This is a genomic window from Vibrio sp. HS-50-1, from assembly GCF_024747315.1.
GTDB lineage: Bacteria > Pseudomonadota > Gammaproteobacteria > Enterobacterales > Vibrionaceae > Vibrio > Vibrio diabolicus.
In genome coordinates this window covers 576,715-634,385 of the sequence record NZ_JAMPZF010000048.1, presented here as the reverse complement: position 1 = coordinate 634,385, position 57,671 = coordinate 576,715, and the positions used below count along the sequence as shown (strand labels likewise).

40 protein-coding genes and 1 tRNA gene (2 of these 41 only partly in view) are annotated in these 57,671 nt (G+C 43.9%); 16 read left to right on the top strand and 25 right to left on the bottom strand.

The genetic code is table 11. The annotated features are described in order from the left end of the window. The 3 genes from yccS to NDJ01_RS22015 all read left to right on the top strand — a co-directional run. A protein-coding gene (yccS, locus tag NDJ01_RS22025) for a YccS family putative transporter (protein ID WP_005396670.1) crosses the window boundary here: on the top strand, positions 1-352 show its 3' portion. The gene continues 1,802 nt to the left of window position 1, outside the view; only the last 352 of its 2,154 coding nucleotides appear in the window; its start codon lies off the left edge, out of view; its stop codon occupies positions 350-352. Between the two features lie 184 nt (positions 353-536). Next, entirely contained in the window at positions 537-767 is a 231-nt protein-coding gene (locus tag NDJ01_RS22020; protein WP_041853076.1) for a hypothetical protein, read from the top strand. 80 nt (positions 768-847) lie between these two features. After that, positions 848-1,150, top strand: coding sequence for a hypothetical protein (locus tag NDJ01_RS22015; protein ID WP_104972471.1), 303 nt, complete (start codon positions 848-850; stop codon positions 1,148-1,150). A 159-nt stretch (positions 1,151-1,309) separates the two neighbouring features. Here NDJ01_RS22015 and NDJ01_RS22010 read toward each other — a convergent pair whose 3' ends face one another. Then, positions 1,310-16,681: a retention module-containing protein gene (locus NDJ01_RS22010; RefSeq protein ID WP_258587350.1), complete on the bottom strand. Its 15,372-nt coding sequence runs from the start codon at positions 16,679-16,681 to the stop codon at positions 1,310-1,312. Between the two features lie 860 nt (positions 16,682-17,541). On the opposite strand from NDJ01_RS22010, the gene NDJ01_RS22005 reads away from it, so the two are divergent. Next, on the top strand, positions 17,542-17,787 hold the full coding sequence (locus tag NDJ01_RS22005; RefSeq protein WP_005397186.1) for a YgjV family protein: 246 nt from the start codon (positions 17,542-17,544) through the stop codon (positions 17,785-17,787). Positions 17,788-17,885: 98 nt separating this feature from the next. Here the strand turns inward: NDJ01_RS22005 and NDJ01_RS22000 are convergent, their stop codons facing one another. After that, positions 17,886-18,167 (bottom strand): DUF2218 domain-containing protein, encoded by a 282-nt coding sequence (locus tag NDJ01_RS22000; protein WP_046875989.1) that lies wholly within the window; start codon positions 18,165-18,167, stop codon positions 17,886-17,888. Between the two features lie 42 nt (positions 18,168-18,209). Next, positions 18,210-20,216: a TonB-dependent siderophore receptor gene (locus NDJ01_RS21995; RefSeq protein WP_258587349.1), complete on the bottom strand. Its 2,007-nt coding sequence runs from the start codon at positions 20,214-20,216 to the stop codon at positions 18,210-18,212. A gap of 116 nt (positions 20,217-20,332) precedes the next feature. Between NDJ01_RS21995 and NDJ01_RS21990 the strand changes: the two genes are divergently transcribed. Together NDJ01_RS21990 and cueR are read left to right on the top strand one after the other, a co-directional pair. Beyond that, positions 20,333-21,301 (top strand): helix-turn-helix domain-containing protein, encoded by a 969-nt coding sequence (locus NDJ01_RS21990; protein WP_257081286.1) that lies wholly within the window; start codon positions 20,333-20,335, stop codon positions 21,299-21,301. Positions 21,302-21,388: 87 nt separating this feature from the next. Beyond that, entirely contained in the window at positions 21,389-21,775 is a 387-nt protein-coding gene (gene cueR / locus NDJ01_RS21985) for a Cu(I)-responsive transcriptional regulator (protein ID WP_012842332.1), read from the top strand. Between the two features lie 54 nt (positions 21,776-21,829). On the opposite strand, the gene vctC is transcribed toward cueR, so the two are convergent. The 13 genes from vctC to rbsD all read right to left on the bottom strand — a co-directional run bounded on the left by vctC (position 21,830) and on the right by rbsD (position 34,430). Further along, positions 21,830-22,585 (bottom strand): iron chelate ABC transporter ATP-binding protein VctC, encoded by a 756-nt coding sequence (vctC, locus tag NDJ01_RS21980; RefSeq protein ID WP_257081282.1) that lies wholly within the window; start codon positions 22,583-22,585, stop codon positions 21,830-21,832. A 2-nt stretch (positions 22,586-22,587) separates the two neighbouring features. Continuing rightward, entirely contained in the window at positions 22,588-23,538 is a 951-nt protein-coding gene (vctG, locus tag NDJ01_RS21975; protein ID WP_161442085.1) for an iron chelate uptake ABC transporter permease subunit VctG, read from the bottom strand. After that, positions 23,531-24,466 (bottom strand): iron chelate uptake ABC transporter permease subunit VctD, encoded by a 936-nt coding sequence (gene vctD, locus NDJ01_RS21970; RefSeq protein WP_258587348.1) that lies wholly within the window; start codon positions 24,464-24,466, stop codon positions 23,531-23,533. The genes vctG and vctD overlap by 8 nt, the downstream gene beginning before the upstream one ends. A gap of 22 nt (positions 24,467-24,488) precedes the next feature. Further along, positions 24,489-25,397, bottom strand: coding sequence for a siderophore ABC transporter substrate-binding protein (locus NDJ01_RS21965; RefSeq protein WP_048624947.1), 909 nt, complete (start codon positions 25,395-25,397; stop codon positions 24,489-24,491). Positions 25,398-25,560: 163 nt separating this feature from the next. Further along, a complete protein-coding gene (locus NDJ01_RS21960; protein ID WP_006741007.1) occupies positions 25,561-26,241 on the bottom strand; it encodes a Crp/Fnr family transcriptional regulator in 681 nt (226 codons plus the stop codon). 132 nt (positions 26,242-26,373) lie between these two features. Then, a complete protein-coding gene (locus tag NDJ01_RS21955; RefSeq protein ID WP_258587347.1) occupies positions 26,374-27,105 on the bottom strand; it encodes a nucleoside phosphorylase in 732 nt (243 codons plus the stop codon). Between the two features lie 10 nt (positions 27,106-27,115). Then, the gene (gene pnuC / locus NDJ01_RS21950) at positions 27,116-27,847 is read right to left on the bottom strand and encodes a nicotinamide riboside transporter PnuC (protein ID WP_005397168.1); all 732 of its coding nucleotides are present in this window, start codon (positions 27,845-27,847) and stop codon (positions 27,116-27,118) included. 500 nt (positions 27,848-28,347) lie between these two features. Next, positions 28,348-29,370, bottom strand: coding sequence for a substrate-binding domain-containing protein (locus NDJ01_RS21945; protein WP_005397164.1), 1,023 nt, complete (start codon positions 29,368-29,370; stop codon positions 28,348-28,350). 33 nt (positions 29,371-29,403) lie between these two features. Beyond that, positions 29,404-30,321, bottom strand: coding sequence for a ribokinase (gene rbsK, locus NDJ01_RS21940; protein ID WP_182032853.1), 918 nt, complete (start codon positions 30,319-30,321; stop codon positions 29,404-29,406). Between the two features lie 224 nt (positions 30,322-30,545). Further along, positions 30,546-31,424 carry a ribose ABC transporter substrate-binding protein RbsB gene (rbsB, locus tag NDJ01_RS21935; protein ID WP_005397160.1) on the bottom strand — a complete coding sequence of 293 codons (879 nt, stop codon included), beginning with the start codon at positions 31,422-31,424 and terminating at the stop codon, positions 30,546-30,548. Between the two features lie 77 nt (positions 31,425-31,501). After that, positions 31,502-32,485, bottom strand: coding sequence for a ribose ABC transporter permease (gene rbsC, locus NDJ01_RS21930; protein ID WP_139061058.1), 984 nt, complete (start codon positions 32,483-32,485; stop codon positions 31,502-31,504). Further along, positions 32,482-33,987: a ribose ABC transporter ATP-binding protein RbsA gene (gene rbsA / locus NDJ01_RS21925; protein WP_139061059.1), complete on the bottom strand. Its 1,506-nt coding sequence runs from the start codon at positions 33,985-33,987 to the stop codon at positions 32,482-32,484. Before rbsA ends, rbsC begins: the two co-directional genes overlap by 4 nt. Before the next feature lie 23 nt (positions 33,988-34,010). Further along, positions 34,011-34,430 carry a D-ribose pyranase gene (gene rbsD, locus NDJ01_RS21920; RefSeq protein ID WP_005397153.1) on the bottom strand — a complete coding sequence of 140 codons (420 nt, stop codon included), beginning with the start codon at positions 34,428-34,430 and terminating at the stop codon, positions 34,011-34,013. Positions 34,431-34,902: 472 nt separating this feature from the next. Here rbsD and NDJ01_RS21915 point away from each other — a divergent pair, with 472 nt between their 5' ends. From NDJ01_RS21915 to NDJ01_RS21900, 4 genes are all read left to right on the top strand, one after another. Continuing rightward, a complete protein-coding gene (locus tag NDJ01_RS21915; RefSeq protein WP_257081274.1) occupies positions 34,903-37,269 on the top strand; it encodes an EAL domain-containing protein in 2,367 nt (788 codons plus the stop codon). Positions 37,270-38,112: 843 nt separating this feature from the next. Continuing rightward, on the top strand, positions 38,113-38,754 hold the full coding sequence (locus NDJ01_RS21910) for a murein L,D-transpeptidase catalytic domain family protein (RefSeq protein ID WP_258587346.1): 642 nt from the start codon (positions 38,113-38,115) through the stop codon (positions 38,752-38,754). Positions 38,755-39,084: 330 nt separating this feature from the next. Then, positions 39,085-39,543: a hypothetical protein gene (locus tag NDJ01_RS21905; RefSeq protein ID WP_152814253.1), complete on the top strand. Its 459-nt coding sequence runs from the start codon at positions 39,085-39,087 to the stop codon at positions 39,541-39,543. An 86-nt stretch (positions 39,544-39,629) separates the two neighbouring features. After that, a complete protein-coding gene (locus NDJ01_RS21900; RefSeq protein ID WP_085344717.1) occupies positions 39,630-39,953 on the top strand; it encodes a hypothetical protein in 324 nt (107 codons plus the stop codon). A gap of 125 nt (positions 39,954-40,078) precedes the next feature. On the opposite strand, the gene NDJ01_RS21895 is transcribed toward NDJ01_RS21900, so the two are convergent. Together NDJ01_RS21895 and NDJ01_RS21890 are read right to left on the bottom strand one after the other, a co-directional pair. Then, complete coding sequence (locus NDJ01_RS21895) at positions 40,079-40,759, bottom strand: DedA family protein (protein ID WP_258587345.1); 681 nt, start codon at positions 40,757-40,759, stop codon at positions 40,079-40,081. Positions 40,760-41,334: 575 nt separating this feature from the next. Then, positions 41,335-41,853, bottom strand: coding sequence for a DUF4136 domain-containing protein (locus NDJ01_RS21890; protein ID WP_005397138.1), 519 nt, complete (start codon positions 41,851-41,853; stop codon positions 41,335-41,337). 371 nt (positions 41,854-42,224) lie between these two features. Here NDJ01_RS21890 and NDJ01_RS21885 point away from each other — a divergent pair. Beyond that, a tRNA-Gly gene (locus NDJ01_RS21885) sits at positions 42,225-42,299 on the top strand. A 17-nt stretch (positions 42,300-42,316) separates the two neighbouring features. Here NDJ01_RS21885 and NDJ01_RS21880 read toward each other — a convergent pair. Together NDJ01_RS21880 and NDJ01_RS21875 are read right to left on the bottom strand one after the other, a co-directional pair. Then, positions 42,317-43,174, bottom strand: a complete 858-nt coding sequence (locus tag NDJ01_RS21880) for a sterol desaturase family protein (protein WP_258587344.1) — start codon at positions 43,172-43,174, stop codon at positions 42,317-42,319. A 7-nt stretch (positions 43,175-43,181) separates the two neighbouring features. Continuing rightward, entirely contained in the window at positions 43,182-44,192 is a 1,011-nt protein-coding gene (locus tag NDJ01_RS21875; RefSeq protein WP_114323931.1) for a DUF2804 domain-containing protein, read from the bottom strand. Between the two features lie 302 nt (positions 44,193-44,494). Between NDJ01_RS21875 and gdhA the strand changes: the two genes are divergently transcribed. Beyond that, positions 44,495-45,847, top strand: coding sequence for an NADP-specific glutamate dehydrogenase (gene gdhA, locus NDJ01_RS21870; RefSeq protein WP_258587343.1), 1,353 nt, complete (start codon positions 44,495-44,497; stop codon positions 45,845-45,847). Between the two features lie 75 nt (positions 45,848-45,922). On the opposite strand, the gene NDJ01_RS21865 is transcribed toward gdhA, so the two are convergent. The 3 genes from NDJ01_RS21865 to NDJ01_RS21855 all read right to left on the bottom strand — a co-directional run bounded on the left by NDJ01_RS21865 (position 45,923) and on the right by NDJ01_RS21855 (position 49,807). Next, complete coding sequence (locus tag NDJ01_RS21865; protein WP_145472843.1) at positions 45,923-46,390, bottom strand: OsmC family protein; 468 nt, start codon at positions 46,388-46,390, stop codon at positions 45,923-45,925. Between the two features lie 98 nt (positions 46,391-46,488). Continuing rightward, positions 46,489-48,846, bottom strand: coding sequence for an ATP-binding protein (locus NDJ01_RS21860; protein WP_258587342.1), 2,358 nt, complete (start codon positions 48,844-48,846; stop codon positions 46,489-46,491). After that, positions 48,839-49,807: a cytochrome-c peroxidase gene (locus NDJ01_RS21855; protein WP_167394253.1), complete on the bottom strand. Its 969-nt coding sequence runs from the start codon at positions 49,805-49,807 to the stop codon at positions 48,839-48,841. The genes NDJ01_RS21860 and NDJ01_RS21855 overlap by 8 nt, the downstream gene beginning before the upstream one ends. 720 nt (positions 49,808-50,527) lie before the next feature. Between NDJ01_RS21855 and NDJ01_RS21850 the strand changes: the two genes are divergently transcribed. The 3 genes from NDJ01_RS21850 (at position 50,528) to NDJ01_RS21840 (ending at position 55,601) form a co-directional block, all read left to right on the top strand. Beyond that, on the top strand, positions 50,528-53,176 hold the full coding sequence (locus NDJ01_RS21850; RefSeq protein WP_082244888.1) for an EAL domain-containing protein: 2,649 nt from the start codon (positions 50,528-50,530) through the stop codon (positions 53,174-53,176). Between the two features lie 255 nt (positions 53,177-53,431). Then, positions 53,432-54,808, top strand: coding sequence for a nodulation protein NfeD (locus tag NDJ01_RS21845; RefSeq protein ID WP_258587341.1), 1,377 nt, complete (start codon positions 53,432-53,434; stop codon positions 54,806-54,808). A gap of 10 nt (positions 54,809-54,818) precedes the next feature. Continuing rightward, positions 54,819-55,601: a slipin family protein gene (locus NDJ01_RS21840; protein WP_005373196.1), complete on the top strand. Its 783-nt coding sequence runs from the start codon at positions 54,819-54,821 to the stop codon at positions 55,599-55,601. An 83-nt stretch (positions 55,602-55,684) separates the two neighbouring features. On the opposite strand, the gene NDJ01_RS21835 is transcribed toward NDJ01_RS21840, so the two are convergent. Further along, entirely contained in the window at positions 55,685-56,089 is a 405-nt protein-coding gene (locus tag NDJ01_RS21835) for a globin (RefSeq protein WP_005392547.1), read from the bottom strand. A 238-nt stretch (positions 56,090-56,327) separates the two neighbouring features. Between NDJ01_RS21835 and NDJ01_RS21830 the strand changes: the two genes are divergently transcribed. Beyond that, the gene (locus NDJ01_RS21830) at positions 56,328-56,984 is read left to right on the top strand and encodes an NAD(P)H-dependent oxidoreductase (protein ID WP_258587340.1); all 657 of its coding nucleotides are present in this window, start codon (positions 56,328-56,330) and stop codon (positions 56,982-56,984) included. Between the two features lie 103 nt (positions 56,985-57,087). Here NDJ01_RS21830 and choV read toward each other — a convergent pair whose 3' ends face one another. Then, positions 57,088-57,671: the 3' portion of a choline ABC transporter ATP-binding protein gene (gene choV, locus NDJ01_RS21825; protein WP_237310926.1), read on the bottom strand. The gene runs 595 nt beyond the window's last position; 584 of the gene's 1,179 nt are visible here — the last part of the coding sequence; the start codon falls outside the window, past its right edge — the gene reads right to left on this strand; it ends in the stop codon at positions 57,088-57,090.

The following is a 57,671-nucleotide window of genomic DNA, read 5'->3' as shown; positions in this document are numbered from 1 at the left end:
CGTTGATGAGAGCTTCCGCTTCTTAACGTTAAATCACGCAATGCTGAACTATATTTCTGCTCTTGGTGCGCACCGAACTCGCATTGAAGATGAGTCAATTCATAAGCTCGTTTTAGATGCACACCGCTGTATTCATCAGCATTTAGACGTCCTCCATAAACAGCTTCACCAGCATTGCGAAGAGTGCGATTTATCTAATATTGACGACGCAGGACTTGAGCAACGCTTGAATGAGTGGCGAGATGAAGATGATAGTTCCGCTCGCATGGTACTGCAGCAACTTCACCTTATCTATCGCATGCTCCCAGAGCTACATTCACTTGCCAGTAAGTTTGCAGTGAGGGTGAACTAGTAACACACGCATATAAAAGGGAAGCGAATTGTCGCTTCCTTTTTTCTTTCTACTTTTCTATCCACCCCAAAGTGGGTAATTATGTACCTTCATAGGAAAAATCTGACGTATCACTTAACACACCTTGACAATGTTCGGACAAAAAGCAATCGATCAAATTCTAATCTATCTAGATTGAATAAATATGTTGTATCCAAAGGACGAAGAATTTCGGGAAATGAAGGATAAACCGAATTACAACGAGGGTATTGAGATGAACGCACAACAATTTAATGAACTTAAACAAAAGCTCAGTGATTTAACGGCGAGTCAGTTGAAATCATTACAGGGTGAGATAAGCGTAAAGTTAAACAAAACACAAAACCCAGTACTTTCTGTTGAAGAAAGAGAAATGCTTTCTAAACTGTTTGCTTAATCAAATCATTGATATAAAACACTTGAACGTTTTATAAACTCCACCTATGCTCTCATTAGCATAGTATTGGGAGTGGTGATATGCCTGTATCAGGAATTCAATCTGGGCACCAAATTCTTCAGATGTCACAGCAGATGGCTGAAAAAGCCGCGCATGGTATTAATGATAATTTAGGTAAAGTGAAAGAAGAGATCGCTTCTCACAACATCGATTTGGCTAAAGTGGCAGATGTCGCAATAACCGCTTCAACTCCTAGCCTCCCTTCTCAAAAAGTTGAATCACTCATCAACCTTACGCAAGCTGCAGGTTACAACCGAGTGGGTGCGTCCGTCATTGAGAAAAACAATGAAGTCATTGGCAGCTTACTCGATATTCACGTCTAAAACTTCTTAGTTCCGACCTGTCACTACAAATCCGTAACAAGCCCTCTTTTGCTACCTAATGTTGTGCTATTTCGATTCAATAAGTCTCGATAAAAACCAATAACTCCCAATAAAAACGGACGCCTTGTTAAAGCCGCCCGTTTTATGTTGAATCCAAATTTATCCGTTATCAATAACACCGTGATTCAGCAATGACTCTACAATCTCATTGGAGCTAAGACCGTTGAAGTCTATCGATGTACCTAAGTTTTCCACAACAATGGTTTGCTGGACATTTGCATCCGTCGTAATGTTCAGAGAAACATTTTCTGTTGATGCGTCGTAATCGGCTTGAATGTGCGCAAGTAAATCATCAATACCTGCCGTTGGATCATTCAAATCAGCGATCACGTCTTTGAGGTCAATGGTGTCCTCATTAACGCTAAAGTCAGTGATGGTGTCAATCGCACCATTATCCACCGTGTCTTCTGTCCATTTAAAGATATCGCTACCCGCACCACCAGTCAGAATATCAGAGCCTAGTCCGCCGATAAGCACGTCATCTCCATCTCCTCCTAGGATATAATCATCTCCCGTACCTGCTGCTAAAGTAATGCCTGCATCACTACCAATAAGATAGCTGTCTTCACTTTCAGCTGACTGATCAATATCTTGACTATTTAGTGTAACGTTTAGATTAATGTCTAATGGCGTTGAATACGCTTGGTCACCATTTGATGCAGTAGAAACCGCAGTCAATGTAATATCGTAATCTCCCGGGATCGCATTATTGATGTGTAGCGTATCAATTTCATCTTCTGGAACAGTCCATGTTGTACCATCAAAGCTGATATTCGATGTTGTGGCCTCACTCGTGATAGTGGCTCCTCTTGGCACGCCTGTGAGCTCTAAGGCCAGTACTTCATCGACATCGGTCAACGCAGCCATAATACCCACCAGCGCGATGCCTTGACGGCTTGCACTTTGACTCGCACTAATTCTTTGAATGTAACTAAAGCTCTGATCAATGGCCAGGTTTGGTACGTCAGCGACAGGCGTTACGTTAATATCAAACGTTTCTGACGTTTGTAGTGAGGTACCCGTTAAGTTGTCATAGAAGATACCGTTGTCATCAGCGGTAACGGTAAGCGCAATAGAATTGCTGTTCACGTCACTGGCATCAATAAATACACCGACATCCGGATCCGTCGAAGCGAAAAGACTATTAAGCTGAGACAAAGTCCCCATCAGTACAGTTTCACCTGCTAAACCAACGCCTTGAGTAATGCCACTCCCCGCCGGGACAACGACACTTATATCACCCTCATCGATGCTGAGTGACACCGTCATGATTTCATTCTCATGAACACCTGCAAAATCAACATCGGTAATTTCGATACCTGAGATTTTTTGATCCGATGACTCCACAATCGTATTTGTGACCATTGAGCCATCAATCTCCGGAGCATCGTTAATCGCCTGCACTGTCATCACGGCTGAGCCACTGACGGTCTTCGGATCCGAGACGCCATTGGTCATGCCATCATCCGTAATATCGTAATTAAAGCTTACATCCCCGTAAAAATCAGGAGCAGGTTCAAAGCTCCACTCCGTTGAGCTCAGTTGAGTAAGCGTCCCTGCTGCAGGGTCGACAAGCGTAACATTGCTAACGGTTAAATTGTCCGACTCAATATCAACCGCATTAACCAGCAAGTCCGCTGCGGTCATAATAACAGCGCCGCTGTCTTCATCAATACTTGTCAGCGTCACTTCCGATGTTGTTGGCGCATCATTCACCTCTGTGACTTCAATTACAAATTGGCTGCTATTTGAATTGAGTGTTTCATCGACACCGCTAATCACAATCCCTTCGTTGCCTTGGTCATCGACAGAGATGTCGACATTGACGTTACCAAAGAAGTTAAGCGCTGGGTTAAACTCCACTAAACCATCAGCGATAGCGGCGTTAAGGTCAGATACGGTTCCTTTCAGTTCAATTGAACCCGTACCGTCTCCAGAAACCGTCAATCCGTAATTGGCAATAATCGATGGATTGAGCACCAAGTAACCGCTATCGACAGCAATATTCAAGACATACTCTGCGGTAGGATCATCAAGTACCGCATCCACATCCGAAATACCAAATGTATCCAGCAGGATAGCGTTGTCTTCTGGTGTTTCAACGTCAATGACATTCGCGAACTCCGGTCGATCATTCACCGCTTCAACATCAACAGCTACGTCAAACTCCTCGGCTGAACCTAAACTTTGGCGACCATCGAGCCCGGTATCAACCGCTTGCACTTTGAAATGCAGTGACCCTCCCCATGAGTTATCGTTTCGATCACCAGAATTAAAGACCACTTGATCCAAATCTTGAGCATCGATTTCTAATACGAAGACGCCATTTCCTTGGTCAGTAAACACCGTTCCATCAGGTAATGAAACACTCGCCCCATCAGGGACATTTGAAATCTCAACTCTCAGCGTCTCTGGATCATTTTCCTGGTAGGTTGCGCCATCTCCGATGGACTCTTTGTTATCAACCACCAACGCATTGACGTTGATAACAATATCTTCTCCCTCATTCCCCGCAGCTGAAGTATCAGGATTCACATCAACATCATCGCCAATAGGATTCACAACCAGCGTAAAGTTATTAGTTCGCTCAGTTGGTACTTGTAACAATTCTTCTTGGATGAACACGGTAATTCCAATCTCTGCCTCACCACTGAAGTTTTTCGGCGGTTTGATTTGGATGTCACTCAAATCAACGGATGTCTGAGTAAGGTCTTTTAGCTGAATACTCCATTCTCCTCCGCCGTTGTTCTTAACAACATAATCAGAGGAATTGGATTGCACGACAAAGTCATCAGGGATCCCTGTTAACTTGAGTGAAACGAAACTTTCAGAGCCATCATTATCGTTTAAGCTGATCGAAACCCCTGAGCCCGATTGATTCAACGAAATTAAAGTATCTTCGTCACCAATCACCGTGATTGGCTGCGTCGGATCGGCACCTGTAATGGTAATGTCATCAACGACTGGCGTAACTTCAAATGTGACATCGTCAGTGAAGGTTCTCACATCTATATTATCGCCAGAGTTATTCAAGATAGACTGATCAAACACAGCTTCATCAGTAATTTCTCCCTCGATATTAATCTTGACGGTATTTTGGCCACCACCTACGGGGTAATTTTCTTTTGGCTTAAACAGAACATTGTCAAGCGCACCAGCTAAAATCTCAGCTTCATTAAACTCAATACTGGTTCCTAAGCTGTTACCATTGGCATCAACAAACTCACCTAATGTTGTGTCATCAAGCTCTAACTTGATGTTCGTTAGTGTTTCTCGACCACCTTGAGTGTTGTTAAATTGATCGGCAAAATCAACACTCAAGTTAAGTTGGATTAAGCCATCTTCGTAACCGACACCATCCGCCGTGGGAACGTCGTTATTTAGATCAGTTACAGGTTGTTTGTTTGCATCCAAGCCGAAAGTACCAACGATATCTACTTTTACATTCGGTGTGACATCGCTATCCAACGGCTGATCCCCGGCTGAACTCGGAACGTCTGCAACCGGTAAAACCTGAACTGGAAACTGGACATTATTTTCTTTTTCATCACCGGACTCAGTGTCTTTAGTGACGAACCGAATTGGTAATTCGAAATCACCTGCGTAATCTTCTGCCAAGTGCATCGTCAAACCATCAAGGCCAGTAATATTTCCACTCGCATCGATATGGGCTTGGAACACGTATTTGCCATTGACAAAGTCGATATCCGTCCCCGTAATCACCAAACCAGGAGGAATGCCAGGAGCTGAAGGATCGACGATAATAGTCAAGACATCCTCCACGCCATCTGCATTAATCGCATCAACTTTCGACGTTAACTGAGCACCAAGGTTGATAGAATTATCTTCCAACGCTTGAATTTGGACATCATCAGCCACCTGAATCTCTGCCGCTACACTCATTTGTGGTGTGAGAACGGTAGGAAATTCAAGTGTCACATCCGTTTGGCGCATGACAGTCGCATCTTTTTCGTTGCCCAAATCTTCGCCCAAATCATTCACTTCTGCGTAAATGGTTAAGCCAATTTGAGAGAGACCGCCGTTATCGCCATCGTCGCTGTCATCATTTGGTGTTAAATCAAGACCAGACGGCGCTTTAATTGAGAAGTTATCTTCATTGGTTACTGTCCAACGACCTCCACCTTCATTTAGTGCACCGACGATAACCAATTGGTTGAGGATCTCAGGGTCCACATTGTGAAATTGAACAACAAGTTGAGTCACCACTTCATCAGAAGACGCATCAAACTCTTGATATTTAATGATATGAGCACCAGATTCACCCCCCATAGAAGTGTTGATCGTAAAGTCAATGTTACCTTGATCGTCTGACTTCACGATATCGGTAGCACCACCACCATTTTCAGTGACAAGCAGACGGGTTTGGTCATCTATTGCCCCCGTTTTATCCTCTGGCTCAACGATTGGATTAACTTGGACATTCACCGTACCATTGATGGTTTTCTCAGCGATACCTTCACCGGGATTCGAAGCGTCAACATATTCATGGTCAATCTCTTTCACAGTGACGGTCGTGGTCAAGTCAAAGTCAGTACTTGAATCCTGCTCCAACTGGACTTGAACATAGCCACTTTGAGAGATTTTAGCGGAAAAATCTTGCTCTGATTCACCGGCTTGCGGTGAAAGCGTTAGTGTTCCAGAAACAAGCGTTTGTGCCACACCATCTACATAGACCGTGCTGCCTGGAGGAAATCCAGAGATGGTTACATCACTAAAGAATTCATCGGTATCAGGGCTTTGTACGAGCGTCGGTTTCCAATCGATGTCAAAGCGCGTATCTTCATCTCCCTCAGATCGAACAACGTAGTTATCTTGAGCGTCAATAACGGGTTCGACCTTGATCCTTACCTCTCTTTCAATCACACGACTATGACCATCATTTTCGGTAACAATGATCGTCCCTGTAATCGCAATGTTTTCGGTTGAAGAGGCTTCTGGAATAATTTGAATACCGGAATTAAAATTCAGCCCAGTGATGTTTGCTTCGTAAATCGGTTGACCGTTACCATCATAGCCAACAAAGGTGAGGTCAACGCTTGAACCGTCTGAATCTACGACACGAACACCATCGGGGATGTTGGACAGGATAACAGTAATGGCTTCTGAATCATCCAGAGGTCTATCGGCAACTTCACCTGATACAACCGAGAAGTTGAGGTTTACAACACCATTCTCTTCAATAGTCGTCTCTATCCCGGCCACATCTCCGTCTACGAATCGGTTCCAAACGTTCCCCGCGTCAATTAATACCGTGTCTGGTATGTCAGCAACACCTTTTACACCAACGATGACAGTCTTACTGCCCAGTGACAACACATCTTCTGTCGTACCGGTAGACAATGATGCTGTGTCTTTCACAATGCCTTCGACATTGAAAGTAAAGTCATCATTGCTGTGCAACGGAGGAAGAACTTCGACGTTCGCTAATTCAGACTCTGGCACTTCGTAATAAAGTATATTGCCGCCTGAATCGGTCACTTCTACTATCTGACTTGGGTTTGCTGAGTCCAGCCACACCAGAGTAACCCCATCAATTGAGAAGTTAGAAATGCGCACAAATAACGCTTCAGAACCATCTAAGTCCGCTGATGGTTTCATGGTGATCACTTCACTTAATTGGAGTGGGTCGTGATCAGTGACAGGGTCTACCGTATTTTGAGTTCGAGCATTATCCTCAAACACATTAATTCGGTTTACAGTAAAACTACCTTTATCCGCAACTGGGTTTACATCAATAATGATGGTTTCGGTTTCTGAGCGAGCGGTATCTTTCCCAAGCAGTGGATTGTTGTTTTCCGTCGTAATAGCGGTGACATCAATTCTGATTTCGCCCGAGAAGTTATCTATCGGATCAACTTGAACTTCATCAATTCGGCTTGCATCCACCAGATAAACACCACCGGATTTTGGTATCGCACTACCATCTGAATAGACTAACTCTGCGTTACCTTCTCCTTGTGTAAAGACAAGCTCGAACACAATGCCTTCAGGGTTACTAGTGTCTTGGGTTTCAGCCGTGATGTTAAGTGCGACATTGTTTCCATCTTCATCAACCGAGTAGTGAAATTCACTGTTTGCCGTCCACGTTGCAATATCTGCAACGGCAGCAACTTCAATGTCTAAACGACCATTAATCGTATGATCTGGCGTACCATTGTTAAGAATTTCCACGCGGATACGAGGATCGATACCAGAAGCATCGGTTGATGTATGACGATCTGGTACGAAGTACAAGTTATCTAGCGAGACAAGCTCACCATTGAATGACTGCTCAACATTTGATGCGTCGAGAACAACCGTATTGCCCACAGATGTTAATTCAATGTAGTTGCCACTGCCGTCTCTGTAGTAGAACGTACCGTTGTGAGTATCAGCATCTCGAATAGTGATGTCACCTAAGCTCTCGTTACGGTCGATATCATGTAAATTGATAACCAAGTCGACTTTCGCAGGGCTAACATCCAGCGTCGACAAGTTGTCCTGAGTATTTGCAGAGTCAACGCCCACAACGACACCATCACGCCCTTGGTCTTCGAACGCAGTAACGGTAGACGTGTCAATTTGCGCATTGCGGTCTCTTATCGAGATATCCACATCGGCATCTGCGATATCGCCATCGCCATCGGTTGCAACAACGTTTATGGTGAAATCAATCGAGTCGGTTTCGGTATGGTCAAGATCGTCATTCGGACGGAATGACACACTGCCATCGGTTCGAACAACCAAACGACCGATTTCAGTATCCACTCCGTCAAGAACCTTGTGAACGAACACAACTTGGTTGCTGCCGTTTAAATCAACAGAATCGGAATCAACACCGTTTTGCTTGAAGTAAATGCCTGAATCATCAGCCGAGAATGAAGTCACTTGTGCGCCGTCAGCACCAAGGTCATCATCCCCCTCTACAGGGTCTCGGAATAAACGAACCGTGCGGCTGCCTTGTCCCTCAACACGCGAAATAGATGCATCGTGCAAGGTTGGAACATCATCGGTAATCGTCACTGGTAAGTTAATACCGGCCGTATCGCCATCGACATCGGTCGCAAAGACTGGGAGATCAAGTATGAGTGTATCTTCGCCTTGAGTTGAGTGATCTAGCGCACCCTCAAGCGTAAACTTGTAAGAGCCGTCAGCGTTCAAAACTAGCGTGAACACTGAGTTACCATCAGGTGTTTGACCTTGATAAGTAAAGTTGTTGTTGCTTACCGCGGTTTGAACTAACGTCACCGCAAGACCACCTGAAGTGACTCCTGGTATCGGGTTAGAAGTAAGATCCAGCTGATAAGAGACAACGGTATCTGCCCCTTCCACCGTATCGAAATTGCCCGTTGCTTCTAGGCTGTCTTTGTTGGCTGCCTGGGAGCCGTTGGCAAGGTCATCCTCATCTACAGCCAAAGCATCTGCTGATTTAATTTCGGGAATGTCATCAACTACGGTAATTGGAAGATTCAGTGATGATGACGTGTCACCATCAAAGTCTGTTACTGTAATTGGAATATCAATGACAAGGTTGTTTTCACCTTGAACAGCGTCATGGTCGATTGGTCCCAACAGCTCAAATTGGTAGCTGTCATTATTCGCATCAAGAGACAGCGTGAAGATCTTAGTTGATGTGCCAGTAATAACCGCTTCGTAACTGGTTACTCCACCATTGGTGCCTACTAGATTCAACTCGATGCTGCTGCCGTTCGACGTTAAGCCTGACACGACGGCATCGAGGTCTGAAACTTGGTAGCTGACAATCTTGTCTGCACCAGCAACGACCTCAAATCCGCCGTTCAATACCGTAGAATCATTACTTGTCGTGTCAGAGCCACCGGAAAGATCATCTTCATCAACGGTTTGTTGGCTAGAGTCTGTCACTTTCACAATCGCTGGAACATCGTCCACCACGGTGATCGGCAAGGTGATGTTATTGGACACATCGCCGTCAAAATCGGTCGCGTTGACTGGGAAGTTGATGACTAACGAGTTTTCATCGTTACCCGCAGGATGATCAAGTGCACCCAACAGTTCAAATTCATAACTGTCTGCTGAACCATTTAGCGTCAGTTTAAAGACGGTGTCCGTCGTACCTTGTACATAAGCTCGGTACTCAATCACACCATTTGAATTTGAAAACTCAACCAACTCAAGCGGTTGACCACCTGAGGTAAGTCCAGAAACAGGCGACGTTAAGCTATCCAACTGGAAGCTAACGATAGAGTCGGCACCATCAGTAACGTCAAAGTTGCCACCAATGATATTGGATTCTGGCGTGTCGTCCGAACCTTGGCTCGGAATATCATCCTCATCCACAGACAAGGTACTACCAGAGCTAATAGCATCAATGGTTGGCTTGTCATCTACGATGGTCACTGGCAAGGTCGCAGTGATGATATCGTTGTCGCCATCCGTGATCTTCACAGGTAGATTCAACAAAATCTCATCAGAGTTAACCGCGTGATCTAACTGACCAGATAACTCAAAGTCGTATTTACCATCTTGATGAAGTGTCAACGTGAAGACCGTCACTCCACCCGGAGTTTGTCCCACGTAAACACGCGCGTCAGCAGTTGAAGCACCAACGTCTTGAGAAAGTGTTACCTCTTCTCCACCCGATTTCAGATTCGGGATAGGATTTGAGCTCAGATCCAATTCGAAAGCATCAATACCATCTGCGCTAGTGACTTCGAACTCACCTGATACCGTTAATGGCTCTTTCGTTCCATCAGAACCAAGAGGTAAGTCATCTTCGTCGACACGTAGACTTTCAATATTGGTAACAACTGGAACATCATCCACAACGGTAATTGGCAATGTGAAGGCTGGTGAAGTATCACCATCATTATCTGTCGCCGTCACAGGGAGGTTAATAACAATCTCGTTTTGCTGATTACCATCGGGATGATCAAGCGGCTTCTGTAAATCGAACTCATAGGAGTTGTTCGTTGCATCCAGCGTCAGTTCGAAAACCACTTCAGCAGGATTGCCAGCAACACCTTGGTATACGTTCACGCCATTTGCGCTAGAAGACAGAACTAAGGTGATAGCTTCACCATCTGAAGTCAGTGACGCAACAGGCGTGGTCAGGTCACTCAGCTGAATAGAAGCAACTTGGTCAGCACCTTCGGTGATATCAAAAGTACCTGAAATAACAGTATCTTCTGCACTTGCAGCATCCGTACCTGCTGGTAGGTCATCTTCATCAACGGTTTGTTCGCTGCCTGCTAGCAAACCATCAATGGTCGGAACATCATCCACAACCGTAATTGGTAAGGTGATGTTGTTCGACACGTCTCCATCAAAGTCAGTCGCGTTTATCGGTAAATTGATGACCAGTTCATTTTGGCCATCAGCATTTGGATGATCGAGAGGAGCAAGCAAATCGAACGTGTAGCTGTCATCAGAGGCATCAAGGGTCACACGGAATACTGGTGTCGTCGTGCCATCAATACGAGCTTCGTAAACTGAAACGCCACCTGCGTTTGATACTTCAACCATAACCAGAGATTGACCACCAGAGGTCAGGCCTTGTACTGGCGTCGTCAGGTCAGAAACGCTGTACTCCAAAATGCCATCAGAACCATCAGTCGCGATGAAGTTACCTGCAATGCTGTTCGACTGCGTACCATCAGATCCGACTGTTGGGATATCGTCCTCGTCAACCGTTTGCACACTTGTTGCTTCGATGCCACCAAGTGTCGGTTTGTCATCAACGATCTTGACAGGAATTGTCTCAGCAGACGTGTCGCCATCAAAGTCGGTTGCGATGATTGGGAAGTTCAGTGTCAGCTCGTCACTATCTACCGCGTGGTCGATTGGACCTTCTAGCGTGAAGTTATAAGAGCCATCGGTATTCACTGTCAGCGTAAAGACCGCTTCAGTCCCCGCTGTCGCTTCGTAAGTAAAGCTGCCATCAGCGTTTGCGGTTTCAGTCAGCGTGACTGCCACCCCTTGTGATGTGAGTCCAGCTACTGGTGTTGCAGAAGCATCGAGCTGATAGCTCACTACTCGGTCCGAGCCTTGTGTGGTGGTGAAGTTGCCATCGATTGAAATCGGGCCAGTCTGATCTGAGCCAATCGTACCTAAGTCATCTTCATCAACGGTAATCGCATCAACATCGGCAATGGTCGGTTTATCATCCACGATGGTGACTGGGATCGTTTCTGTGGTGGTATCACCATCAAAATCCGTTGCGATGATTGGGAAGTTCAGTGTCAGCTCATCACTGTCTGTCGCATGGTCAATTGGCCCCTGAAGCGTGAAGTTGTATGAACCATCCGTATTCACGGTCAGCGTAAATACGGCTTCAGTTCCTGCTGTCGCTTCATAAGTGTAGCTACCGTCGCCGTTTGCAGTTTCCGTCAGCGTCACTGCCACACCTTGCGATGTTAGGCCATCAACTGGCGTTGCAGCCGCATCCAATTGGTAGCTCACTACCCCATCAGAGCCTTGCGTTGTAGTAAAGTTGCCGTCGATTGAAATTGGATCTGAGCCGTCAGAGCCAATTGTCGCTAAGTCATCTTCATCCACGCGGATCGCGTCTACGTCGGTGATGGTTGGTTTATCGTCAACGATGGTGACAGGCAGTGTTTCTGCTGAGGTATCTCCATCAAAATCTGTTGCGATAATCGGGAAGTCGATTTGCAGGCTGTCGCTATTCACCGAATGGTCTAGTGGACCTTGCAGAGTAAAGGTGTAGCTGCCATCTGGCTTCACCACCAATTCAAATACGGCATTGCCATCTGCTGTGGCAGTGTAAGTAAAACTACCGTCGCCGTTAGCAGTTTCAGCAAGCACGACAGGCTCGCCATGAGAGGTCAACCCTGCTACTGGATTTGCGGTTGCATCAAGCTGGTATTTAACAACACTGTCTGAGCCTTCAGTTGTGGTGAAAGAGCCCGACATAAACGCATCATCGTTTTGGTCTGAGCCTATTGAGGCAAGGTCATCTTCGTCTACTGTTAGTGGGACAACGTTATCGATGGTTGGAACGTCATCAGTAATCGTGACTGGAATAGTCGCGGTTGTCGTATCGCCATCAAAGTCGGTTGCAATGATTGGGAAGTTCAGAACTAATTCATCGCTGTTTAGCGCGTGATCAACCGGGCCTTCCAGACGGAAGTTGTATGTACCGTCAGCATTCACATTCATGGTGAAGACAGGATCGCCATCCGCGGTAGCCACGTAAGTGAAGCTACCATCAGCATTCGCAGTCTCTACCAAGGTAACAGGCTCACCTTGAGAAGTTAAGCCTGCAACAGGATCAGAAGTTGAATCAAGTTGGTAGCTCACCACACGGTCTGAGCCTTGGGTAGTAGTAAACGCGCCTTCAACAAACACAGCGTCAGTTTGGTCTGAGCCAATTAAATCATCTTCGTCGACAGCCAGAGGCACGACATTATCGATGATTGGTGCATCATCCGTGATCGTAACTGGAATGGTAGCTGAAGTTGTATCACCATCAAAATCGGTGGCAACAATTGGGAAATCAATCGTCAGGCTGTCGCTATTTACTGCATGGTCAATCGGGCCTTGCAGCGTAAAGTCGTAAGTACCATCTGTTGCGACGTTTAACGTGAATACTGGATTGCCATCTGCGGTCGCAACATAGGTAAAGCTGCCATCACCATTCGCGGTTTCCACCAGGGTAATCGCCTCACCTTGAGAGGTCAGCCCCGCAACAGGATCAGCGGTTGAATCCAGTTGATAGCTCACAACTCGGTCAGAGCCTTGAGTGGTCGTAAACGCACCTTCAACAAACAGATCGCCGCCTGGGTCTGAGCCCACACCGCTAAGGTCATCTTCATCGACACTCAACGCATCAACCGCTGTAATAGTCGGTACATCATCAACAATCGTGACTGGAATGATTTCAGTTACTGTGTCGCCATCAAAGTCGGTGGCTATAATTGGGAAGTTCAGTGTCAACTCATCACTATCAACCGCATGATCAATTGGCCTTTCAAGCGTGAAGTTGTAAGTACCATCAGTATTCACAGTCAGCGTAAAGATCGCTTCAGAACCCGCTGTCGCTTCATAAGTGAAACTACCATCACCATTTGCGGTTTCTGTTAGCGTTACCGCCACACCTTGAGATGTTAAACCGTCCACCGGTGTTGATGAAGCATCGAGTTGGTAGCTCACCACACGGTCTGAGCCTTGCGTGGTTATGAAGCTGCCATCAATAGAAATTGGATTACTTTGGTCTGAACCGATTGATGCTAGATCATCTTCATCAACCGTAATGGCATCCACATCAGTAATAACTGGCTTATCGTCCACGATGGTGACAGGGATAGTGGCATTTGTGGTGTCGCCATCAAAGTCGGTTGCGATGATTGGGAAGTTGAGCGTCAACTCGTCGCTATCGACAGCATGATCAATTGGCCCTTCTAGCGTGAAGTTATAAGAGCCATCAGTGTTCACTGTCAGTGTAAAGACCGACTCAGTACCTGCTGTTGCTTGGTAGGTAAAACTGCCATCACCGTTTGCGGTTTCAGTTAGCGTGACTGCAACGCCTTGTGATGTAAGGCCGTCAACTGGTGTTGCAGAAGCATCGAGCTGATAGCTCACTACTCGGTCCGAGCCTTGCGTGGTAGTAAAGTTGCCATCGATTGGAATCGGATCAGTCTGGTCTGAGCCAATTGTTGCTAAGTCATCTTCATCAACGGTAATCGCATCAACATCGGTAATAGTCGGTTTATCATCCACGATAGTAACTGGCAGTAAGATTTGGCTTGTATCACCATCGAAATCTGTCGCAATAACGCTAAAATCAAGGGTTAAGCTGTCGCTATCTGCCGCATGGTCGATTGGACCTTCCAGCTCAAAACTGTACGAGCCGTCGGTATTCAAAATTAATGTGAAGACTGCGCTGCCATTTGCCGTTGCGCTGTAGGTATAGCTGCCGTCTGCATTTTGCGTTTCGGCGATGGAGACGGTTTGCCCTTGAGATTGTAGGCCATTTAAAGGATCAGCGTTTACATCCAACTGATACTGTACGACGCCATCAGAGCCCTGAGTTGTCGTGAACTGGCCTTCAACTAATGTTGGCTGTGATTGGTCAGAGCCTACCGAACTTAAATCATCTTCATCGACGGTAAGAGCAACAACGTCGTTAATGGTTGGCACATCATCAGCAATGGTAACTGGTAGAACAAGTGAACTGGTGTCACCGTCAAAGTCCGTTGCAACAATCGTGAAATCCAAGGTTAGGCTATCGCTACCCACAGCATGATCGATCGGGCCTTCAAGACTAAATGAATAAGAACCATCAGGGTTCACTTGTAAGGTGAAGATAGCGTCCCCTTCTGCCGTTGCAGAATAGGTAAAGCTGCCATCTGAGTTGGCTGTTTCCGTCAGAGAGATAGATCGACCCTGTGATTCCAACCCATTGAGTGGATCAGTTCCGCTCTCTAATTGATAACTTACAACTCGGTCTGAGCCCTGAGTTGTCGTGAACTGGCCTTCAACTAATGTTGGCTGTGATTGGTCAGAGCCTACCGAACTTAAATCATCTTCATCGACGGCCAGCGCATCAACGCCATCAATCGAAGGAACGTCATCTTGAACTTGAATGACAATTTGCGCCGCTTCTGGTGTGTTCGAACCTTCAGTAATCGAGGAGCGGTCGCCATCCGCATCTACCGCGTAAACTGGCAGTGAGAAAGTGAGCGAGTCATCGTTAGCACCCGTATGGTCGAGTTGTTCATACAAGTTGAATTGGTATTCGCCCAATACAGGGACATCAATCGCCACATCAAATACTGTGATACGCACGCCATCCAGCTCGATGAAACCCTCGTAAGTACGCACGCCGTTACTCTCGGACGCTAATTCTAGTTGAACAACCTGCCTTTGAGATTGGAGTTCTCCACCAACATTAAACTCTGTAGGTTCCAACTCATAATGGTCAATGATGTCACTACCGACCGCTGTCGTGATCGACCCAGTGCCACTTGTTACTACCGCGCCTTCCTGTGAACCTTGGTCAACACCCGCTTCGTCTAAAGACAATCCCGTCACGTTTTCAATCACTGGATTATCGCCATCAAGGATGGTTAACGTAAAGGTGTTGCTTGCCGTATCTTGGTCGAAATCGACGATTGTGGTTGGCAAAGAGAGCTTAATCGTATCTTCACCATTTGTTTGTTCTAACGGCTTAAATTGCTCAAATTGGTAGGTACCATCAGTGTTAAGATTGATAGTTAAAACGGTTTCATTAGAGCCAGCAATGGACAAGGTGATAGTGCTGCCGTCTTCAGAGAGTACCGCCTCTGTTGCCTGATTATCACTCAATAGGCCATCAAATTGACTAAGTCCTTCTTGATTAAATGTGCCCGTTGCCAATTGATCACTACCAATATCAACAAAGGTGCCAGTAATCGGAGTAGAAGAAGATTCAACGTTTTCGAAAGTAACGTTTTGCGGCGCCGGATCATCGCCATCAATAACGGTTGTCGTGAAATCGATAGGTGCTTGAATACTGTTACCACCAATATCTGCGCCTGTAATGTCAAAAGCGATATTGATTTGATCACCGGAGATGGAAACTTGACCATCAGCAACAGAAGCGACATGGTCAATGCCCTGGCTAATCGTGGTAACGACCTCTAACTCTAAATCACGGCCTAAAGATGTCGCTTCGATCTCTATACGAAGCACTTCGTTACCTTCTTGAGTGCCGATAATGGCATTTTGCGCTTCGTCATAAACGAACGCCACTGGCTGACCAGCAGAGGTAATATCACTATTTAGCTCGGTTAACAGAGACTCTAATGAGGACGTTTCAGGTACAAATGAAGCGGTATCAAGTGCGAGATCCCCTGCTTCAACCAGCACACTAGAAGAAATGGTTTGCGGATAGCTTGATAGAGAAATTGAGCCTTCTGTTACGCTAGATTGCAATGATTGTCCGCCATCGGCAAAGATAGTGACATCTAAATCATCAGCTTCATCGCGTTCTTCTACACCGCTACGAGTCGCTGACGTCTCAAAAAAGGTGGAGGCAAGTACTTCCGGATTATTATATTCAACGGTCACATAGCCAGCATTGGCTGAGCCTTCAGCGCCAGCACCAGCAGCCGTTGCTTCCAAAATAGCAGTCGGGTCAGCACCATCTAAAATGGCCTGTTGGATGGCCGCGACATCATTAGCGTCAAAGTTAGCACCTTCGATAGCTGTTGGATCGAAAGTAACCTGGCCATTAACTGGAGATTGCAGCAAGGTTTCTGGTTGTTCAAAAGAAGGTTCTGGAAGGCACGCGACACAATTAGCATCAACCAGATACAGCTCATTATGTATCTGTACATCAAGAGAAGCGTTATTTTCAGTAATGATCACTTCGCCAGATATTAACTCATCCCCCGCTTTTATAGACCTGACTTTTCCATCCAGACCTAAAACCAAGACTTCACCTTTGACAGCATTTACAATCGCGTTCTGCGGCACGGTTTGCGTACTCATCTGACCTCCGCTAATGGCCTACGTTTCCCATTAACCTTTTTAGATAGTTTTTAAATGATTTAGTGCGGCATACTGCACACCTTTAGACGATTAGACTAAGTATCAACTCATTAAACAATCGATAAATGGCGCACTAATGAGCAAAGTAAGTAAAACTTACTAGTAGTCACAGAAATGTGACACATGTCCTAACACCGCAATATCGATTAATTATATGAAATTGATATCTTATTCCGTATAAGTGTAGTCGTTTTAAAAAAGAAGATAGATGAAAACGCTCAGCTAAACGCCAAACTACCGGTTGCAATCAATAATGGAAGAAAAGCAATAAGAATGTTGTATACACCTGAACGTGATGACAACTTAATCAATATCGGTGACGAGAAAAACGTGACGATTAAATATTGAATGACATAAATCGTTGGACAAAATATAACCATAAAAATGTGGCTCACAATATGAATTCCCGAGCACCACGAATTCGGCTTTGTCCTGATATACAGTAAAAAAAATACGAGCAAGCTAATAAGAAAATACATAAACATCACACTTGAAAATAATTATCATTTTCAATAATATGTAAATATTCCCCCACTTTCAATGATGTGAGAGCTATTAATACCATCGTTATTATCAATCAACACAATAAGTAAAATTATCAGTAATTCCCGTCCTAAACGTTTGCGTAATCGCTAACCTTCTCTTAACCTTGATTTGAGGCTTTTATCACGGTTTTTCCATTGATATAGTGCGTCCATACAACAAAAAAAGACCATTCGAGGCATGGAGCTTCCTCATTAATCTCAAGATGAGAAGAATTGGTACCGACAAAATTCGGCAGATTTTAAGAGGGTCAAAAAATGGACATGAATATGGTTGAGATTTTAGGTTATGCAGCTTCAATCATGGTCGCAATTTCGCTAACTATGAAAGATATTGTTAAGCTTCGTATCCTTAACTTTATTGGTTGTGCGCTATTTACTGCTTACGGACTAATGATTGATTCTTGGCCTGTAGTATTAACTAACGGTTTTATTGCTTGCGTTAATATCTACTTCCTAGCAAAAATGCAACAGGAAAAAAAAAGCCTAGAATCTAGAGCCTAAAAAGCAATAGCATTCGAACAATAAAAGCCCGCGAATGATAAGATCGCGGGCTTTTTGCTTTTAATGCGCTCTCATTTTCTGCACATTCATCAATAGCTCTAGCGAACCCAGTTAAGTGCTAATGTTTCTCGACGAGAGAACATGTCTACATGCGATGAGATTATCGCCTTCACTGTGCTCAGTTTCTCTTCGGAATCCGCCTCACAAATAATGGTCAAGCTAGACTCGCAAAGAGCAAACTCCGCTTTTCCCGTCGGGAATGTCACCAAACCGCTGTTTTCATTCCAAGTAGCAGGAACCTTTCGTCCAAAATGCCGACAAAGCGTCACTAAGTATTTGTCAGCGTGTTCGCTATCTATTCGGGTACTTTCTTTAATCATGAATTTACTCGTGTTTTGAAGCGCCCCCTCTCGGGAGCTCTATTAGAATTGATAAGCAGCAGAAAGTTTGAAGTTGCGACCCGGCTCGTAGTCATCAAGCGTGAAGCCACGTGCCGTACCCGAACGAGACGCATGAGAGCTGTACAACTCGTCAAATACGTTATCAATACCAAAGGTCACCGACAGTCCATCAATATTAGACGGCACCCATTGAGCATATAGATTATGTACATCATAGCTTGCTTTCTTTGGCTGACCATCAAAGACGTTGTCTTCCTCTAGAACAAACATTGAGTTCCACCCGAAGATCGTTTCTAAAGCGTCTGACTGGTAATCCAAAGTTAGAGCAATACTATCACCCATATCAATGCTACGCCCATTACCCCCAGCAACAGGGCCACCAGTATTCTTGTTTTTGGTGTCCGACTTAGAGTAAGAAAGTTTGCTGTTAAACTTGTCGTAACCATAAGAAGCACTTGCCTCAAAGCCTTTAATCTCAACATCACCTAAGTTGTAAATCAGGTAAGTTTGAGTCGCGTTTTGGTACTGGTCTGCAATGTAATCATCAATTTCCGTTTGGAATGCCGTAATATTCGCTCCAAAGAAATGCTTATCAAAGGTTTTATCAAAACGGACACCACCCTGTGTGTTCAACCCCGTTTCTGGCTTTAGTCCATCCTCTAAAAATGCAACGTCTTGGTAAGCAATAAAGGTTTCCATCAGCTCAGGGCCTTTGAATAGAGAGCGTGCGCTCGCAAACAACGCCCAATCCTGAGTGACTGCCCATTCTGCTGCTAGGGCCCAGGTCACATCATCATAGTTACTCGTCCCCGTTTCAGCTTCACGTTTGTAATCATCAAAACGCATACCTGCGGTAACAAAGAAAGCATCAGAGAAGAAGAACTGGTCTTCTACAAACAATGCGGTTGAAATGGCCGATTCATCCATGAACTTACGACTACCGTAGTAACTTGAAGATGTCTTATCCATGTAGTCGAAACCATAGGTGATTCGATTATCAAACTCACCTAACATAACATCCGACTGGAACTTACCATTCAAACCAAAGTTTTGGTTTTTAGCGGTGTTCTTCGATAAACGGTTCGAAGGCCAGCGAGGAGCCATAACGCTCTCATCCCGTTTAATTTCTGTCTCGGTATTATAAAGTGTGACGTTACCTTTATGCTGTTCGCCTCGCAGCTCGTAACTCAAGGTAACGGTATCTCGGTCATAATCCGTAGGAATAAGTAACGTGCTCGATAAGCCATTGTTCGCACTACCCGACATATCAGGACGCGGACTGTAATCACCACTGTCTCGGTACATGTCATAAGAGAGCTCAAAACGATGGATGTCGTTTAGTTCATACCCCAACTTAGCCAGAATGTTGTAAACATCACCCGCAGCGCCATAGGTTTTGTTGCCGTCACCATCTTCAAAGTCATCGCGCGTAACGTAATGGCCATAAACCATCGCATCAATGTTTTCGGACAAAAGCCCGTACAGTGTCAACGAGCCTTGTTGGTTGTCGTTGGATGCATAACCGCCATAAACACGAGCACCAAACTTTTCATCGTAACGAAGTAAATCGCGAGCGTCTTTCGTTTCAAAATAAACTGAGCCGCCTAAGCCATTTTGAGTCACAGAGTTATTACCTACCTGGATATCGGCAGATTTGAGAATGTCAGGGTTTAGCGTCAAGTTACCAATGTGATGGAACATGCTCGCATGCTGAGAAGCACCATCAAGACGAATGTCCAAATCGGTTTCGCTCAAACCACGAATGGTAATACGTTGATTCACAGAGTGTGTTCCACCAACATCCACACCGGGAATATCGCGCAGTAAATCAGACATATGATCCGCTTGCTTCAGTGACATATCGTCTGCAAACATCGACTCGGTATTGCTAGAAACTTTTGTTCCCCATACAACGACTTCTTCAAAATGTGACTCGGTATCTTGAGCTAAAACAGGGTTTGATAGCGCCATTCCCACTGCAAGGCAAAGGCTTGAAAGCTTGATAGATGAACAAGCAGGGCTTTCCATAACTTCATTCCTAAATATTAATGATAATAATTCTCAGGTATAATAAGCATGAGTTTTATAAATACAAAGGCGATTTGATTATGCGAAATCGCACAAGTGTTATGAGGAAGTGTCAAATGCAGGAAGTCACACCAAAACGAACTAGAATTGCCAAGATAGCTTTAACCCAAAGGCTAGAGGCGACAGAGAAACAATGGATTGTCACGCAAGGCCAACCTTGTCAAACTCAACTGGCAGAAGGAAAATTCCTATCATATCAGTACAATGATCAAATCTTTGTTCATGGTGGACGTTGCCTAGAGCTCGTTGATTCACATATTGTTTCTACTGCACACGCCTCACTGTTGGTCACTATTCTTTTAGAAGGTAAGCTCTCGTTTGGCTATGACGATTTGCAATTTGATTTAGACGCAAGCGACGGCCCTAAAGGTGTCGTGGTGAACCTACTCAAACCTGCAAACTTTCGTCGTTCACTGCTCAAAGATAACCTCATTAATAAGATCAACATATTGGTTAAGCCCCAGTGGCTAGAGGCTCGCCTTGACCAAACCTGTCGTCATCGGTCCTTTTTTAACTCTCATCAGGCGTTTCATCCTCTAGAGCTTAACCAGGCGTTATGCGAACTAGCTGAAACGCTGACAAGCCGAGAATCACCACAAGAATTCCAAGATAAGTTGGAAGTTGAAAGCTTGATCTATCAAATTTTGCATCAAGCGACTGAGCAAATCCCCAAGAACTTCAGTGCTAATAAAAATAACCTTGAACGGCACACAGATGGTCGAATAGAGGATATTGTTAGCTATATAGAAACTCACCTTGAGCAAGAACTAGGCTTAGAAAAGTTGGCAAGCGTGTTTTCAATGAGTGTTTCAAACCTGCAGCGCCGATTTAAACAATCACTCAATATGACCGTAAATGGTTATATTCGCTTTCGGCGCCTTGAGATTGCGAGGCAACATTTGGAACGTGGCCTAGTGACGATCACGGAAGCTGCTTATGAAGCCGGATACCACCACCCTTCCAACTTCACCTGCGCTTTCAAAAAGGTATTTGGTGTACCACCGCATGAAGTGATAAAAGAGTAAAGAGGCCCTAGGTAACTAACTGTTATTTAGGAGTGTCTTATCTACAACATCGGTATATACTCGCCTTAAACGTTATGGAGGTTAAACATGAATATTGGTGCTGTCGCAAAGCTTACTGGGCTTTCATCTAAGTCGATTCGATTGTATGAAGACAAAGGGATCATATCTCCACCAGCGCGCAGCGACTCTGGCTATCGCGAATATTCAGATAATCATATTCAAGAGCTTAACTTAGTATCACGCGCAAAAAACGCAGGCTTTTCATTGCAAGAATGCAAAGAGTTTGTGCAACTTGCCCATAATCCCAACCGAAAAAGCAGCGAAGTAAAAGCAAGAACCATGGATAAGCTGAGAGAGGTTGAAGAAAAAATCGCGCACCTCATGGAGATTAAAACGCAACTTGAAGGTTGGGTTTCTTCTTGTCCGGGAGACGCTGAAAGCCGATGCCCAATCATAGACGAGCTCACCAAGTAAACTCGCCTATCTATCCTCATTGAAGAATCGCTTTCATTAAGCCCTGAGGTTGGATTAGTGGTAAGTACACATGCGCTTGCCGTTTAATTCGATAATATTAAACGGCGTTTCGTAGATATCCTCTAGCGTAGACGCCTGAATCACCTCTTCCACCGCACCACTTGCCACAACTTTGCCTTGCTTAAGCGCCAATATGACATCCGAGTAGCACGCTGCGAAATTAATATCATGAATTACCACCACCATGGCTTTGTTCATGTCATGAGCTAACTGCTGCACGACTTTCATGATCTGAAGAGAGTGTTTGATATCTAGATTGTTAAGTGGTTCATCAAGAAAAACGTAGTCTGTATCTTGTGCAATCACCATGGCAATAAACGCAAGCTGTCGCTGACCACCACTTAATTCATCCAAATATTTGTCTTGTATACCTTGTAAATCTAGATAGTCGATCGCTTGTTCAATCACCGCATGATCTTCTTTGGTCAGATTTCCTTTGGAGTATGGGAAACGGCCAAAAGAGACCAACTCTTTCACGGTAAACCGCATGGTAATCGAGTTGGCTTGACGAAGTACCGCCAGCTTTTTCGCTAACTCTTTAGTGTCCCATTCCGCAATTTCCTTACAATCAATGACAACACTACCACCATCCCGCTCCGTTAAGCGCGAAGCCATAGATAACAGCGTGCTCTTTCCCGCGCCATTCGGGCCAATAATGGACGTCACTTTGCCCTTTTCAAACTGAGTATTGGCCTCATCAACCACTTTATTTGAACCGAAGGCCTTCGTTAATTTGTCTATCACTATCATATTTATACAACTTTGTTTTTCAGTAGTAGGTATAAGAAATACGCACCACCAATAAAGTTAATAACGACACTCAACGTCGTCTCAAAACTGAACACGTTCTCGATAATCCATTGCCCAGCCAGTAACGAGCTGATGGAGAGAAACGAACAACCAACCAATAGCGTTTTGTGTTGGTAACTTCGGAACATTTCTCGGCTTAAGTTGGTCACCAGCAAACCAAAGAACATGATTGGTCCCACTAGAGCCGTAGAAATAGCAATCAGAACCGCCGAGATAATGAATACATTTCGCGTCACCTTAGGTACGTCGACGCCCAAACTTTTCGCATTGTCTTGGTCGAGCCAAAACACATCTAAAGTGTGATGCATACTAAATAGCAACCAACATGCAAACATCAAAGCTGGTGCACTAAAGTAAACCAAATTCACTTTGACATTATTAAAGCTGGCGTAAAGTTTCGATTGAACGATTGCAAACGTATTGGGGTCCATCAGCAAAGAGAAAAATGACGCCGCATTGGAAAATAGCTGACCAAAGATCAAGCCGACCAATAGCAACGTAATTAAGTTCTTGCTTCCTTTAGAAAAGTAAAAACCAAACAACAATAACGAAAACGACACCATTACAATTACGGCAATCGCGAAATTGACGTACAAGTTAAGAACTAAAGTACTCAAACCACCAAAAATCAGCACGATCAAAATTTGCGTCAATACATACAACGCATCAAACCCCATGATACTTGGCGTTAAAATTCGGTTGTGCGTAATGGTTTGAAATACAAGTGAAGACTGAGCAATAGCCACACCCGCTAGCACTATCGCCAATACTTTAGGAACTCTACGAGATAAAAAATACTGGTAGTTGTCAGCCGTTAGCCCAATACCAATAAACAAACATGCAAAAAGTACCGCAATGCCACCTAGCAGTAGGATTTTCGTTGAATCACGCATGTTGCTTACCTCGCAACAACATCGCGATGAATACCACACCACCCAATATGCTGATCACGATAGAGATTGGCATTTCATGAGGGAAGATAATCAAACGACTCACCAAGTCGCAACACAACACTAAAGTCGCCCCATACATGGCCGTAAGCGGAATGTTCTTTTTGAGGTTATCACCATAAAAGTGACTCACGAGGTTCGGCACAATCAGACCAAGGAATGGCAGCTGCCCCACAATCATCACGACACTTGCCGACATGATGGACACCAACAGCACGCCAATCGTGACAACCTGCTGATAATTTAACCCCAAGTTAACCGCGAAATCTTTTCCGATACCCACGGCTGAAATCCTTGCGGCAAAAAGGTAGCTGAGAATAGCCATTGGTACCGCGATGTACAGCAGTTCAAAATCACCACGCAAGATGTTGGCGAAGTTTGCGACTGTCCAAGCATTCAGACTTTGAAGTGCATCGTATTTGTAAGCGATAAACGTGGTCATGGATTGGATGACATTGCCGAAAATAATCCCGACAAGAGGCACAAAAACCACACTCTTAAATTGAATGCGCTGAATAAAGAAAATAAACGCCAGCGTCCCAAATACCGAGATGCCGAATATGAGCCAAAGGTGATTGTCGTTGCCAAAGAAAACCACGCTCAGTACATAGCCCAGCATGGCGCATTCGATCGTACCGGTTGTAGAAGGTGCAGCAAATCGGTTCTGGCTGATTTGCTGCATAATAAGGCCTGCAATACTTAAGCCTGCACCAGCAAGCAGTATGGCGAATAAACGTGGTATACGGCTGGTAAAGAAAAGCTCTAACGCTTTCTCATCACCCGAAAATAACTGTTGGGGCGTCATGTTTGCCACCCCAACAAACAACGAAACCGTGCTTAAAACCACAAGGGTTAGCAATAACTTTTTCAAAGTTAACCTCTGCTATCTTGGATTACAGTTCAACGGTTTGCTTGATCTCACTGACCATTTTTTCTGTTGCAGTCACACCAGACATCGACAAGTACCACGCGTCCACATCTAAATAAGTGATTTTGTGATTCTTATATGCGGCGGTTGCTTTGACTAAGTCGTTATCCATGGACTTACGAATATCGTTATCTGGCGTGCCTTTTAACGAATTGCGGTCAACTACGAGTATATTTTTCGGGTTAGCTTCACGAATAAATTCATAAGAAATAACATCTCCGTGAGTGCCCGTTTTCACGTGTTCAACCGTTTCCAAGAAACCGAAATCGTTATAAATCACACCAAATCGCGATTGAGATCCAAACGCACTGATGTTGTCACCCATGCTTAAAATCGTTAACGCATCATTGTTATTTGATTGGTTGTAGTCACGAATTGCTTTGAATTGAGCATCTAGCGCTTCAATTTTCTGCTCTACTTTTTCTTCGATATTGAAGATTTTACCAATATTGCGCCACTGTGCTTGCGTACCTTCCCAGTAACCTTGATTCTCTTTCGCAGCAAAAACGACCGTAGGAGCAATTTCACTCAGCTCTTCATATTTCGCAGACGCTCGCGGACCAACCAATATCAAATCTGGTTTTTGCATGTAAATGGTTTCAAAGTCAGGTTCAAACAAACTACCCGCAGAGGTGTAGTTATCTTTGCTGTATTTTGAAAGGTAGCTAGGCAGATTAGAAGAGTTAGAGACTGCAACAGGATCGATACCAAAGTTGTCCAGCGCATCTAGCGGACCAAAGCCAATCACAACCACGCGTTCTGGTGATTGTTCTAGCTCGGTTTGACCCATGTAATGGTCAATCACAACCTTAGCAGCGAAAGAAGGAGAAACAGTAAATAGCGACAACATAGCCGCACCGACGAATTTTTTCATTTTGTTAAGCCTTAATGAGATCTATTATCATGCGCGTTCGCAATATAACGTTACTCTTTACTGCATTCAACAAAATTTAAGGTACTTTACATTAGTTACGCTTATTCGAGATCCAACTATATCAAAGACTTATAAAAACCATTCATTGCAATATCTAGGTGTATCATTCATGCGCTTCGATAAATGCTTTGAGTGCAAGCTCATCAATAATCTCCAACCCGTTTTCCGTTTTTGCAATCAATCCCTTTTCAATCAAATCTTTAACTGCACGTCGATAAACACGACCAGAAGTACCAAATCGCTCAGCTTCTTGATTTACTTTGTCAAAGCCACCGAGCAATGTGTTGGTTTGATTACGGACGAAAAGATCATACGCAATATTATAAGTAATGGGATGCAATAACCGATTGGTATAGATATCCATAGAGTCTTGATAATCTTCGGCCAACGCTGAAGCAAAGAACACCATCATTTCTGGATGCTTTTGTAGCGCTTCAGTTAGTTTTTGGATGCAGATGACATCAACCTGCATGTGCTCGTCTGCAATCACGTTCCATTGGCAAGGAGTCTGAGTGAAGTACTCCATTTCACCATAGATATGGTAGTCGCAGTTTGCCTCTCCTAATTGAAAGCGTCGCCCATTCGCGGCCAATATGCTCATTGAAACTCGACCTACCGGCACAACATATAAGTACTGAAGTTGCTCACCTTGACGGAGAATTTCTTCCCCAGCATCAAAGTAACGCGTACTAATTTGACACTGATAGATCATCTCACGAAAGGCAACGCTCTTTTTTTCAAGGTATGTTTTGAAGCGGCCAGTTGGATACGGGCTGATTTTCATTCTCTGCTCTCTCAGAAAAGTTACTGACAACTATCTCAGGTGGATTGTACCCCGTAACACCAAATAAAAAAGCGACAGTGGCCTGTCGCTTTACATTCATTGATTTATAAGAGTTGCTGAAGTTAGTACGGACTATCTCTGAGCAATCAGCGCTTCTAACGCCGTCATTGCAGCAAGCTTCTCACCTTGCATCATTACTTTCGCTTCATCAACGTACTGGCCAACCCCTTCTTTCACATCTTGTTGATACAAAACGACGTTATTTAAGATCGAAGCCACATGAAGGCCACGTAACCGGCCAACGGCAAGCAAAGCTGAGGTTTCCATATCTGCACCTAAGACGCCCTTCTTGTTCCAGTATTGGCATATCGCATCTTCGTCATCGGTATAGAAACTGTCGTGAGAACGTACCACACCGAAATGATAACGCGCCTCTTGTACTGACAGGTAACGCTCAACTTCCTTTAATAAGGAAAAGCTTGCGTACGCCGGATAAGCCGAATCCACATACGCTTTGGAGCCGCCTTCATCTCTTACCGCACCTTCGGCAATGATTAGCTCGCCAAGCTGAATACCAGATTGCATCGCACCTGCCGATCCGACACGTACTACATGAGTCACACCGCACTGTTTTAGCTCTTCAACTGCGATGATCATCGATGGAGCGCCGATGCCTGTACTGCATACTGAAACAGGCTGGTCTTTGTATTTGCCAGTAAAAACTCGGTACTCGCGATTTTCCGAGATCATTTCTGCATCATCCAATAATGCGGCAATACGATTAGCTCGGTCTGGCTCACCACATACAATGACGAGAGGAGCGATTTGTGTTTCATCAACACCAATATGAGGTTGTTTCGTCATTTTTCGTTCCTTATGCTGCAGCTTGAGCTAAGGTTTTATCGCCATTGCGCTTGGCGCTACGGGCCCATTCACGCGTACCATTGGCAGCAATGAACATCAAAATCGCATACTGAACGGACATCGCATAAACACCCTGTGTCGCGTAAATGCCAACACTGATGATGTTAATCACAACCCAAAGGATCCAGTTTTCCACATATTTACGTGTCATCAGAATTTGTGCAACAACAGAAAGTACTGTCATGGTTGCATCCCAAAACGGGAACGCATCAGGTTCAAGTACCGGATCAGCCAAACCTGCACCAAAGAGATTCAAGCTATCAACAGCAATATTTGCTAATGCAAAGAAAAAAGGGTCGATGTAGATGGTTAACAACGCGATAGACACAACGCTAATAGAAGCAGTGGCGATGAGTTTCTGTTTGTTTAACCAGCGTACTTCCAGCGTTTCACCTTCCGCGTTTGGACGAGTCCACGCATACCAACCGTAAATGTTCGCACAGAAGAAAAACAGTTGAAGAAGTAATAATCCGTATAACTGAATTTGGAAAAAGATAACGGCAAAAAGAGTGACATTCAGCAAACCGAATAAGTAGTTGATGGTTTTTTCTTGGCTAGCAAACCAAATGCAAAGCAATCCAAAAACCGTACCGAAGGCTTCGATCCAACTCATTGCGTAACCGCCGCCTATTGGAATGTTAACCAGGGTGTTGTTTATATCGAGTAAGGCAAGTAGGTCCATGTCGATGTCCTTTATTATTTTGTTTGGGAATATGCCTATATTAGGGCGTGACACCTAACAAAAAGGAGGACATTTGTCCCCCTCTTGATGCACTCGATCATAATTCAGTTCAATATTTGCTTAAAAGCAATAAATGACTCAATTGAACCGCTTGGAAATTAACGCGCCTAAGAATCCAAACCTAAATAGCGCTTTTTGAATGCGGAAGCTGATGCAAATAAAGCTGACGCCAAAAGTGTAATAACAAACCCAATTGCGTACTCGAATGCTTCATTCACCAAGAGCTGATAACAGCTCACAAAAAAAATCAGTATGACCGCAATAACATTAACTCGGTGAAACCAAGGATGCTTTACGGAGAACTTAGCGTAACCTTTTGATAACATTTAACTAATCCGCCAGACAACAATTAATATTTTTATTTATAATCAATGGTGATAGTAAGGCTTTATAGTATAAAGAGAAACGACTTTTTTGATTTTTTAGCTCAACATCACAGGTCATCTAGTGCTGCTTGACTTTAATATCTTGACACTTTTTCGTTCAACTAAGGTAGGTTCTAATTGCACGACTTGCGCTTCTGTTGATTTATCATCCAATTTTCGGACAAGCGTTTCCACGGCAGCTTGCCCAAGACGGTATTTAGGCTGGTGAATTGTGGTGAGTGATGGCGACATGAACTTCGCGATATGTATGTCATCGTAACCGATGATTGAAATCTGTTCCGGGACTTTAATATTGAGCTCATTTGCGGCGTTAATCACACCCATCGCCATCATATCATTGGAAACGAAAATCGAGCTGGGTAAGGTGCCTCGCTGCGCCATTTTCATAAATGCTTGATATCCGCCTTCACATTCGAAGTCCGATTCAATTATCCAGTTAGCATTAAATTCCAAGCCAGCTTCGTTCATCGCACGTTTGTAACCTTCGTATCGCATTTGTGCTTGGTGTTTAATCAAAGGGCCGGTGATACATCCTATTTCTGTGTGGCCGCAATCAATCAGGTATTTCGCCGCTAGGTAACCGCCACGAAGCGAGTTATCTTGAATTTTGTCGCTCGTAAACAGCATCGGCCCCCAATCCATCACCACGACAGGGATATCAGGATAACGCTCAAATACATCAATACGCTCTCCCTCTAGCGAGGAGCACATCAAGATCAAACCATCGACACGCTTTTGCAAAAGCGTATTAATGGATTGGCGCATGCGTTCGTTATCACCTTCGGTATTGCATAAAATGAGGCTATAACCTTTGTGATAGCAACTGCGTTCGACGCCTTTTACGACTTCGCCAAAGAATGGGTTGGTTGAAGTTGTCACCAGCATACCAATGGTTTTGGTACGATTGACTTTGAGGCTTCGCGCCAAAGCAGATGGCGCATAGTAGTTGAGCTCTTTTGCGGCATTATTGACGCGTTCGGAGATCTCTTCACTCACAAAACGCGTCTTGTTAATAACATGGCTCACTGTTGAAGTGGAAACCCCTGCCAGTTTTGCGATGTCTTTCATCGTCGCCATGTTATTACTCCTAATTGATGAGGCGTTTAAGCCCTATTGTGCAGCGAGAAACGCGTCCACCTCTTCGCGAGTTGGGATCGACGTCTGCGCGCCAAAGCGGGTCACAGAAATTGCAGCCGCCGCATGTGCAAACTTAATTGCTGATTCTAAAGGTAAATCCTCTAACAGGCCAGTGACGAATGCCCCATTAAACGTATCCCCTGCTGCGGTGGTATCGGTCGCGTCAACACGGAACCCCGGGATGAGCTCACCTCTACCATTTTGACTTAACCAAACACCTTTCGCACCGAGTGTGATCATGACAATTTCGATACCTTTGCTATGAAGCACATTCGCCGCTTCTTGCGCGCTGTCATTATCCGTTACCGTTACCCCCGTCAGGACTTCAGCTTCGGTTTCATTTGGTGTAATGACATCAATACAAGCAAGCAGTTCGTCTGACAGTTCACGAGCAGGGGCAGGGTTTAAAATGACGTTAGTTTTTGCATTTTTCGCCACTCGCGCGGCTTTCTCAATGCCGCACATCGGCGTTTCCAATTGCATCAGCAGGTAATCCGCTTGGCGAATGCGATCTAAATCTGGCTCAATCGCTTCTGCTGTCAATTTGGCATTCGCTTCTGCTGAAATACAAATGCTGTTTTCACCACTATCCGACACTTGAATCATCGCAATGCCAGTTGGGCAGTTTGGTTGCATCTTCACACCAGTGATGTCGATGCCGTCCATATTGAAGTTTTCACGAATATTGATGCCGAACGAGTCATCGCCTACACAAGCAATAAAGCCAATATCAGCCTTGAGTCGAGCTGCAGCAACAGCTTGGTTGGCACCTTTGCCACCTGGGATAACTTGATAGTTGCGACCATGTAGCGTTTCGCCAGGGCGAGGGAAAGAAGGCACTTGAAGAACATGGTCAGCGTTTACACTACCTAACACCACTAACTTATTCATACGGTTATCCTCGGTTCTGAATGAACCCTTTTTTGAAAAACTATTTTGGAAAATACATTAGATGACTTTAACTTCTCTTCCTAACGAAAGAGTCACGATAAAAAGTCAAAGGCATCTATACCCTGCATTTTTAAGTCACTTGGGTATGTTTGCCCTCTCCTCCTAAACGACAGATATAAACGGAGGAGAGAGCAAAAATTAGGACGCTTTATTGAACGTCAAACTTATTTAGTCACTACTTTTAGTGGTACCGGAATGTATTCTTCTACTTTTTCACCTTTCAAGACTTTGTCAGCCGTTTCAACACCTAAAGCACCGATAAGATCTGGTTGCTGTGCGATGGTTGCTGCTAGTTTGCCACGGTTAACTGCGGCAATGCCGTCTTCCGTGCCATCAAAACCAACGATAACGACGTCTTTACCAGAAGCTTGAACGGCGCGAAGTGCACCTAGCGCCATTTCATCATTCTGTGCGAACACCGCTTGTACATCAGGGTTAGCCGCGAGTAGGTTTTCCATCACGTTTAGGCCTTTAGTACGGTCAAAGTCTGCTGGCTGGCTGGCAAGAAGATCCATATCGCTCCCCTTCACGGCATTCATGAAACCTTCACCACGCTCGCGCGCCGCCGATGTGCCCGCAATACCTTCAAGCTGAATTACTTTTGCTTTTTCGCCAACTTTTTCCATGATGTAGTGGCCTGCCATTTCACCACCGATCACGTTGTCGGACGCGATGTGACTCACGACTTCACCACGGCTTGCGCCACGGTCTAGTGTCAATACAGGGATCTTAGAACGGTTCGCCATACGAATCGCATTAGACACAGCATCAGAATCCGTTGGGTTGATAAGAATAGCTTTTACGCCGCGAATACTTAAATCCTCGATGTTCGACAATTCTTTGCTCGGGTCATTTTGCGAGTCCAGTACAATTAAGTCGTACCCCAATTCTTTCGCTTTAGCTTCCGCACCGTCTTTCATCGTTACGAAGAACGGGTTGTTTAGCGTCGAAACCACAATCGCCATCGTATCTTGGGCTTGTGCCGCTACTGATACAGTGGAAGAAAGAAGTGCAGCAGAGATAAGAGTTGCAAGTTTTTTCATCGTTCTAGTCCTTTGTGTAGGGTGAGCCAGCACACGCCCACTGGCTCGGTTTGTATTCAGGATTTAATGGTTATGGATTATTTGTTTTTGTTGTCTACCAGTACTGCGAGCAAGATAACCACTGCTTTGGCAATCATTTGGTAGTATGAGGAAACGTCTAGTAGGTTAAGAGCGTTGTTTAAGAAACCGATGATCAGCGCACCAATTAGCGTACCCATGATGCGGCCTTTACCGCCCATCAAGCTGGTACCGCCAAGTACAACTGCAGCAATCGCATCTAACTCGTAACCCATACCCGCTGTTGGCTGCGCCGAAGACAGACGAGAAGTCACGATGATGCCTGCAAGCGCTGCCAGCATACCGCAGATGGCGTACACACCAATCTTCACTCGGTCTACATTGATACCAGATAGACGAGTCGCTGATTCGTTGCCACCTAGTGCATAAACGTAGCGACCAAAGCGAGTGTGGTTAAGTAGGTACCAAGCCGCAGCGAATACAACTACCATCAACCAAACAGGTACTGGAATACCTAGCGCGTAGCCGGTACCAAACCATGCAAACGCATCAGCTGTGTCAGTAAAACCTGTCGAGATTGGACGACCTTCGGTGTACACCATAGTCACACCGCGTAGTAACGTCATGGTAACCAGCGTAGCGATAAAGGCCTGTACTTTGCCCTTCGCAATGATGATGCCGCTAATTGCACCTAACGCTGCACCTGCGACTAAAGCAGTCGGAACCGCCACCAGCACCGGGACTTCAAGCGCAATCATGCTTGCCGCAAAGGCACCACATAGCGCCAGTACGGAACCAACACTCAAGTCGATGCCTGCGGTTAAAATAACCAGTGTCATACCTACCGCGATAATGGCATTCACTGAGGTTTGACGAAGAATGTTGAGAATGTTGTCGACCGTAAAGAAGTTCGGGTTCAAAAATGACACAACAACAATCAAAAAAATCAGTGCTATCAGTGATTTTTGCTCAATCAACCACTCTTTTGTGAACAACTTCTTGTTGCTAGCTTCGGTTGGTTTGCTCATGGCATTAGTACTCATGCTGCTTCCTCATTGATCTTTTTGCCTACGGCACAGGCGAGTAATTTTTCTTGATCGGCGTCTTTCGCATCGAATTCGCCAGTAATACGACCTTCATGCATAACCAGAATGCGGTCACTCATACCGAGCACTTCTGGCATCTCGGAAGACACCAAGATGATGCTCATGCCTTCGGCTTTGAACTTGTTGATGAGTTGATAAATTTCTTTTTTCGCACCGACATCGACGCCACGTGTTGGCTCATCGAGAATCAGAACTTTAGGTTTGGTCATTAACCCTTTCGCGATCGCCACTTTTTGCTGGTTACCGCCGGATAAGTTACCAATGATTTGGTCGCGCGTAGGGGTTTTGATATTAAATAGCTTGATAAAATCTTCCACGGCAATCACTTCGTCGCTATGTTGGATTTGGAAGCCTTTAGTCAAATGATTGAGAGAACAAAGTGACATATTCTCCTTAACCGAGAGACCTAACACCAAGCCATCGCCTTTGCGATCTTCAGAGATGTAAGCGATGCCATTTGCTAAGCCATCTTGTGGGCTAACCGGGTTAATGGTTTTGTTATCAAGGTTGATAACACCATGCTCACTTGGCAACGCGCCATAAATTACTTTCATCAGTTCGGTGCGGCCTGCCCCCATCAAACCAGAAATACCCAGAATTTCACCGCGTTTCAGCGTGAAGCTCACATCGTGAACGCCAGAGCCTGTCAGGCCAATCACTTCAAGGCAAGTTTCGCCATGCCGCACATCAATACGTGGGTATTGCTCTTCTAATTTTCGGCCAACCATCATTTCAATTAGGCCGTCTTCATCAGTGTCTGCTACTTTGCATTCACCGATAAATTTACCGTCACGAAGCACGGTAATGTCGTCACAGATTTCAAAGATTTCTTTAAGACGGTGTGAGATGTAAACGATGCCGCAGCCCTGCTCTCGAAGCTCGTTGATCACTTTAAATAGTGACTCCGTCTCGGTATCGGTCAGCGCGTCGGTTGGCTCATCCATAATGATGACTTTTGATTCAAACGAAAGCGCTTTCGCAATCTCCACCATTTGTTGCTCACCAAGGCTCAAATCACCAAGCAACGTTTTTGATGAATGTTTAACGTTAAGGCGTTGAAGCAACTTGTCTGCTTCTTCATACATCTTGCCCCACTGAATACGCCCCATCGTGCCGGTAAATTCACGACCTAGATAGATGTTTTCAGCAATCGTTAGTTCAGGGATCAAGTTCAATTCTTGGTGAATGATGCTGATGCCCGCTTCCTGTGAGTCACGCGGCCCTTTAAACGCGGCAGGTTGGCCTTGATATTGGATGCTACCCGCATCCATGTGATAGATGCCAGTCAGCACCTTCATCAATGTTGACTTGCCTGCTCCATTTTCTCCCATGAGCGCCATGACACGGCCTGGGTAAACATTCAGGCTCGCTTTGTCCAGTGCTTTTACGCCCGGGAACGCTTTCTCAATGTCGCTCAGTTGTAGAATGGCTTGAGTCATAATCTGTCCTCAATATCTCTGGCTTAAAAAACCACACCCGCTTGAAAGATAACGTTCGCGTATGGCGAGCATTCGCCAGTTCGAACGACAGCGCGGCTTTGTGCCGTGCGTGCTTTAAATGCTTCATGTGACACGTAGCTGATCTCGATAGATTTACCCGTTTCTTCGCTCTCTTTGCTCAGTTCGTTAAGCAATGCTTGATGCAAAACAGGGCTTACATCAGAAAACTCTTCCGCAATGATGACCCCTTCGATTTGCGACTCAGATAGAATCACGCGAACAGTATCAAGAAAACTTGGTACGCCATGCGTTAGCGCCAAATCAATTCGCTGTACATGCTCAGGGATTGGAAGGCCAGCGTCACATATCGTGATCTCATCGGTGTGGCCTAGCGTCGCCACCAAGTAAGAAATATCTGAGTTAATTAGGGTACTTTTTTTCATCTCATCGACCTTTCGGTTACACGTTCATACAACCATGAGCGCCTGTTTTAAAGTGTTTTCGTTATTAACAGAAAACTCATCGAAACGTTTCGATGAAATAATAATTCGTTGTGGTAATTTGACCAGAGTGAGATCGATAAGGTGTGAGAATGATCCGTAATTAACGGGTCATCGAATAGTAAAAAGGTACATGAGTCACATTTTGCCATCGAAACGTTTCGATAGCTGGTTTAATCGACACTTGAAGTGAGGCTTTTAAAGACAGTTGAAAAAGAGATACGTCCCATTACTGAGAAACACTTTAGTTAAAGAGATGGAAACCTTACACATCATCACAGTTCTTGGATGGTTGTCTGATTTTGGAGAACGCTCACCTTACAATCTGGTTACAATTTGCAAAACACATCATCCGTTCAGTACCTTATATGGTATGCGACGTTTGTAGGGACACAAACGGAAACTAAAAGCCATAATGAAGTTAAGCAATCGAGTCATCTTGCTTGTCGCGCCAGTGATCTTATTAAGCGCGCTGGTATCAAGTTATATTATTTACAGCATTCAAAAAGTAACGCTCATCAAGCGAGAAGACAGCTATATCCAATTGCAAATGGAAAAGCTCGCAGGGCAGTTCCGACAAGCCAACATATTCCTCAATAGTTATGCATACACATTAAGCAAAAGTGATGTATTGCAAGACTACTTGGTGAATCATAACAATCCGTATCGTGAGCGCGTGTTATTTAACCGACTCGATGAAACCGCAGATGTGTTAAGCCATGGCTATACAGGCGATGCAAGCATGGCGATTCTCGACGGGAAACAAAACCTTCTTTATTACACAGAAAATAAATACTACGAATCATCAGGTGTAGTCGACCCGAAGGTATTGGATTACATCTCGCGAAGCTTTAGTACGAGAGAAGCGTTTAACCATACTGGCTTTATTTACAATTCCAGCGGGCAAAGTATTCTTCTGCAATACGAACTCATCGACAAACGAACAGGGACACAACCTCTAAGCTTTGATCCGCAAAATGTCTTTTTCGTGGTGGTATCGGTATCGCTCGAAGCCTTCAATGAGATCAAGCACGAAATCGAGTTCGACACGCATAGCGTGATAACTTTTGCCGACAAGCCTATTTATCTCGATATTCCTCTCGCTCAGACGATTGAACTATTGCCACACTTTTATGCAGTACTCTCCCCCGCTGAATATTTGATGTGGAATAAAGTCGATAAAGTGTGGCTAGAACTAGCCCTTTCCTTTGGTGTGGCGGCGTTTTGCACCATCACCTTAATTGTTTTGGTTTTGTATCGTTATGTATTACACCCCGTTTCTCGCCTCGATAAACAGCTACAAGAGCTGGAAACAAATCAACGCGGCAACATTGAAAAGCTAGAAACAAACGATGAAATAGGACGCTTATCCTCACGCTTTTTTGATATGTATGAAGAGCTCAACGTCATATATAAGAAGACAAAACGCCTGGCTGAAACGGATCACCTAACGCAACTCGCTAATCGCCATCGTTTCCATGAACTTGCAACTCGTGAACTCGTCTCCCCTTCGCAGCATTTGTGGGTCATTTATGTCGATCTCGATAACTTTAAGTACGTTAATGACAAATACGGGCATGAACTGGGAGACAACTTATTAAAGGTGTTTTCATCACACATCAAAAATGTCTGTCAAAAATTCTCGCACGACTACGATAGTCCCTGTTTTGCAGCAAGATTGTCTGGTGACGAATTTGCTATTTTATTGAGCTCAAATCAGGATGCACAACGCCTACCTGACTTGCTGGCCTCAGAGTTGCTAAAGCCGATTAGCAATCTCAGTCCATCTTGGAGTAATTCATTCCCCGTGACTGCGAGCGTAGGTATCGCTCAGTACCCTCAAGACGGTACAGACGTCGCGAAATTACTCTCCAGTGCCGATGCGGCAATGTATCAAGCCAAACGAGCCGGGAAAAACCAGTACGCTTATTACTCAGCTGCTCTCAATGTTGAGTCTCAAAGACGCAGTCAGCTTGAGCGAGCGCTCAGAAAAAGCAACGTGGAAGAAGAGTTCCATCTCGTTTTTCAACCCTATATGAATAATCGGGACAACGAGATTGAAGGACTAGAGGTATTATTGCGCTGGGAAGCGGAAGGCATTGGTCCCGTGCCTCCGAAAGAGTTTATCCCAATCGCGGAACAGGCGGGCTTATTTGATAAAATTGATCGCTGGGTTTTCGCCAACGCTACAGCGGAATATCACCAATTAAGAAATATTTTTGGCAAAGACATTGTCCTTTCGATCAACCTCTCTTCAGCAGAGCTTAACTCCATCGAAATGGCGAATTATATTCATGACCAAGCAAGCAAAAACGGTGTGAAACCAGAATGTATTGAATTAGAAATAACAGAAACCTTTGCCGCAGAACAACAAGGTACAGCATTACTTGATGAGCTGTCGAAGCGTGGCTATCGTCTCGCCATTGATGACTTTGGCTCTGGCTATACATCGCTGACTCAACTTGTCCAATATCCAGTTCAAAAGATCAAGTTTGACCGAGAGTTCCTCGTTACATTGATGAAAACCAACAACGGTCATGTGATCAAACCCATCATCGATCTATGCCACGCTCAAAATAAAACGGTCACCGCAGAAGGTATTGAGCACAATGTGATGCATGAATGGTTATCGTCCTACCGCTGTGACTATATGCAAGGCTATTTATTTGGTAAGCCAATGAGTAAGGAACAACTGAATTTGTGGTGGCAATCCGCAAATGACGATAGCCGCTTCGATGGTTCCATAGTAGGTTCAATTACTGTTCAAGGGACATCTTATTAAAGATTAAGTACAGAAGCCATGTATGTGGCTGCTGTACTTATATAATATAGAAACAAGACTTTACCCTTAGTTTCAATAATATAAGCAACCACATAAGTTCGTACGTTAATTTTTGGTATTATTATTTTTCGATGAAATCTCTCAGTTATTTAAATATTTAATCAAAACGATAGAATTACTTTTTGGTAAGTTTAGTTCTGTTTTTACTTCTTTAATTGAAGACATAAGGAAATAAGTAAAAGCTGACAAACTTTACTTTTGTACTGCTGATCACCGGCTTAAATGATTCGTGTAGAAGCTCATTTGTCGGCTCCACTTAGACTTAGCTTTATCACTTGTGAACAGGAAATGCCCTTCTTCTCGGTATTTATCTACCTTTCTTATCCATCTTGTTGTTTACCCACTCACTTAAAATGCACTAACACACATAACGAGTTGACGTTACGATTTGTTACGAGTCAAATCACAAATCTAAACGTAGGCTGAATAGACGTACAAAAGACAAACACATTGAAATAAAAAGAGTTTCTAATCTAGAAAAAATAAAACGTCGTTTTTATAAATTCGCCATCTCACAAATATCCTTAAACACAGTTTTATTAATTACGCATATCAGATATTATTTATGCCGAAGTTTATCGAAACAATCGATTAACTTCATAATTTATTTGAGTTTCAAACAGTTAGTTTTTAACTTGAAAACTTATCGTTAACCCAATATTAAGTACCTAAGCGTACAATAAGAAACATTGGGAATAGAATTATATTGATGTGCATGTTGTTTTAACGAATGCATGAAGCAATCGGTAAATTTGTAACACCATAGAGTTTTATTTAGCCAAGATGAAAAAGTTAATTTTATTATTTATATGGACATTTCTGTCTGCCTCTCCTTTTGCCTTTGCAAAACAAGCAGATAACGAAGTCAAAAGTCACATACCACAGAATCAAATTGAACAAGTGTTCAAACAAGCAAAGTTAGATGGCGTAGTAGACTTTAAATTGTTTCGTGACGCTTACATCGCGTACAAAAAAACACCCGATAGAAAGAAATCAGTACTAACCATCATCGACTATAGTAAACCATCGACTGAAAAACGCTTTTATGTGGTTGATTTAGATAAAAAGAAGCTTATCTACAATACTTATGTTTCTCACGGTGTGAACAGTGGAAAGAAAACAGCGACGCAGTTTTCAAACGTGGTGAACTCGCGTAAAACATCGCTGGGTACGTTTTTGACTGACACCACCTACTACGGATCAAATGGTTATTCACTTCGATTAGATGGTCTAAGCTCAGGGTTGAACGATAAAGCTCGCGAGCGTTATATCGTTGTGCACGGTGCCGACTATGCTAACCCTTCTTTTATCAAGAAGAATGGTTACCTTGGGCGCAGTTGGGGTTGCCCTGCACTGCCAAAGAAGTTGTCTCGTGAGATCATTAACACCATAAAAGGCGGCAGTGTTATTTATGCAAGCGCATAACACGGGTGCAAATCATGTGGGGAAGAATGCTCTATTTCTTCCCTAACAAATAATCGGATTGGCTCAAGCTTCCTTGTCTCATGACTCTCTTTACCTATTTCTCCAGTTTTCGCTTGCTTCAACGCTAAAATTATTTAGGTATTAGCTTATACCCAAATAACATCAGAAAACTCTGTTCATCCCTCTTCCATCTCGTTAGTATACGCTGAGTTGGTCAGACACCGATTTTCATTGTTATCATAGTGTCACTAGATTCCGTAGTCATAGTGATAGTCTATGACGTTATATGTTTAGGGTTACTTCTTGCGTTATCTACACCGTATATTATTGATGCTTTCATTGTCCCTATTTTCAGGGTTCATCGTTGCCTCATATGTGTATACGTATCACCACACTAAACATTACACCTCTGAACGCTTGCTTAAACTCGCGCAACAAGACGATTTTGAACTAGCACACAGCGAATTCCATACATTTGCCTCTCCAAGTTCTTGGGGCTCAGAAGGTTATTATCTGCACATAAAGCGCGAGTTGTTAGCACTGGTTTCCTGCCGCCGAACATCCGCCACTGATGGTGTTTTATCATCAGATTTTACTCCTGATTATTTTTTACTTGTTGCTTTCTCTTCCCCACCACTATTGGAACTGGCAAAACAAGCATCTCGCTTACCTCTTGATGGTTATGGCGGGCTGATGAGTAAACGCTCTCTCTATCGACTTTCAGGAAGAAAAGAAGCCAATTTAATGTACGTCTTTACTCATGGTCGCAACGCCTTCCCTGTTGTTTAACTTTTTATGACATACAGAGAACACGGAAATGTAACGATGAGGACCAATACGCTCATTGTTACTAGAACCAATTTGAGGTCCATATAATGACAAAATTCGCTACGACTATCGCACTAGCATTACTATTTGCAACGAGCTCTGCCTTCGCTAACACGGAAGCAAAACCAGAAGAAATGAGCAATGAGACTCTGCTAGAGTGTGCCAATGTTTCTAATGCACGTATTGCGGTTCCTGAACACAGAGCGATGTTCAGGCACTACCTAATGTCTGAAAGAAACTACAGTTTCAGTCAGTTATCTTCTGCTGAGCTTGAATTTAAAGCAGCAGATAAGAATGAATCCGAAGTAGAAACTATCTACAAATCTCAGTGTAAAGAGGTTGGCGAGTACCTATATAGCATTGGCTATTAAATTCGAAACCCTAACGACACTAAAAAAGAAAGGCGCATACATTGCGCCTTTCTTTTTACTGATAAAAACCAGCCGATTAGATGTCTAATCTATATACAAGCTTAAAAGTGCAAATCAAAGTAAACTTACTGGGAGAACTCTGACACATCCTTGGATTTACAGAACGCTCGACGTGCTTTAACAAACAAGAAACTAAGCACTCCCATCGCAAGAGTAATCATTGGAGCCGCCATTAATAGCATTGTGATCGCTTTGCTTATATTCTCTGGTAGCAAAGGAAGCAATAAACCAAAACCGCATAATATCAGCGTCCATAAAATCGCACTCAGCCACGCAAAGTAATGGAATTTACTAATACGTTTCACTCGCAACCCCATCATTAATGGCAATAGGGAACGAACAACCGGAATAAACCGCGCACAAAAAAGCGCAATCAATCCATGTTTACTGAGTAATGCGTCGACCTGTTCCAAACGCTTTTGAGGAACCGCGCTCACCCAACCTTGAACCTTAGGTAAGCGATTTAGCCACTTGCCTTGTAAGTAAGCCGCCCAACTTCCCAACCCCGAACTAACAGCTATCACCAACATAATCATAATTGGATCAAGGACGCCAACCGCCGCCAGCGTACCGGATAATACGACGACACTGTCGCATGGGAATGGCGCAGCAGGAATAAAACCACTTTCCAAAAAGATAAGCGCAGCAACAACAAAATAAACCAATCCTGCACCGCCTGGCGCCATTAACGCCGTAAAATCTTGATGCCAAAAGGCACTCAAGACCTGAATTATCGAATCAAACATAAACCGCTCCTAAGCATAACTAACCAAAAATTGTAAAAACATGGAATGTGTTAGCGAGCATGTATAAAGCGGTATATGAGATTCGATTCTTTCCTCGCACCGATTCTGTATTTAGAATGAGTAAAAATACTTTCAACACAACGACCTAAAGCCTCATTGCCGATGCGTTTTAGTAGCCCCATCGAGTGAATTGCCGAACGATGTGTCCACCAAACTACAGCAAGCGTTTCAAACCATTCGAGTTCTACATCGTCGTTCGAGCTCGTTTCCTTAGAATGGCTAACCCTCAATATATTCCGGCTGTTTAAACTCGGATAGTCTTGTTGTATTGGAGAGGCAGGGTGTTCTGAAAAGTGCTTCGACTTAGCGTCAACAGCAATATTCTGGTTATGAAATGAAAGAAAATTTGGGTATGAGTGCGCCATACTCATGCTCGGAGCCAACAAGCAGAAAAGTAGTCCGAGTAAAGCAATCAGAGTCGTACGCACAAAGGTAACCAAAACCAAAATAATAAGTTCTTTTAACCCTGTGCGTAACGATTGGCAATTAGTATTCTTAATCGTTAAGAATACTAATTATTTTTCACCGTAAGGGTAGTTTTCAAACATTTTCGCAATTTCTTCTTCAATCAGAGACTCTCTTTTCTCAGAGCTCATAGACTCAGATAGTTTCCTGCTTGAAACACCTTTCCACACAACCTGATTAGCCTTTGCATCAACAAGCTCTACCACCAGTTTGCCATACTTACGTTCTTTGTATCTTTCCGGGCTTGAAGTGATCACGCCAAAGCTATTCCAACCATAACCGAAACTCACCGAAGACCCAGAAGAGACAAGCTCGGACTCTTCGACGATATCATGATGAACGTAAAGGTCCCCTCCACTATTCACTTTAATTAGGCCCTTGTCTTCAAGCTGTTCAGCCAATCCTTGTTCAATACGTCGACCATCAATACTCGTAGGGGCTTCTGCTTGGGCACCGAAATCAAACGTTCTGTAAGCTGAAAAATCGGCTTGCTTATCAACATCCGTCGTTACGGTTGTACAAGCAGACACGAGCATCATCACCGCCCCTAATATCAAACCTTTCCACATGTTAAATCTCCTTTGGTTAAGCTGACTGTTTCAGCGGAATTACGCTAGTGCTATACATACGCTTCAGCAGTAAAAAGTAATCATTTCAATATCTAGTCTTGACCATGAAACGTGACTGTTCAATAAACGCGATTAACCTTTACACTGACAATCTTGAATCTCATCAATGCCTAAACGCTAGTAGACAGTGTGTTTGCCCCTAATTAGCAGCCATCGATTTTAGAAGCGGAATCGCTGACCCTCCTGAAAAACAGAGACAATGGACACTTTAACACCAAGACGCTACTTTTTTAGGCATCTGACAAACAATTGATGAGAAAAGACTTTTCTTTTTCGTTCAGTGTGGCATATTACCTGAGTCCTATCGATGCGCGGGCATCGTATAATGGCTATTACCTCAGCCTTCCAAGCTGATGATGCGGGTTCGATTCCCGCTGCCCGCTCCAATCTCTTTTATCTCAATCTACTCAAAAGAATCCGATGGCGGAGCAAATAGACAGCGCCAACGTTGTTTCCACGTTAAATTTGGTCGTGTTACGTCATAAAACATATCTTTCCATTCTGCAAACGTCACACGAATGGGATTAAAGCTGTTTACAGGTTTAGAAATTCCATACCTAACGGTTTCCACTTCTGGTTCAAACGTTCCAAACATCCGATCCCAGATAATCAACACTCCCGCGTAATTTTTGTCGATGTACTGACGGTTTATACCATGATGAACACGATGATGAGATGGCGTGTTAAATACCCACTCTAGCGGTCCAAGCGAGCGAATTGATTGAGTATGAACAAAAAACTGTAAGCCCAGATTAAACAGCACAACAAAGACGACCCACTTAGGATCAAAGCCAATAATCACCAAAGGCAACCAGAAAATCCACATTCCCGCTAACGGATACATCAAGCTTTGACGAAACGCGGTGCTGAAATTCATTCTCTCCGAGCTGTGATGGACCACGTGCGCAGCCCACATCCAACGAATACGGTGGCTAGCCCGATGAAACCAGTAATAGAAAAAGTCTTGCAGAACGACAAGTAGCAAAAACGCTGAAACGCTCATTTCGATATCAAACAATCGCCAATCAAACCACCACAAATATAACTGAGCAATCAGTAAACCCGTGAGTATGTCTGTCGCTTGGTATAAGCCCGCAAGTACAAAATTACATACAACTTCCGGAATATAATACGTCGCGCTTTCAGGCAAACGTCCCCTTCGTTGTCCAAACCAGTACTCTGCAACCATACATAAAAAGAAAACTGGCGCCAAAATCATCAGAAGTAATTCAGGGCGTTCCATCAACTGTGTCCAATCCATTGTGTTTCTACCATTTTGCATAGTGGTCTTCAGTAAGACCTATGACTTCTTCTAACTGATGTTTGATACCATTCCCATCAACGATGTAGCCAGAGAAATAGCCGATATATTGACGAAAATTGCTTTTGAGAAACCAAAAGTTCTTCTTTTCTGAACGTCGATTTAAAGGCGTGAATACTAGGTCAATCCGTTTATCTTCCGACGTGATATGCCACCTTTGTCCTTCATCATTTCGTGAAAATTGAAACTGAACAGGCTGTAAAAAATGCCGTTCACCATTAATCCAGAATACATTTTCACAGTAGCCCGTTTCATTGACACCCGCAGCTAAGTTCAGCCCCAACCGTCTGCCGCTTTCAAAGCAATTAATACTCGCCCACCGCCAGCTTGTCTCCCGTCGCATGTACCCAGCGGAAAAGTCGTAACCAGCAGCCACTTCTGAAAGATCTTGTTCCTTTCCTAATATGAATAAATTGCCATCTACCGTTAACGCATTATGCTTCTGCGTATAAGTCCAACCCGCATAACCGGTTGGCGTACATAACATTAATGGCAAACTCATACTTTCTGGACGTAAGTAGAGATCAGCATTGACAGACTTTGTCACAAAGTGGACGTGCCAAATACCATTCTGAATAGAAAACTGAATACTTTTGTCAGCAAGATGGGCATGACTAGACCAACTGGAAGGCTGAGTTTGATAATCAATATTAAAAGGCTTTAACCACTGCTGCTCCACTAACTCATTATTTTGAATGTCAAACAGATAGCAAAAACCAGATGCTAAATACCTAATATCCGCAATCGCAACCCCAATCACGTAGTTAGGTGTGACCAAATTAACGAACTGAAACTGCTTATAATCACAGTAACGGCGCCACTTAGACGCTGGCTTATCCATCTCATCAAGGTAGGTAAACTTATCTAACTGTAAAGATGTGGGAATCCCATCAAGATGGCCAAACACTGGTAGACCGTCTTGCTGCATAAACGAGTCCAGAGTCTTAAGCTCATGCATATTTTTATCTTTTTCGAGTCAACACGCTCAGATGTTAACACTACGTTAACAAAAACAATTTGCGTGACAGCACAACAATATCGACTAATTTGGCTTCGGCTCGCTATATGTGAAACCGATCACTCAACTATCCACTCATGTCACTCACTTAATCTTCCTCATCAATACGACCAGAAGTTGGAAATTGAGCATTCTCATCCGCAGGAAAGACCATTATAGCCATTGAGAATTGGTCAAAATCACTATTTAATGGGAATAAATTCATATAAACTGATTGCTTATTCATATCAAGGAAGAGATCTATGTCACACATACACGATACTATTGTTGCGTTGCAACACAGTAGCCCGGCTCAAAAAGAGTTTTACCAAGCTGTAGAAGAAGTATTAACTTCTCTCGCTCCAGTCATAGAAAGCAATAATAAATATAAAGAACAAGCGATTATCCAAAGAATCGTAGAACCAGAACGTCAAATCATGTTTCGAGTTCCTTGGGTCGATGACGCAGGGAATGTGCAAGTAAACAAAGGCTACCGCGTCGAGTTTAACTCCGCGTTAGGTCCATACAAAGGCGGACTGAGGTTCCATCATTCAGTGAACGCGAGCATCATAAAGTTCCTCGGCTTTGAACAGATTTTTAAAAACGCGCTTACTGGCCTTCCAATTGGTGGCGGAAAAGGCGGTTCAAATTTCGAACCGAAAGGAAAATCTGACGGTGAAATCATGCGATTTTGCCAATCATTTATGAACGAGTTATACCGCCACATTGGCCCTGTTACCGATGTTCCTGCTGGCGATATCGGCGTCGGTGCGCGTGAAATTGGTTATATGTTTGGTCAATATAAGCGATTGACGGGCCGCTACGAAGGGGTACTTACAGGCAAGAGCCTTCTTTGGGGGGGCTCACTTGTTAGGAAAGAAGCAACGGGATACGGAACCGCATATTTTGCGGAATGCATGCTCAATGACCGTAATGATTCACTCAAAGGCAAAACTTGCCTCGTTTCTGGCGCAGGTAACGTCGCTATCTATGCAATTGAAAAGCTATACCACATGGGAGCAACCCCGGTAACATGCAGCGATTCTCGAGGCACGATCTATCATGAGCACGGTATTGATCTCCAGCTCCTCAAGCAACTTAAAGAAGTGAAAAGAGCAAGTTTAGAGGAATATTTAGACACTTACCCTGAAGCAGAGTATACGCCATTGGGTGACTATCCTAATGAAGGGCATGCTGTATGGCGATATCAAGCTGACGCCGCATTCCCTTGCGCGACCCAAAACGAACTGACGTCAAACGATGCTCTTGCTCTTATCGATAATGGGTGTGTTTTGATTAGTGAAGGCGCAAACATGCCAACCACTCGTGATGCGGCCAATATCATCGTGGATTCCGAAATGGCTTATGGGCCAGCGAAAGCAGCCAATGCAGGCGGCGTTGCAACCAGTCAGCTTGAAATGGCACAAAATGCCAGCATGCAAAACTGGACCTTTGAGCAAGTCGATAGCCAGTTACAGACCATCATGAAAAACATCTTTATTAATGCAAACGAAACCAGTCGAGAGTTTGGTCAGCCTGGTAATTTAGTTTTAGGCGCAAACATTGCCGGCTTTAGAAGAGTCGCTGATGCGATGATCGAGCAAGGCATCGTTTAGTTCACAATAGCCAGCAGCCGGACTGCTGGCTTAACACTATTCTGCGATACACTGCGCTTTGAAGAAGAGCTTTATTTAATCCGCAATAAGCGTCGTCACTTCAGTTTTAACCGAATTGGCGATAAAACAGTTCTCATGAGCCATGTGGTGCATTTTTTCTAATTGAGATCGTGTCGGTTGATCACCACCAGCAAATGTTATCTTAGGGTTTAGTGTTACCTTAGACACCCATTCTTTTCCATTTTCACCTTTTGTCAGCTCTCCTACTGCTTCATCTAGGTAGCGATCGACAACGTAACGTCGTTTCGCCGCAATAGAGAGAAAAACAAGCATGTGACAACTGGAAAGTGCCGCAACAAATGCTTCCTCCGGGTCAACGTTTTCTTCTACAGATAGTGGCAACGGCACTACGTGTGGAGATGGTGACGCAGGGACTTGCAACCCTCCATCAAACTTCCAAATGTGCGCCCGACTATACTGATTATCACTGAATACTTCGTCAGCTTCGCGATGCCATTCGATTAAAGCGGAATGCTTACTCATTCTAACTCCCTGATTTTCTCATTGACAAATCAACACATCCATTCACGTCATAGTAAACCACAACGAAACAAGGTAAGGAACGTATGAACTCAGAGAGGTTACAAAATTTGTTGAGGATCGACGTTTTTTTTCTGTATGTCATCCAGAAGTCGATTAGCCTGATGGATGTTAACTTGTAATCGGTTGATTAGCATCTGTAACCGCTCAATGTCAGGAGTTTGCTTCGCTTTGAGCGTGTTTTCTAGCGCCTCCGTTTGTCCAGCTAAAATCGGCAAACCAAGGTTCAATGCCATACCTTTTGTTTTATGCAACGTGTCTTCTAGAGACGCGAAATCTTCAGCCATAAAATAATCAATAAGTTCATCAACCGATGATTCGAAATCGACAATAATACTTTTTAGTAGCTCATCTATCGCTTCCGGCGCTTCTTGCAGAGAAATGAGCATCTCTGAACTGGATAACTCTTCTTCTGTCAGCCGTAACTTCTCTATTGGCTTACGCTGCAACTGGAGAACGTTGTTGTCATTCGTTAATGGTAAATTCTCTTTTGGTTCGAGCCTCGCAGCAAACTGTTTAAGAGCGTCCGAAAAGCTCTCTTGCTGTAGCGGTTTTGTAAGCACATGATCCGCTCCGGCTTCAATAAAGCTATCATGCGCCTCACGAAAGACATCTGCCGTATACGCAAAGAGTAATGTTTTGATACCTAACTCTTGTCGAATCACACGCGTCGCTTCAACACCATTCATCTCAGGCATGTGATTGTCCATTAGAATCAGGTCATATTCGTTATCTCTCGCCTTTTTAACCGCCACCAATCCGTTTTCAGCAACATCCACTTCATGTCCCAACTTTTCGCAAAACCCTTTCGCCACAATGGCGTTCACTCGGTTATCTTCAGCAAGCAATATCTGCAAATTGTGTGTTTTCTTGCGCGTTTTTGGTGGCTCTTGTGCCTTTGGAAGTTCGCATTCAACCCAAGGAATGGGCAGTTCGACGATGAATTGACTTCCGACGCCCTCCACACTTTTCAATGTAATCTTGCCATCCATCAAGCCAGTTAATTTTTTAACTATTGCCAAACCAAGCCCTGTGCCTCCAAATTTTCGGGTAGTTGAAGAATCGGCTTGCTCAAACGAGTTGAAAACATGTTCTTGCTTGTCTAGCGCGATACCAATACCAGTATCACTCACAATCATCACCAAGCAATGATTTACCTTATCAAGTTCTGTTCTGATTAACACATGCCCTTCACTGGTAAACTTCACCGCGTTGCCAGCAAGATTAAACAAGATCTGTCGTAAACGTGCGCAGTCTCCGGTAAATTCAACGTATTCAGGCACTTCATTTTCCACGATCAATTCGATATTTTTTTCATCGATGAGCGGTTTTATTGCGCTACACACAGGAGAAATGACTTGATCTAAATTGAACTTAGCCTGTTCAAATTCCAGTTTGTTTTCTTCAACTTTAGAGAAATCCAAAATATCGTTGAGAATCGTCATCAAGTGTTGGCCAGAATCAAGAATGACTTTCACGTACTCTTTAGTCGTCGGCTCTTTAGTTTCCTCTGCAATCATTTGAGAAAGGCCCAATACACCATTCATCGGCGTTCTTAATTCGTGACTCATTGCGGCGAGAAAACTTGATTTGGCTTTTGCTGCTCGCTCGGCTTTATTTCGCGCCTCCTCGATTTCGAGGTTTAATTGTTTCAAGTTGTACATTCGATATTGCGACTGATACAAGAATGCACTGACTAACAACATCACGGCAATAAAAACAAACAACCAAGTAAAACGCGCTTCACTTTGGGCAATATTGAGCAGCCGATGCTCCGCATCCTCGATAAAAACAAAGTATCCATGATCAAGCAGTTCATTCGTGAGTAGTTCTATCCTTTTGTCGCTCGCTTGAAGCCGATCTAAGAAATTGGCTTCACTTTCACTCTCAACTACGTTTTGTGTCAAAAGCAGTTGGTTGAGAAACTCAAAATAGTGATGCCCACTCAACGTCTTTCGGGTATCGGTAGAAATATCTTGCTGATATAAGTTGAACAGCATTAATAACGCGTATTGATTCTCCACCTGAACGCCAATCAACATATCGAGCTTCAGCGTTGTATCAAGCACACGTTTTTTGAATAGATTGAGCGTATCCTCAACTTTTTTATGATTGGGCGTCACAGGGAACCAAACTGACTCCCTTGATGAATTTAGCAAGTTCTCAGCTGCGACTTCTATATCCACTAAAGATGTCGTCAGTTCATAATTCTTCCTATCTTCAACCGCATATCGATTCACGATAACATCGCGCTCTTCAATCAACTTGTGCCCAATATCCGTCAACTCCGCGTGGAATTCTTGTGCACTTTTTGAATTCACATGTGACATGTACGCCAATACACAACACGTCAGCATGGCAATAAAAAAGCAGATATTAACCAGTTTGAATTTACTCATTTTCCAACACCTCTAAAATCACGGGTCTGGGTGCTGTCAAGGACTGCAAGAACGCTTCAATATCAGCGACACTTTCATCGCTCATCGTAATTCCGAGCTGCGTTTTCGCCATAATCTGTATCGCCTCAGATAACTGGTCAACTCGTCCGTTATGAAAATAAGGGCTTGTTAGGGCGACATTCCGTAAACTGGCGACTCTAAAATAGAATTGTTCTTCACTTTCCGTCGTAATCAGGTGCCGTCCCGAATCCTCTACTACTGGCTTATCTTTGAAATAGGCGAACCTTTGTATCATCGCTCCGCCAATATTTTTGCCCTGATGACACTGTACGCAACCTGAAGACTGAAATGTTTTCCACCCCCTAATTTGCTGCTCACTGAGGACATGGGTGTAACCCAGTAAGTAGGCATCGAATGGTGCACCTGGAGTTTGGAGCCCTTCGACAAACTCCACAATGGCGGACTTAATATTGTTAATATTAATCGGTAGCTCACCATCACGACTAAATAGCGCTTGATAACGTTCGCTTCCTTTCACGTACTGCTCTATTGTTTGCCAGTTTGAGTCCATTTCTATTGGATTGTGGATTGGCCCATCAATCTGAGCCATCAAAGTGTTTTCGGTACCATCCCATAAAAAACGATAATTTAACGCTGCATTAAACACTGTGATGGAATTTCGAGTTCCATCACCTTTCACTCCTGTAGAGACGGGGGTATTTTCAGCGCCATTGGTTTGCAAGTTGTGGCACGTCGCACAACTGATGCTACCGTTTGAAGATAGCTGAGGATCACGAAAGAGATGCCAGCCAATTCTCGCCAGCTTAATATCTACGACAGGGTCACCTTCTATCGGCTGAACTAACGAAATATCACCTAGCACCTTAGCATTTCTTGCGATTGTTGCTTGGCTCAAAATGAGTGCCACAACAACTAATGTGATTATGCTGAATTGCCTCATCAACTGCATACCTTACACTTGCCATTAGTATGAAGTTAGTTGCATTTTTAGGTTTTTTCCATTAATGGAAAACGGTTACCAGAGCTACACGCGGAGGGACTTTTATTTAAAGCTCACATAAGGAGCAAATGACGAAGGCGAGTAACGAAGAATTGACTCGCTTCGTGGAGTTATGTGTGCATATTGAATTCTAGATTTAGCTTATAGAAGCCAGCAACCTTTGAACCCAAGTAATCTCACCATAGGAGATGAGTTCGAAGATAGTAAAGAAAATGGCACAGATAATGGCCAGTTTGATCAAGCGTTGAACAATAAACATCATAATTACCCATCATTTTTTCGCAGTTTACTATTACAAAAGAAGTTTAGATACAGAAGAAAAGCACTAGTTACACTAATAGACTGTTTTATAAAAAGATTTATACCTTTACTAGCTGCACGATTAAACCGTAATTTGAATGCGCGGTACGTTATTGAGCATTTTAATTGCAAACACGAAAATCTAGTAATTAGAGCAAACGTTTCACTTACCATATCAGCTCAGCAAATCCTTCATTTTATCTCTATAATTTGAATCTATATCAACAATTTCTGTTAGAACATGTCGTACACTTTCAGTGAATTAACATCTATAACTATTTTTTAATGAAAACACTTCGCTTGTTTAACTTGAATCTTCGCTATAAAACCGCCTTATACTTTTCATTAGGACTGCTGGGCATGGTCATCAGCTTCCTTTTTATTAGCCGTTATTTTTTCCTGTATAGCTTAGATGAGCTCGAAGACATGGAAATTAACCATGCGAATCAGCAAGCACTCGCTGTCATCGACATGATGGTGAGCCAGCAAGAAAGCGCCTCATACGATTGGGCGTACTGGGACGAAACATACGATCTGTTTGTTGATCGTGATATTGCGAAATATACCGAGCGAAACCTTTACACAGAGAGCATTGATGCGTTAAACCTCGATATGATGGCGTTTATCACGACTAATGGGCAAACCCTGCTCTCCTTAACTCGTGAGGATAACCCCGACACTTCTTCAGAACTCACCGCTAAAATGGCGAATCAACCTACTCTTCAAGATTACATCAAGTCCATGAATCACAAGCTTGATATCCATAGAGAGAGCATCTCAGGGTTGTTTAAAATCAACGATACTATTTGGGGTCTTAGCCTCAGCCCAGTTAGAAATAGTGAAGGCGACCGCCCTTCTAACGGATGGATGCTTTGGGGAAGAAACCTATCTTTGCGCTTTCCTGGAGACTTTAAATCCATTTTAACTGCGGAAAACTCATTAGAGACGCAGATGGTAAGTGGATCAGACAGTAGTGAGATGCGGGATATAGAGAAGACCTCGCGGTCAATAACAAAATGGGCCTCACTCTCTGATTTATCTGGTGAACCAATCGCATGGCTAAAAACGAAAACACAGCGAGAGCATTATGCGAAAGGTAATACGCTATTCATGTACCTGTTTGCAACGGTTGGCGTTGTGGCATCAATCATCGCTGCGGGTACCTACATCACGTTTAAAAATAAGGTCGCCACTCGCTTTAATCATTTTGCTGAAGGAATAAGCGAAATCGCCTCTCAATACCAGCTTGAAGGCTTGCATTCTGTAAAAGTAGACGAATTAGAGTTAGCGACAAAACTGGTACAAAAGCTCTCTGAAAATACATCGTTAACCCAACTGCAATTGAAAGACTCGATGGAAAAGTTTGGTGCTCTATACCATAGCTCCTCACTAGGCATGCTAATTGTTATCGATCGTAAAATAGTCGATGTCAACCAACGAGCGTTAGATCTGTTGAGCTACAGCAAATCGCAATTGATAGATCGTCCTCTAGACACCTTGTGCCCATCGGAGGACGATGAATGTCGAGTTGACGCAATGTTCAGAGAGCTGAAAAACGGTAAAACACAATTCGAAGCGCAGGTGCTCGATAGCAATACAGAAGAAATCGACTGTTTGATAGAAGCCACGCTCATTCAACATCATGGTCAAAGTGCGCTGATGTTGTTGCTTCAGGATATGAGAGAGACAAAACAGCAAGCAGAAATGATCCAAAAGCTCACCGACTTTGATCCGGTATCCGGTTTCTGTAATCGTCCTGTCATTCTCAATGCACTGCACGAGCTCGTAGAGACACGGCCAAACCATTTTTCGTTTGTGTACATTAACAGTAAGACTCTCAAGCAAATTGCAGGGGTATACGGTCACCTCATTTTTGATGAAGTGATTCAATACATCGCATCCGCAATACGCGAGCAATTAGGTGCATTCCAAATAGGCCGAATTAGTGAGCATGAATTTATAATTTTGATTCCAGATATCGAGCACCACCAAAAAGCGATAGATGCTACCAATCGATTACTGAATCATTTGTCACATAAGGTCCAGCTCTCTGGGATCATGATGTCATTAGACAGTAAAGCGGTGATGATGGACCTAAACATTACTCACCAATCTGTCGAGCATTTGCTGCTTGCAGCACGTTTCTCATCGCAATCCGCTAAGGGTCGTCACTCTCACGAAGTATTAGTCATTGATGAAGAACTATCAGAGCAAGCGGAAACGTCCATGGTGATCAATCGCGATTTAGAAAATGCCATTAGACAAGATGCGATTAAACCTTTTTTCCAGCCTATCGTGGATGCTAAAACCACTGAAGTCATTAGCTTCGAAGCACTTGCTCGTTGGCAACATCCAACATTAGGGATGATTTCACCAGAAGTATTTATTCCGATGGCAGAACAAGGAAAACTTATCGTCGAATTGGGAGAGTCCATTCTCAAACAATCGTGCGAATTTATCAGTCGGCTCAATGGAGTTCGTCATGCGCAAGGTTTGTCGATGTTAAGCGTGCATGTGAACTTAAGCGCGCAGCACTTTTATCATTCAGGACTGATGCCCTACCTAAAAAAAGTGATGGCTCAATACAACCTCTCTGCGGGCCAGCTTGTGCTTGAAATTACCGAAAGTATGTTGATGGGCGGAGAAATAGAATCAATCCAAAGCATTCAAGACATCAAGCGACTTGGTGTTGGACTCGCTTTGGATGATTTTGGTACTGGATACGCATCATTCAGTAGCGTATGTAATTTTCCATTGGATATTGTGAAGCTGGATAAATCTTATATCGACGAGATTGAAACCAATGACAGAGCAAAAACACTGGTAAGAAACATTGCTAACATGTCTCAAGAACTAGGGTTAACTATTGTCGCCGAAGGTGTTGAAACCGCGAGCCAAGTACGCAAGCTTAAAGTTTGGAATATTGATGAGTTGCAAGGGTTTTACTTCCACAAACCGATGCCTGCCGAGCAAGCACTCGTTCAATTTTCTCGCCACGTAAACAGTTAGTCTCTCTCCTCTAAAACACATTAGGAAGGCAAAGTGATTACCGTCACTTTGCCTTTTTGTTGAACCTTTTCACACCAGACGCCCCACGATTAGTGACTACCGATATTCATATTAGGGCCCGTTGCCTCAGATGTGCCATGATAAATGCTGATATGACTAATTCGAGTGATCAATTACTTATTTGCACTAGTATTACTGCGTATATACTTGAATTAGGTTTTCAAAAAGTCCCTGTGACCGCACAAGGAGGACTGCATGAAACGACTATGGATATGGGTCTTACCTTTACTTTTGTTTGCTAGTCAAGCAGTGGCCAATACTGTCTGGATTGTTCCCGTCAAAGGCGCTATAGGTCCTGCTACCAGCGACTATTTGTCTCGTGAGATAGAAGAAGCGCAACTCAACGGTGTCAGTTTAGTGATCTTAGAGATGGACACTCCTGGCGGCTTAGACAGCGCAATGAGAGATATTATTCACGCGATTACCACCTCCTCCACTCCAGTTGCGACTTGGGTTGGCCCGTCAGGATCTAGAGCGGCTAGCGCAGGGACATACATTTTACTCGCCAGCCACGTTGCCGCCATGGCTGAAGCCACTAACCTTGGCGCGGCAACACCCGTCGCGTTGGGTGGTGCCCCTCAGCCCCCTTCATCGGATGATGGCAAAGATCAAAACGCGGAAGAAACGTCAGAAGGAACCAACGAAAGCTCAGAGAAAGTTCCCGCGAAAACCGCAATGGAGAAAAAGGTGATTAATGATGCTAGAGCCTATATTAAAGGCTTAGCAAAGCTTCATGGCCGAAATGCAGAGTGGGCAGAGAAAGCAGTGAGCGAAGCAGCGAGTTTGGACGCCACAGAGGCATTGGAATTAAACGTTATTGATTATATAGCCAACTCACCAGAGGATTTAGTCAAAGCCATTGATGGACAAACTGTTAAAGTTAACAATCGTGATGTGACATTGTCACTGAAAGATCCCGTATGGATTGAAAGAACCCCCGATTGGCGAGCAGAAATGCTAGCCGTTATCACAAACCCAAACGTCGCCTACATCCTGATGCTCATTGGCATCTACGGTTTGCTTCTTGAGTTTTACAACCCGGGCATTGGCTTACCCGGCGTGTTGGGTGGTATTTGTTTGCTCCTCGCCATGTACGCCTTACAAATGATGCCTGTGAACTACGCTGGGCTTGGTCTGCTGTTACTCGGAATTGCACTGATGATCGCGGAAGCATTCAGTCCGAGCTTTGGCATTTTGGGCTTAGGTGGTGTTGTCGCCTTTGTGCTCGGTTCCATCTTCCTCATGGACAGTGAGTTGCCAGGGTTTCAGATCGCCCTTCCTTTAATTTTCGGTATTTCTATCTTTTCTGTCGCGCTGATCGTGTTGACGGTCGGCCTGCTGCTCAAAATACGACGACGACGTGTGACAACAGGTTTAGAAACCTACCCAGGGAAAATCGCTGTTGTGAGCGATGACTTTATCGATGGCGAAGGGCGCGTTCAACTTGACGGTGCGCTATGGAGAGCCAAAACCAAAGACCATCAACAACTCAAACAAGGTGATCATGTCACCATTGTGAATGTGAAAGGGCTGACCTTAACCGTGATGCCTGATGACCGGCAAAATAAATAGGAGGCGCTTTATGATGCTCTATACTGTTGCGGTGATCGTGGTGCTGTTGTTCGCACTTGCGACCCAAATGTTTAAGGTTTTGAGAGAATATGAACGTGGGGTTGTATTCTTTCTTGGTCGCTTTCAAGAAGTAAAAGGCCCTGGCTTAATCATTCTTATCCCATTTATCCAACAAATGGTACGGGTGGATTTACGTACTGTCGTTTTGGATGTGCCGACACAAGACTTGATAACCAAAGATAACGTGTCTGTGCGCGTCAATGCGGTTGTTTATTTTCGCGTAGTCGATCCTCAAATGGCAATTAACAACATTGAAAGTTACAGCGATGCCACCAGCCAGTTAGCGCAAACCACGCTGCGATCAGTATTAGGCCAGCATGAACTGGATGAATTACTTTCAGAGCGCGAGCGTCTCAATAAGGATTTACAATCCATCCTCGATCAACAGACTGATGACTGGGGCATCAAGATTGCCACGGTTGAAGTCAAACATGTTGATTTAAATGACAGCATGGTCAGAGCGCTAGCGCGTCAGGCTGAGGCAGAACGTAACCGTCGTGCGAAAATAATTCACGCTACCGGTGAGTTAGAAGCTTCTAATAAATTAAAAGAGGCAGCTCAAATGCTCAACGAAGCGCCGAATGCGCTGCAATTGCGTTACATGCAGACACTCACGGAAATCACGACAGACAAAACATCGACTATTATCTTCCCTATGCCGATCAACCTTGTCGAAGCCGTCAGTGATATCGCCGAAGCGGTAAAAAAGAATAAAGAGACACAAGACAAATAAAAGCCATACTCAAGGAAGTAAGCTGTTTAACGTTACTTCCTTGCTTTAACTTGCTTGTTTTCGAAGAGCATTTAGTTTCTCTTTTAGTGTTTGGAGCACTCCCGCTTCATTACCGACAAACCTGTGTTAAAACAAGCTCTCCACGCAGTTTCGACATCATCGTCGTATTCAAAATCACACTCTTGAACCGTTTCGATAAGGCTTTCAAACCAAACATCAATATCCTGAGGTTCAATGCCAATATCGGAACTCGCATGCTTCTTACCATATTTCTCCACCATCTTGTGCGCCTCGTTAGAGGTATCGGCCATCATAAAAAACACGATAGATCCTCTAAGCATTCGCACCTGTTGGTGCATGTCGACACCATCAAACTTTTGTCTAAAGCTTGTACTTTTTGACCATAAATTCTTGTAAAACAAGTCGAAAAAGCCTTGGTTCGCGATACAACGTTCATAACTATCGTTGAAAACTTGAATCACGTTCATGTTGCTCTCCATCACTCTCTTAATATGAGTGTAATTTAATAATCATCAAAAGCATCTAAATGATGATGCCTAACCCTATGAAGCACGCCAATTTTCAATAAAAAGTAAAAAGTGATTCAAATAAACGCCCTCTTATCAATGAAAAAATATCCCGTATTATGAATCCATATTCGAGGTACGCATGGTTGTCGATGCTAAGCGCATCCTCATTTGTCACAAAAATAAAAAGGATACAAACGTGTCTCATCAAATCATTACTGATCTAAACAGCCGCTACACTGCGAAAAAATACGACGAAACCAAACGCGTTTCTCAAGAAGATATGGCAATCATCAAAGAAGCACTCCGTCTTTCAGCGTCTTCGATTAACTCGCAACCGTGGAAATTCATCGTGATTGAAAGTGATGAGGCCAAGCAACGCTTCCACGATACATTTGCAAATATGCACCAATTTAACCAGCCACACGCGAAAGCCGCATCACATACGATTCTGTTTGCGTACGATCCAAACTTCACCAAAGAGAAGTTCGCAAAACGTGTGGATGCCGAAGTAACGTCTGGCCACCTACCGGCGGAAATGTACAACAACTTTATGGGCGCCTACGCTTTTGCCGATGCAAATACGGATGAAAATGGCTTCAACGGAAACTGGACAAAAGCGCAAGTCTATTTGGCACTAGGCAACCTACTACACACATTGGCTCGTCTGGGTATTGACTCAACGCCGATGGCAGGTGTAGATCCAACACTGATTGGAGAAGTATTCAAAGAAGAATTAGAAGGCCATGTCTGTGAAGTTGCACTGGCGATTGGCTATCACAAAGACGGGGAAGATTATAATCATGGTCTACCAAAAGCTCGCCTTGCGATGGATGACGTAATTACAACTCTATAATCGACCGTTTCCTTAGCTTAACTATTTAACTCATTGTTTAAACCAAAAAGAGCCGCACTAATGTGCGGCTCTTTTTTAGCTTGGCTTCAACTCTACTCTAACTTTATGCCACTTGCTCGGACTTAAAGTTACCAAGCAATGCATCGTAAAGCTCGTGGTCACTTAACACACCAACTAACTGATTGTCCTCCACCATAAGCAGAGGCTGATTGCTGCGCTGCTTAAGCTCAATCGCTTCTCGCATACTGATTTCCGGGCTAACCTGAACCAGCGAATTTTCGTTTACCTCATCAAGGTTCGAAGAATCGCTCTTCCATTGAACCAACGACTTATCTGTACCCGCTAAGCTTAAGCCTTTGCTCTCTTGGGTCACCCAAATATCTTTGTCAGGGCAAATTAGAACACGCTCATCTTCACGAACTAAGTCGTCACGCATCAAAGAGCGTCCCTTAAGTACGTTCAATGGATTAGTGTGGGCAACAAAGTCAGCCACATAATCGTTTTCTGGAGCAAGAATGATCTGTTCTGGCTTGCCGTGTTGAATCAACTTTCCTGATTCCATAATGGCGATGTTGTTACCGATTTTAAGCGCTTCATCCAAGTCGTGGCTCACAAAAAGAATGGTTTTGTTTAGCTTTTCTTGAAGCAGAATCAATTCATCTTGAAGCTGAGCACGAATCAATGGGT

What these genes read in the sequence shown, in the direction of transcription:
- vctC (WP_257081282.1), bottom strand. Translation starts at nt 22,585, where the DNA reads ATGATAGTGATAGACAAATTAACGAAGGCCTTCGGTTCAAATAAAGTG.
- NDJ01_RS21860 (WP_258587342.1), bottom strand. Translation starts at nt 48,846, where the DNA reads ATGAGTAAATTCAAACTGGTTAATATCTGCTTTTTTATTGCCATGCTG.
- NDJ01_RS21945 (WP_005397164.1), bottom strand. Translation starts at nt 29,370, where the DNA reads ATGGCGACGATGAAAGACATCGCAAAACTGGCAGGGGTTTCCACTTCA.
- NDJ01_RS21835 (WP_005392547.1), bottom strand. Translation starts at nt 56,089, where the DNA reads ATGAACGTGATTCAAGTTTTCAACGATAGTTATGAACGTTGTATCGCG.
- NDJ01_RS21910 (WP_258587346.1), top strand. Translation starts at nt 38,113, where the DNA reads ATGAAAAAGTTAATTTTATTATTTATATGGACATTTCTGTCTGCCTCT.
- rbsA (WP_139061059.1), bottom strand. Translation starts at nt 33,987, where the DNA reads ATGACTCAAGCCATTCTACAACTGAGCGACATTGAGAAAGCGTTCCCG.
- vctG (WP_161442085.1), bottom strand. Translation starts at nt 23,538, where the DNA reads ATGCGTGATTCAACGAAAATCCTACTGCTAGGTGGCATTGCGGTACTT.
- NDJ01_RS21865 (WP_145472843.1), bottom strand. Translation starts at nt 46,390, where the DNA reads ATGAGTAAGCATTCCGCTTTAATCGAATGGCATCGCGAAGCTGACGAA.
- NDJ01_RS21850 (WP_082244888.1), top strand. Translation starts at nt 50,528, where the DNA reads ATGGTCATCAGCTTCCTTTTTATTAGCCGTTATTTTTTCCTGTATAGC.
- NDJ01_RS21845 (WP_258587341.1), top strand. Translation starts at nt 53,432, where the DNA reads ATGAAACGACTATGGATATGGGTCTTACCTTTACTTTTGTTTGCTAGT.
- NDJ01_RS21895 (WP_258587345.1), bottom strand. Translation starts at nt 40,759, where the DNA reads ATGTTTGATTCGATAATTCAGGTCTTGAGTGCCTTTTGGCATCAAGAT.
- rbsC (WP_139061058.1), bottom strand. Translation starts at nt 32,485, where the DNA reads ATGAGTACTAATGCCATGAGCAAACCAACCGAAGCTAGCAACAAGAAG.
- NDJ01_RS21990 (WP_257081286.1), top strand. Translation starts at nt 20,333, where the DNA reads ATGCAGGAAGTCACACCAAAACGAACTAGAATTGCCAAGATAGCTTTA.
- NDJ01_RS22020 (WP_041853076.1), top strand. Translation starts at nt 537, where the DNA reads ATGTTGTATCCAAAGGACGAAGAATTTCGGGAAATGAAGGATAAACCG.
- NDJ01_RS21840 (WP_005373196.1), top strand. Translation starts at nt 54,819, where the DNA reads ATGATGCTCTATACTGTTGCGGTGATCGTGGTGCTGTTGTTCGCACTT.
- NDJ01_RS21890 (WP_005397138.1), bottom strand. Translation starts at nt 41,853, where the DNA reads ATGTGGAAAGGTTTGATATTAGGGGCGGTGATGATGCTCGTGTCTGCT.
- NDJ01_RS21905 (WP_152814253.1), top strand. Translation starts at nt 39,085, where the DNA reads ATGCTTTCATTGTCCCTATTTTCAGGGTTCATCGTTGCCTCATATGTG.
- NDJ01_RS21875 (WP_114323931.1), bottom strand. Translation starts at nt 44,192, where the DNA reads ATGCATGAGCTTAAGACTCTGGACTCGTTTATGCAGCAAGACGGTCTA.
- NDJ01_RS21965 (WP_048624947.1), bottom strand. Translation starts at nt 25,397, where the DNA reads ATGAAAAAATTCGTCGGTGCGGCTATGTTGTCGCTATTTACTGTTTCT.
- NDJ01_RS21955 (WP_258587347.1), bottom strand. Translation starts at nt 27,105, where the DNA reads ATGACGAAACAACCTCATATTGGTGTTGATGAAACACAAATCGCTCCT.
- NDJ01_RS21995 (WP_258587349.1), bottom strand. Translation starts at nt 20,216, where the DNA reads ATGGAAAGCCCTGCTTGTTCATCTATCAAGCTTTCAAGCCTTTGCCTT.
- NDJ01_RS21900 (WP_085344717.1), top strand. Translation starts at nt 39,630, where the DNA reads ATGACAAAATTCGCTACGACTATCGCACTAGCATTACTATTTGCAACG.
- NDJ01_RS22005 (WP_005397186.1), top strand. Translation starts at nt 17,542, where the DNA reads ATGGACATGAATATGGTTGAGATTTTAGGTTATGCAGCTTCAATCATG.
- gdhA (WP_258587343.1), top strand. Translation starts at nt 44,495, where the DNA reads ATGTCACACATACACGATACTATTGTTGCGTTGCAACACAGTAGCCCG.
- NDJ01_RS22000 (WP_046875989.1), bottom strand. Translation starts at nt 18,167, where the DNA reads ATGATTAAAGAAAGTACCCGAATAGATAGCGAACACGCTGACAAATAC.
- NDJ01_RS21855 (WP_167394253.1), bottom strand. Translation starts at nt 49,807, where the DNA reads ATGAGGCAATTCAGCATAATCACATTAGTTGTTGTGGCACTCATTTTG.
- NDJ01_RS22010 (WP_258587350.1), bottom strand. Translation starts at nt 16,681, where the DNA reads ATGAGTACGCAAACCGTGCCGCAGAACGCGATTGTAAATGCTGTCAAA.
- NDJ01_RS21960 (WP_006741007.1), bottom strand. Translation starts at nt 26,241, where the DNA reads ATGAAAATCAGCCCGTATCCAACTGGCCGCTTCAAAACATACCTTGAA.
- rbsB (WP_005397160.1), bottom strand. Translation starts at nt 31,424, where the DNA reads ATGAAAAAACTTGCAACTCTTATCTCTGCTGCACTTCTTTCTTCCACT.
- NDJ01_RS21915 (WP_257081274.1), top strand. Translation starts at nt 34,903, where the DNA reads ATGAAGTTAAGCAATCGAGTCATCTTGCTTGTCGCGCCAGTGATCTTA.
- NDJ01_RS21880 (WP_258587344.1), bottom strand. Translation starts at nt 43,174, where the DNA reads ATGGATTGGACACAGTTGATGGAACGCCCTGAATTACTTCTGATGATT.
- cueR (WP_012842332.1), top strand. Translation starts at nt 21,389, where the DNA reads ATGAATATTGGTGCTGTCGCAAAGCTTACTGGGCTTTCATCTAAGTCG.
- NDJ01_RS22015 (WP_104972471.1), top strand. Translation starts at nt 848, where the DNA reads ATGCCTGTATCAGGAATTCAATCTGGGCACCAAATTCTTCAGATGTCA.
- pnuC (WP_005397168.1), bottom strand. Translation starts at nt 27,847, where the DNA reads ATGGACCTACTTGCCTTACTCGATATAAACAACACCCTGGTTAACATT.
- rbsD (WP_005397153.1), bottom strand. Translation starts at nt 34,430, where the DNA reads ATGAAAAAAAGTACCCTAATTAACTCAGATATTTCTTACTTGGTGGCG.
- rbsK (WP_182032853.1), bottom strand. Translation starts at nt 30,321, where the DNA reads ATGAATAAGTTAGTGGTGTTAGGTAGTGTAAACGCTGACCATGTTCTT.